This is a genomic window from Verminephrobacter aporrectodeae subsp. tuberculatae (assembly GCF_026127385.1).
GTDB lineage: Bacteria > Pseudomonadota > Gammaproteobacteria > Burkholderiales > Burkholderiaceae_C > Acidovorax > Acidovorax aporrectodeae.
Map to the genome: position 1 here is coordinate 342065 of NZ_QZCX01000003.1, position 55335 is coordinate 397399.

The window sequence follows — 55335 nt, forward strand, 5'->3', positions numbered from 1 at the left end:
AACGGAACGTCCGCGCCCAGCGTCAGGCCGATCTCCTCCAATGCGGCGCGCGAAAGGCCCAGGCCCCAGAGCCGGTTGAGCGCCAGCAGGGCCGTTGCCGCGTCCGACGAGCCCCCGCCCAGGCCCGCTTGCACGGGGACGCTCTTGAGCACCCCGATGTGTGCACCCTGGCCACAACCGGTGGCTGCCTGCAGTGCCCGCGCAGCCCTGAGCGTCAGGTCCACGTCAGGCAGCGGGGCACTCAGGTCCTCGCGGGAGATGGCCCCGTCTGCCCGGCGTTCGAAGTGCAGGGTGTCGCACCAGTCGAGCAGCATGAAAACCGATTGCAGCAGATGGTGGCCATCGGCACGCCGTCCGGTGACGTGCAGGAAAAGATTCAGCTTTGCCGGGGCCGGCAGGTCGTACAGGGCTTGCATGGAGAAACGAAGCTCAGCGGGTCAGCACGATGCGCAAGCTGGCCTGCGCGGCGGGGTCATCGAGGCGCGCACTGAGCCGCCCCTCGGCAATTCCGGACAGGTCCGCCTGCCAGCCGGCCACCGTGGCCGGGTTGCCTTTGAGCCAGCTGAAAAGAGCGGCAACGGGAATGCGGGTCCCGGTCACGTCCTGCAAGAGTGCGTCCAGGGAGTCCGAACTGCGCGTTTCCCGGGCGCTGCGCAGCTGCGCATGACCGTCCCTCCAGTCCAGTTGCGCGAGCCGGTTGCCCAGAGGGCTGAGCAGGACCAGGCCGCCGCTGCGGGCGTTTCCGTGCAGTTCGAACAGGGCAGAGAACGATTGCGCGCTCGGTCCCTGGACCTGCAAGGCGATCCGTCCGCTCCACGCATCTTCTCGTGCCGCAGGCCCGGGCGTCAGCTGCGCGCAGCCTGCGAGCCACAGCAGGCACAGCGCGGGCCAGAATTTCCAACGCAAACGATGCGGCATGGCGCGCGCGCGCAGGGCGGACCAGGGCGCGGTGCCGGCCGCGCGCATCAGAGCCCTACCCCGAGGCGCTTCAATGTTTCCTGGAGGGTTTCGTTGTCCGGGCCTGTCCGCTGGCCCTCTTCCCAGACCTTGGACGCACCCTCCTTGTCGCCCAGGCTCCACAGCACCTCGCCCAGGTGGGCAGCAATCTCCACGTCGGGGCGGGCCTTGTACGCGGCTTCCAGATGCTGCTTCGCGTCTGCCCTGTTGCCCAGGCGAAACTCCACCCAGCCGAGGCTGTCCATGATGAAAGGATCGCCGGGCGCAAATTCCAGCGCCTTCATGATCAGCCGCTTGGCTTCGTTCAGCCGCAGGCCCCGATCCGCAAGCGAGTAGCCGAGCGCGTTGTAGGCATGGTGGTATTTCGGCTGGCGTGCAATCACCTGTCTGAGCAATTGCTCCATGGTGTCGATCTTGCCTGCCTTTTCGGCCAGCATGGCCTGGTCGTAGACCAGTTCCGCCTCACCCGGGGCCAAGGCCACCAGTTCGACCTGCACCTTGTAGGCGTCGTCGTAGAGCCGCTGCTCGCGCAGCAACTGCACCTCGGCAAGCAGTTTCATGCGCTTGTCGGTGTCCGACGTGCCGGGCAGGTTGCGCAGCAAGGCCCGGGCCTGCGCCAGCTTGCCCTGGCGCGCGAGCAGCGATGCGCGGCGGCTCTGCGCAGCGAAAACCTGGTCCGCGTTGTCGATGCGCCCGAGCCAGGCTTCTGCGGCAGCAAAGTCCTTTTTCTTTTCGGCGATCTGCGCGTGCAGCAGATACGCCTGGGTCAGACCATTGCGCCGCATTTGTGCGTCGGTGGATTCCGGGAGCAGCTCCATGAAGCGCTGTAGCGAAGCCTCGGCCAAGGGCAGACGCTGCTCCAGAAATTGCACCGTGGCGAGCATGAGCCAGGCTTCGACGAACTTCGGGTTCTCCCCTGTGATGGCTTGCAGTTGCAAGTCGGCGTCGGAATAGCGCTGCAGGCCCAGAAGAACGCGCGCATACGCCGCGCGCAACGCGGCAAGGGGCTGCCTGGCCAATCCCCGGGTCACGATGGGCTCGGCTTCGGGGGTGTTCTCCTCCATCAACTCCAGGGCCAGCCGCACCACGTCTGCGCTCTCGCCGTCGAGGTCCTGCGCTTTGCGCGCCGCGTCCAGCGCACCGTTCTTGTTGCCGCTGGCCAGGCGCAATCGCCCCAGCGCCACCCAGGCCGCAGGGGCTGTCGCGGGGTTTGCGAGCTCATCGACGAGCGCGCGCTGCACCACCCTGGCGGCCAATGCCTTGTCGCTGGCACGCCCGTAAATCTCGGGCAAAGCGGCCAGCAGGGACGCGCGCTCGGAGGACTGGGCAAGCTCCTGGCGCAGCAAATCAGCGGTCTCGCCGATCCGGTTCAGCGCGACCAGTATCTGCAGCATGTAGCGGTTGGCTTCGCGCGACTGCGGGATGGCCTCTTTCCAGGCCTTGGCCGCAGTCAACGCGTACTCGCCGGAGCGCGATTGCAGGGCAATGTCCACCGCCCGTTGGTAGAGCTGGTCGTCCGCGCTTCGGCGCGCGGCCGCCAGTATGTAGGCGTAGCCCGCACCCGGATCGCCGGTCCGGGAGCTTATCTCGCCCAGGAGGATTTCGTAGAACAGCACCGAGTCCAGCGCCGGGTTGGACACCGCCGCAGCGTCGTCGGCGCGGCCTTCGTCGCCGGGCTGCTCTGCCCATGGTGACTGAGCAGTCAGCGCGAGCACGGTGGCCAATAGGGCGGTTCGAAAGCAGTGGGATGGCAGCATCGGACCCATAATAATCCATGCCTGTCGCCCCGTTTCCTGCGTCTTTGTATGCCTGAGTTACCCGAAGTGGAGGTGACGCGCCGCAGCTTCGCCGAGGCGATTGCAGGGGCCCGGATCAGCACCGTCATCCTGGGCAAGCCCTTGCGCTGGCCCCTGGGCTGCGATCCGTCGGCCTTGGTCGGTCAGCGGGTGCTGGGATTGCGCCGGCGCGGCAAGTACCTTCTGGCTGACACCAGCGACGGCCTGTTGCTGCTGCACCTGGGCATGTCGGGAAGCCTGCGCTTCGGCCATGGACTGGCGCCCGCAGGTGCGCACGATCACTTCGATCTGGTGACCGACCAGGGAACCCTGCGCCTGCACGACCCGCGCCGCTTTGGCGCCGTCGTTTATGCGCACGGCGAGCAGGACCCGGTGGCAATCCGGCTGTTGGGCGCACTGGGAATGGAGCCCTTGTCGGACGCCTTTTCTCTCCCCGCTTTTGCGCTCGGGCTGAAACAGCGCCGCACGCCGATCAAGCAGTTGCTGCTCGCGGGGCGTCTGGTGGTGGGCGTGGGCAATATCTATGCGTGCGAAGTTCTTTTCCTCGCGGGAATCCGCCCCAGCGTGACGGCTTCGCGCATCGGGGCCGAACGGGTGCGCAAACTGCACGCCGCGATCCGCAGCGTGCTCGCGCGCGCGGTGGAACTGGGCGGCAGCACGCTGCGCAACTTTTCCAACGCCCAGGGAATGGCGGGGCATTTCCAGACGTCGGCGAACGTCTACGGCCGCGACGGGCAGCCCTGCCATGCCTGCGGCACGGCGATACGCGTTTTTCGCCAGGGGCAAAGAAGCAGCTATTTCTGTCCCCGATGCCAGCGGCCCTGAGCAGCCCGCCGCATGGCATGCGAGAGGCTGGCACGCAGGGCAGCGACCAATTTGCGCAGGCATGGCACAGCGGCTGCGACAATGCCCCATGAAAACCTTGCCGCCCCCGGGCGGACAAATACGCCATGCTGCTTGACGCCACTGCCTCCCAACTCGTCCTGGTCGACTACCAGGAGCGCCTGATGCCCGCGATCTTCGAAGGCCCTGCGGTGCTCGCGAATGCCCAGCGCCTGGCCAGGATCGCCCGCATGCTGGACCTGCCCGTATGGGGCACCGAGCAGAACCCTTCGCGCCTGGGCGCGAACGACGCCGCATTGCGCGCCCTGTGCCAGAAGACACTGGCGAAGATGCATTTCAGCGCCGCCCGGGAGGGACTGGGCGAGTGGCTGCGCCCGCCCGCCAAGCCCCAGGGCGGCAACGCGCGCAGCCTGCCCAAACATCTGCAGAAATCCACCGCCCCGCAGGGCGCCGAACGCAGCAGCATCGTGATCGCCGGCTGCGAGGCCCATGTGTGCCTGCTGCAGACGGCGCTCGATCTGATCGACGACGGGTTCGAGCCGTGGGTGGTGACCGACGCCTGCGGCTCGCGCACGGAACGCAACCGCGACGCCGCTTTTGACCGCTTGGCCGCTGCGGGTGCGGAACTGGTGACGACCGAGATGGTCGCGTTCGAATGGCTGGGCAGTTGTGAGCACCCGGCGTTCAAAGACCTGCTGGACCTGATCAAATAGTTCATTCAAGCCACGGGGCCTTGGCCGTTTCGCAGCCCTTGCCTGTGGCAAGATCGAATGCGCAGGCGTTCAGACCGGACGAGAAACGCCAAGGAGACAGCACCATGAGCCAATACGCCGACTTCTACCGCGAGTCCATTGAGCAGCGCGACGCATTCTGGAGCGAACAGGCCCGATTGATCGCATGGCACACCCCACCCCGGCAGGTATGCGACTACAGCCGCCCGCCCTTTGCCCGGTGGTTCGTGGGGGGAAGCACCAATCTATGCCACAACGCGCTCGACCGGCACTTGGCGCAACGCGCCCTGCAGCCGGCGCTGGTGGCGATCTCCACCGAGACCGGCGCCGAGCGCAGTTACAGCTTTGCCGAATTGCACGCCGAGGTGCAGCGCATGGCGGCCGTGCTGCGCGCACTCGGGGTGAACAAGGGCGATCGCGTGCTCATCTACATGCCCATGATTGCCGAGGCGGCTTTTGCAATGCTCGCCTGCGCGCGCATCGGCGCACTGCATTCGGTGGTGTTTGGCGGCTTTGCCGCGGGCTCGTTGGCCCTGCGCATCGAGGACGCAGAACCCGTTGCCGTGGTGAGCGCCGACGCGGGCTCGCGCGGCGGCAAGGTGCTGCCCTACAAGCCGCTGCTCGACGAGGCCATCGCGCGCTCGAAGCACAAGCCCGCCGCGGTGCTGCTGGTGGACCGGGGCCTTGCGCCCATGCCGCGGCAACCGGGGCGCGACCATGACTGGGCGCTGCTGCGCGCGCAGCAACTGGACACCGTGGTGCCCTGCGAATGGGTCGAATCCACGCACCCCAGCTACACGCTCTACACCAGCGGAACCACGGGCCGGCCCAAGGGGGTGCAGCGTGACACGGGCGGCTACGCGGTGGCGCTGGCCGCGAGCATGCAGCATATTTTTGGCGCGCAAGCGGGGCAGACCGCATTCACCACCAGCGACATCGGCTGGGTGGTGGGGCACAGCTACATCATCTACGGCCCGCTGATCGCGGGCCTGACGAGCATCCTGTACGAGGGCCTGCCCACGCGGCCGGACGCGGGCGTCTGGTGGAGCATCGTCGAGAAGTACCGGGTCACGCACATGTTCTCGGCCCCGACAGCGCTGCGCGTGCTCAGGAAGCAGGACCCGGACTGGTTCGGAAAATACGACCTCTCCAGCCTCAAGGCCCTGTGGCTCGCGGGCGAGCCGCTGGACGCGTCCACGGCGCAGTGGATCAGCGACGCACTGCGGGTGCCCGTGATCGACAACTACTGGCAGACGGAAACCGGCTGGCCCATCCTCGCGCTGGCGCACGCCGTGGAGCCGCAGAGCACCCGCTTTGGCAGCCCCGGAAAGGCCATGTATGGCTACCACGTCAAGCTCATCGACGAAGCCAGCGGCCAGGAACTGAACACCCCCGGCCAGAAAGGCGTGCTCGCCATCGAGGGCCCCCTGCCCCCGGGCTGCATGCAGACCGTGTGGCGCGACGATGCGCGCTTTGTGGACACCTACTGGAAGAGCCTGCCCGGCCGGCTGATCTACAACACCTTTGACTGGGGCGTGCGCGACGCCGACGGCTACCACTTCATCCTGGGCCGCACCGACGACGTGATCAACGTCGCCGGCCACCGCCTGGGAACCCGCGAGATCGAGGAAAGCCTCGCCACGCATCCAAACATCGCCGAAGTGGCGGTGGTAGGGGTCGCCGACCCGTTCAAGGGCCAGGCGGCCATGGCCTTCGCCGTGGCCCGCGACAGCACCGGGCTCGATTCGGCCGCCGCGCGCCTGAAGTTCGAAGGCGAACTCATGCAGCAGGTGGACCGCCAACTCGGCGCCGTGGCGCGGCCGTCGCGCGTGCACTTCGTGGGCGCGCTGCCCAAGACACGCAGCGGCAAGCTGCTGCGCCGCGCGCTCCAGGCCGTGGCAGAACACCGCGATCCGGGCGACCTGAGCACCCTGGAAGACCCGGTGGCGCTGCAGCAGGTGCGGGATCTGCTGGACGCACCCAAGAACACGGCGCCATAGAACGTCATGCCCCGTCCTTGCCGTGGCATGGGTCCGCGGCGCGCACCGGCGCATTCTCCAGTTCCAGCAGCGCTGTCTTGCGCTCCAGGCCGCCCGCGTAGCCCCTGAGGCTGCCGTCCGCGCCGAGCACGCGGTGGCAGGGCAGAACCACGCTCAGGGGGTTGCGCCCCACCGCGGCTCCCACGGCGCGCACCGCCCGGGGGACTCCGATCCGTCGGCTCAGCGCAGCGTAGCTGCTGGTCTGGCCACGCCCGATGCTCAGCAGTGCGCGCCACACGCTTTGCTGAAAGGGCGTTGCGCCCGACAGGTCGAGCGCCAAGTCAAAGCCGCTGCGCTCGCCGTGCAGGTACTGCCGCAACTGGCGCACGGCCTCCTGCAACAGTGGGTGCCCGGGCGCATCGGCCCAGGCGCCGGCGCCATGGAGCAATTGCCCGGGCTCGTGGCGCTGGCCTTCGAACCAGGCGCCGACCAGGCCCGCCGGGGACGCGGCGAGGCGCATGGGCCCGAGGGGTGTGCTGGTGTGCGTCTGCACGGTGAGGGGATGAAAGTGCATGGGGAAATCCGGGTGAATGCGGTGCTTGGGGAGTCAAGCGCTCGTCTCGTTCCTGTTGCAGACCCACAGCATAGCTGCGCCATGGAACCTGCGTCGCCCCATTGGCCCAGGGCGGCTCCGCCGCGCGGGCCTGTCCTGGCGTTGGCTTAGAATCCCTGCCCACCGCCCTCCGCCATAGACATGACCTCTTCTTGCGCCCCCCTTACCGGCAGCATCGTCGCCCTCGTCACCCCCATGCACGAAGACGGCAGCGTGGACTACCCGGCGCTGCGCAAATTGATCGACTGGCATGTCGCCGAAGGCAGCGACTGCATCGGCGTGGTGGGCACCACGGGCGAATCGCCCACGGTCAACGTCCAGGAGCATTGCGAAATCATTCGCGTCGCCGTGGAGCAGGCGGCCAAGCGCGTTCCCATCATGGCCGGCTGCGGCGCCAACTCCACTGCCGAGGCCACCGAACTGGCGCGATTCGCGAAGAAGGTCGGCGCCGACAGCCAGTTGCAGGTCGTTCCCTACTACAACAAGCCCACGCAAGAGGGCCTGTACCAGCATTTCAAGGCCATCGCGGAAGCCACCAGCGACCTGCCCATGGTGCTATACAACGTTCCTGGCCGCGCGGTCGCCGATCTGCAGCACGACACCGTGCTGCGTCTGGCGCAATTGCCCAGCGTGATCGGCATCAAGGATGCCACCGGCAACATCGAGCGCGGGCAGTGGCTCATCCGCGATCTGCCCAAGGATTTTGCCGTGTATTCGGGCGACGACCCGACGGCCGTCGCGCTCATGCTGTGCGGCGGCCACGGCTGCATCAGCGTGAGCGCGAACGTGGCGCCGCGCCTGATGCACGCGCTGTGCGCGGCAGCGCTTGCCGGCGACGTCCGGCGCGCGATGCAGATTCAGTTTCAACTGCTGCCGCTGCACCGGAACCTGCTGATCGAAGCCAACCCCATCCCGGTCAAGTGGGCCATGGCCCGCATGGGCCTGTGCGGCGGCACCCTGCGCCTGCCCATGACGCCGCTGTCGAGCGGCAACGAGGCGCCCGTCGAAGCCGCGCTCGCTGCCGGCGGCCTGATCTGAGCCGGGAAAAGCCCGCAGCACCCAGAGACATTTCAAGGATTTCCGCGTGAAATTTGCCACCGCCCGACTGGGCCTGCTGCTCTTGGCCATGGCCCTGTCCGCCTGCGCCGCCCTTGAGGGGGACAAGATCGACTACAAAAGCGCCGCCAAAGGCCCGACCCTGGAGGTCCCCCCGGACCTGACCCAGTTGGCGCGTGATTCGCGGTACGCCATGGCGGGTGAATCCGTATCCGCCACGGCGCTGCAGGCCGGACAGGCGGCCCAGCCTGCGAACCTGGGCAAGGTCGCAGCGCTGGCGCAGGGCGACGTGCGCATCGAACGCGCCGGCAGCCAACGCTGGCTGGTGATCGACCGCCCCGCCGACAAGCTCTGGGAGCCGGTACGCGATTTCTGGCAAGACAGCGGCTTTACGCTCGCACGCACCGAACCCGATCTCGGAATCATGGAAACCGATTGGGCGGAAAACCGTGCCAAGCTGCCGCAGGACTTCATCCGCTCGGCGCTGGGCTCGCTGCTGGACTCGCTGTACTCGACCGGCGAGCGCGACAAATTCCGCACCCGCCTGGAGCGCAAGGCCGACGGTGGCACGGAGATCTACGTCACGCACCGCGGAATGGTCGAGGTCTACAGCAATTCCACGAAGGACAGCACGATGTGGCAGCCCCGGCCGTCCGACCCCGAACTCGAAACCGAATTTCTGCGCCGCCTCATGGTCCGGCTCGGCGCGAGCGAGGAGCAATCCAAGACCGCCGCAGCATCCGCCCCCGCAGCCGCCGCGCGCACGCAGGCCGCGCGCATGACCAACGCCAACGGCCAGCCGGTGCTTCAACTCGACGAAGGCTTTGAACGCGCATGGCGCCTCGTGGGCCTGGCACTGGACCGCACGGGCTTTACCGTGGAAGACCGCAACCGCGACGAAGGCGCCTACTTCGTGCGCTACGTGGCGCCCGGCACCGAGAAGAAAGAGCCCGGTTTCTTCGGCAAGCTGTTCGGCGATTCCGCTGCGACACCGCCGCTGAAATACCGCATCGTGCTGCGCAGCCAGGGCACGTCAACCACAATCTCGGTACTCGACGAGGCCGGAGCAGCCGCAGCGCCCGCGAACGCCGAGCGCATCGTGCGCGTTCTGGCAGATGAGTTGAAGTAAGCGGTAACTAATTCATTCAGGCCGCTCTCGACAGCACCATGGAACGCTGCCCGCAACGCTTGGAGCATGCCGACCCCATGCTTGCGAGCAGTGTCCAGACAGGAGCGCCCAGCCCTCATGCGCGCGACCGCGTGTCAGAGCGCCTATGCCGAGTCGCTGTTTCACACAGCCAAGTTTCCCGGAAATAATTATCATTCACTCCATGCGCAGTCGATGAATCAGAAATTTGAAGCGATGCCCTCCATCAAATAGTTCTGTTGTAATTTCATACTTCCCGGGATTTATTTTGACGCGCATTTCATCCTCTGACTCATGAAGTACGGCAGCCGAATCGAAAATTATTGATTCATCTTCATAAATATGCATCGATACGGATTTTTCTATTTCAGGCAATCCGATCGGAATATCGTTTAATGCAATCTCGGAAACCATCAGTGATTCGCACGATATCCATCGGGCAATTGTGAAGTCATGCCCGGTATGAAAAATTGTCGATGCCAATGGTTCATCGCCCAAAATCAGAATTTTTGACATATTGCTGTCAATTACGTTCAGATAAGAAAACGAATCGCAAGCACGTTCATAATCCGTCTTTACGGATTTCACAGAACTTCCAGTGATTCCCATCCATCCAGATGCGGCCTGCATGCTGCAAAATATTAATGGTCCGCCATGAGAATTTATCCATCGGTGGTTCACGTATGTGCTCCTGTCATCAATTTTTCGACACTGTCCACCTTGAAATCGATTGCATCCAAAGCAGTGGATAACAACATTGTGGGTAATCCAAAGGCCAACTGCGTCCGGCCGTTGGTCAGAAGCTGGATAAGTATGATCCGATATTCACTCTTCTGAGCTATAGTAATTAGCTATGCGCAAAGGAATTTCGTAGTTGCTTATTTCGACCAACAACTTTGCAGACAAGGTTGGTCCGCCATCAAAGCTGGATTGGAAGTGGCCGCACCACCAATGTCCATTAAACTGATGACCAATGGCGATGATTTTTTCTCTTCTGGAATCCATTACTTCAAGAAGAAAAATCAAACCATCTTCCAGCGACTCCCAGCGAGACTGATATCCCGTCTCCCTTTCTCCATTGTATCCCCAGTATGGGGGATGCTGCCTGCTCGGTGGCGGTCGGTTTTGCGATTGGCTAAATGCATTATTTGGCTGTAAATTCAATCGATCTGATATTTCAGACGGCTCGCCCATGAATACCAGTTCTACTGTGTAAACATGATTCGGAGTTTTACTCTTCTGAAACATGATAGTCGTCGATACAAAGAGGCATCTCGTAGCTTCCGACTTCAGCCAACAGCTGTGGCGATAGCGTGGGGCCACCATTAAAGCTGGATTGGAAGTGACCGCACCACCAATGTCCATCGAACTGATGGCCAATGGCAATGATTTCTGATTTTCTGGATCTCAGAGCGTGTGAATTTTTCAATTTCAGCGATGAATACGACGCAACCCAAGCGCCCTTGGCCTACGAGAGGCTCCAAAGTTCGTCTCTTGGGGCGAATTCGCTCTGATTTAAGGCATCTTGGTGCTCCATGATCGCCTGTGCAGCCCGGTTTGTGGTGGCGCCGGCCGCGAAAAATGAGAAGCAATATCTGCGCCAACATATTTTCACAGGCTCTCAGTATTTCAAGAAGAAATTTCAGACCGTCCCCCAGAGATTCCCACTTACGCAGGTATCCTGCCTCTCCTCTTCCGCTGTATCCCCAATATGGGCGTCGCGGCCTTTTCATTTTCTGATTTTGTTTTTTACTAAACGAATTGCTTGGTTTCAAATTCAATCGATCTGAAATTTCGGATGGCTCACCCAAGAACCGCAGTTCCACGGTATAAACATGATTCGGAACTTTCTTCTGCTGAGTCATGGTATCACCGCATTGACTGGTGAGGGTTGACCAAAGCGGCAGGAGCAAGAGGGCAGTCTTCGCAAGCAAACCACATGGGTGATCCCGGCGCTGATAGCAGCAAATACCGTCTTTTGGCAAAATTCATCACAATTTTGCGTCACATCAGACGGTCGTCGCTGCCGCAGTGGTAACAGGTCGTTCTTGCTCCTTCGGTCTTTTGCGTCTGGTGCAGTCATCGCTGCTGGCGCGGGTGCTGCGAGAGCCATGGACCGTCCCAGCACGGATCAGCCAGTCGGCAGGGTGCCCCAAATCGCTGCGCCATCAACCGGGCGATGTCTGCTCCCCGGTCTGCCACCTGGACCCAAGCGGATGTCAGACACCGTGGCCGGCGAGTTCGGCCACGCGGGCGTGACCCTCGCTCCAGTGACCCGGTGCAATTGCCCTGGACATTCTTGGGCTCGCGCGCACATTCCAGTGGCCAACACGCCCAGCGGTTCGCGCTCGGGCGTGACGGCGTAGGTGGGGTGAACAGGCATGCCGCACTGGGCCTCAGAAGGTAGCAACACCAGCCCGGCAGTGAAGCCCAGTTCGGTGAGGTCCTAATGCACAGCACCCCGCAGTGGGCGCGCATGCATGTCGCGGCACTTTGTCAATGGGGTGCCCGAATGCCCCAGACCAACTGGTGTCGTCCGGCGTACGCCGCCCGTGTCTGCGCCCATCTGCCGCACGCTTGCGGGATACTTGCCAGCGGGTTGACCCTCAGGCGTTCGACCAAAGAAACCGTGCGCTTGCTCAGCCGCTGATCGGCCCTGGTCAAGGTCTTTGAATTCTTCCTTCGCCCAATCCATCAAGGTTCCGCTATTTCCTTTTAATATCAGTAGGTTACGATTGAATGTTCGAGTTGTGTACAATGAGATGCGCTTTGGGCTTTGCCATGGCGGCCACGCCGTCCGGGGGGATGATTGCCTGAAATACGTTCGATAGCCGAACCCGTAGCCTGCTTGCACACAAAAAAAAACCGTTTCCCCCTTGGAGACGCGATTTTTCCCATTAGCATCCGACAGCCAGCGGAAAAGCATCGTTTCCCGCTGGTGAAAACTCTCTTCCAACCAGGAAATCCCAACATGGCAACTGCAAAAAAAGCTCCGGCAGCAAGCGCCCCCGCGGCCAAGAAACGCACCCCCAGCGCCGCTTTCATGAAGGCGCTCACCCCCAGCCCCGCGCTGGCCGCCGTGGTCGGCTCGGCACCGCTGCCGCGTACCGAGATCGTCAGCAAACTGTGGGTCTACATCCGGGCCAACAACCTGCAAGACGCCGCCAACAAACGCAACATCAACGCGGACGCCAAACTCAAGGAACTGTTCGGCAAGCCCCAGGTGTCGATGTTCGAACTCGCCGGCCTGATCGGCAAGCATGTCTCCTGAGAGATAGCGCCGCCCCAAAAACCGGTCCAGCCGGTTTTGGGGCGGCGCAGACAGGAAACTGTTGCGCATAAACATCAATGCGAATGAGAATGACCCGTATTTGATATAGCATGGGACCGCACGACGAAGCACCGCCATATTGATCTAGCCACTGCCTCTCGCCTGCTCTCGGCGCATCCGTGCGCCGACTGTACCCAACCCAATGACGGAGGCCATCTTGGCAAAATCACGCACCCGGCGCCGCGGCTCCATGCAGCCCCCCATTTCCACCCCCCCTGCGCCCACGCGCAGCCCGGCCTCCGACAAGGCGCTGCTTCCCCTGGGCGCGCTGATGCTCGCCGCCTCCGTCGGGACCCTGGCGCAAACCACCGCGCCCGAGAAGTCGCTGGCTCCGGTGGAGGTCCGGGAAAGCGCCGACGCCCCGGAAGGCAAGGACAGCGTGCGCGCCACGCAGACCCGCATCGGCAAGGGCACGCAGCTGCTGCGCGACGTTCCGCAGTCGCTCACCGTCGTGACCGAGCGCCTGATCGACGAGCGCAATCTCGACACCGTCAAGGAGGCGCTGAAGAGCACCGCCGGCATCACCTTTCTGGCGGCCGAGGGCGGCGAAGAGGACATCCGCCTGCGCGGCTTCCCCCTGCAAAGCACGGGGGACATGTTCATCGACGGCATGCGCGACCCCGCGTTCTACGACCGCGACACCTTCAACCTGGAGCGGCTGGAACTGCTGCGTGGCTCGGCCTCGATGCTGTTCGGCCGCGGCTCCACTGGCGGCGCCGTGAACCAGGTGAGCAAGGCCCCGCGCCTGATCGACACGCACCAGTTGGACCTGACGCTGGGCAGCCACCAGTACCGGCGCATCACGGGCGACTTCAACATCCACACGGGCGAGAACGCCGCGCTGCGCCTGAACGCCATGGCGACCCACGCCGACAACAACGGCGCCGGCAGCCGCATCAGGAAAAAGGGCCTTGCCGGCACCTACGCCTTTGGCATCGGAACGCGCGACGAGTTTTCGGTCAACCTGTACTACCTGGACAACGACAACGGCATGAACTACGGCATGCCCTGGATCCGCCCGAACGCCAGCGCGCCGGCGAGCAGCACCACCATGCTGCCGCTGGACCCGAGGACCTACTACGGCGCCGCGAGCGATTACAACGCCGGCGGCGCCAGCTTGCTCACGCTGGGCCATACCCACCGCTTTGACAGCGACGCCGAGCTCAAGACCCAGCTGCGTGTGGGCCGCTACGAGCGCGACCAGCACGCCGGCGCGATCCGCTTCGCAGCCGCCAACCAGCAGCCCGATGGCCAGGCCGCGACGCTGGAAAACTTCGGCCCCGGCACACGCCTGATGCGCCGCACGCACCTGAAGATCCAGGACCTCGACACCGTGCATCTGCAAAGCGACTTCAGCCGCAAGTTCCAGGCACTGGGCTTGCAGCATGAACTGCTGACGGGCGCAGACCTGGCGCACGAAAAGAAAACCGTGTCCGCGGCACGCAGCGCCGCGCAGGGGGGCGTGGACCTGCCCAAGCCCGACACCACGGTGGGCCGCCCGAACGATGGCCTGGGCGTCGATGAAACGCGCCGCGTGCTGCGCACCGCGAGCGATTTCAAGGCCAGGGCCTTCGGCTTGTACGCGCAGGACCTGGTCCGGATCGCCGAGCACTGGAAGCTGCTCGTCGGCCTGCGCCACGACAACATGGACGGCAGCTACAACAGCTTCAGCATCCCCAAAGAGGCCCCCGACCCGGTCAGCACCACCAGCTACCGCCAGAAGATCTCCGAATGGAGCCGGCGCGCCGGCTTGCTATACCAGCCCAACGCCCTGCAGTCCTACCACCTCTCCTACGGAACCTCGTTCAACACCTCGGGCGACACCTATTCGTACAGTTCCAAGACGGTGAACACCCCGCCAGAGGCCAGCCGCAACATCGAGGTCGGCGCCAAGCTGGACTCGGCGGACAAGCGCCTGACCACACGCCTGGCGGTGTTTCACTCGACCAAGTACCGCGAGCGCAATACCGACCCGGAACTGAAGATCGACCTGCTGTCGGGCAAACGCCATGCCGCAGGGGCCGAGATCGACATCACCGGCCGCATCACACCAAAGTGGGAGGTCTACGGCTCGTACATGTGGATGCCCAGCGCCAAAATCGACGTCGGTGCCACAGGCTCCGAAGGCCAGGGCACCCGCCCCTCGCTGACACCACGCCACAGCGGAACGGTGTGGACCACCTACCAGATCTCGCCCGCATGGCGCGCGGGCGGCGGCCTGAATTTCCGCAGCGCGCAAACGCCCAACCGCAACCCGGGCTGGTCGGCGCCAGGCTACGTGACCGCCGACCTGATGACCGAGTACCGCATCAGCGAGCGCTACACGGTCAGGGCCAATCTGAGCAATCTGACGAACAAGCTCTACGTCGATTCGATCTACCCCGGCCACTACATTCCCGGCGCCGGGCGCATGCTCCAGATCGCGGCCAGCATGAAGTTCTGATTCTGATCTGCGACGACAGCGACACAGCCACACGTCCCCGGTTTCTTCAAGGTTTTGCCGCCCTTTCACCGGGGCGGCTTTTTTTGTTGAAGATGCACCCCCTCTCATGATTCACGAAGCGCCCCATGCTGCTCACCCTGCCCGACCTGCTCACGCCCCAGGACCTGCAAACCGCCCGCCAGCTGCTGCACCATGCCCCCTGGGCCGACGGCAGGGACAGCGCGGGCACGCAGGCACGCCAGGCCAAGAACAACGAACAGCTGCTGCACGACTGCGAGGCCGCCCGGCGCATCGCGGCCATGGTGCTGGCGGCGCTCGAGCGCAGCGCGCTGTTTCTCACCGCCACCCTGCCCCGGCGCGTGTTCCCGCCGCGCGTGAACCGCTACGGCGGCAGCAACAACCACTACGACAAACATGTTGACGGCGCCGTGCGCCGGATGGCCGCGCAGCGCGAGCACCTGCGCACCGACATCTCGTGCACGGTATTCCTGTCCGGGCCCGACGAGTACGACGGCGGCGAGCTGTGCATCGACGACACCTTTGGCGAGCAGCGCGTCAAGCTGCCCGCGGGCCACGCCGTGATCTACCCCGGAACCAGCGTGCACCAGGTGCGCCCGGTGACACGCGGGCAGCGCCTGGCCTGCTTCTTCTGGGTGGAAAGCCTGGTGCGCAGCGACGCACAGCGGCGCCTGCTCTACGACATGGACATGGCCCTGCTGCGCCTGCGCCAGCAGCATGGCGAATCGCCCGAGACCGTGGCACTGACCGGCAGCTACCACAACCTGCTGCGCATGTGGGCCGACACATGAGCACGCCACCGCCCCCCATCTCCCTGCCCCCGGAAATCGTGAGCCTGGCGGACCACGAGAGCCATGCACGCACGCGCCTGGACTCCAACGCCTGGGCGTATTTCAGCGGCGGCGCGGCCGACGAGATCACGCTCGCGGCGAACCGCAGCGCCTGGGCGCAGATTCCGCTGTTGCCGCGCGTGCTGCGCCCACTCGCTGGCGGCCACACGCGGGTGGAACTGCTCGGCCGCACGCTGGCCCACCCCATCCTGCTGGCCCCGGTGGCCTACCAGTGCATGGCCCACCCCGACGGCGAACTCGGCAGCGCCTGCGCAGCCGCGGCCCTGGGCGCCGGCATGGTCCTGAGCACCCAGGCCAGCACGCGCCTGGAACGGGTGGCCGACGCCATCCGCGACGACGCGGGGCGCGGGCCGCTGTGGTTCCAGCTGTACTGGCAGCACGACCGGGGCTTCACCCGCGAACTGGTCCAGCGCGCCGAACAAGCTGGCTACGAGGCCCTGGTGCTGACGGTGGACGCGCCCTGCCATGGCGCGCGCGACCGCGAACGGCGCGCAGGCTTTCGTCTGCCCGCGGGCGTGGCGGCAGTGAACCTGCTGGGCCTGCCACCCCCTCCCCGGGTGCCGCTGCGGGCCGACCAGAGCAGCCTGTTCGACGGCCTGCTGCAGCACGCGCCCACCTGGGCCGACGTGCAGTGGCTGCAAACCAACACCCGGCTTCCGGTGCTGCTCAAGGGCCTGCTGCACCCGGACGACGCGCGCCAGGCCGTCGCGCTGGGCGTGGCCGGCCTGATCGTCTCCAACCACGGCGGGCGCACCCTGGACGGCAGCCCCAGCACCGCCAGCGCATTGCCCTGCGTGGCCGACGCCGTGGCAGGCGCCCTGCCCCTGCTGGTCGATGGCGGCATTCGCCGCGGAACGGACGTGCTCAAGGCCCTGGCGCTGGGCGCCTGCGCCGTGCTCATCGGCCGCCCGGCGCTGTATGGCCTGGCCAACGCCGGCGCCGCCGGCGTGGCCCATGTGCTGCGCCTGCTGCGCGACGAACTGGAGATCGCCATGGCCCTGACGGGTTGCGCCACGCTGGCCCAGGCCCCGCAGGCCCTGGCAAGCCGCCCGCCGCGCCCGGATCAGCAATGATGCATTGCAAATGCGATGAATTCTCATTTATACTCCGATCGAATTTCTCATCCACAGCCAGCCACACTGCTTGTTGCCACCATGATCGTCTGTGTTTGCCGCCGGATTTCAGACCGTGAGATCGCGCGCCACGCGCACGCCGGTCTGGACTTTGACGAAATCCAGTTCGAACTGGGCGTCGCCACGGAATGCGGGCGCTGCGAGAGCTGCGCCCGCGACGTGGTGGCGCAGTGCCATGCAGCGCAACTGCCGCTGGCCACCCTGCCCCATCTGCACGATGCGGCCAAGGCAGCAGCGCAGCAGACGATCGAGCTTGCCAACACCCTCCTGGAAAGCAAGCCATGGCCCTCCCATTCCTGTGCACAATCGCAGGTAGCCTGATCCTCGTTGCCGGATCGGCTTGGTGGATATTTCGCAAATAATGCGCTGCTTTTCGGGCAGTCGGCTCTCCGGCGCCGCTGCCTGCCATCGTTTCTATGTCGTACCCTGATCGTTTCGCCCCCCCCGGAGGGGCCAGCCGCAACGCGCTGATCGTCGGCTCGGTTCTCGCACTGCATGCCGCGGGCCTGTGGGCCTTGCAATCGGGGCTGCTGCGCCGCGCGGTGGAAATCGTCGTTCCGGCAGAACTGCTGAGCGAATTCATCACCCCGCCCGCACCCAAGACCGCGCCGCCGCCCCCGCCGCCCAGACCCGCGCCCAAGGCACGGGCGCCGCGCCCGGCGCCGACGCCGATGCCGGCGGCCATTCCCGACCCCACACCAGCGCCCGCAGCGCCTGTCGGCATACTCACCGAGCCCCCTCCGGCACCGCCGACGGACGCGCCCGTGGTGGCCGCGCCCCCCACACCGCCTGCCCCGCCCGCGCCCCCCGCACCGCCGAAAATCGAGCTACCGTCCAGCGACGCGGCCTACCTGAACAACCCCAAGCCCGGCTACCCGGCCATCAGCAAGCGCCTGGGCGAACAAGGCAAAGTGCTGCTGCGCGTGCTCATCGACGCCGACGGCAAACCCCAGAAAGTGGAGATCAACCAGTCCAGCGGCTTCGACCGGCTCGACCGCCAGGCGCAGGAGGCCGTCATGCGTTGGCGCTTCGTTCCCGGCAAACGCAATGGCGTGCCGCAGAGCATGTGGAATCTGGTCCCCGTCCATTTTGTCCTCGAATGAACCCATCACCACCCAGGGAGTTTTCATGGAATCGCAATTCGGCATCGCCAACGTCTGGATTCAGGGCGACTTCGTCACCCGCACCGTCGCCATCGGGCTGCTGCTCATGTCGCTGGCCACGTGGATCGTCATCCTCGTCAAGACCCTGGACATCATCCGGTTCAAGAAGCACGCCCGCGCGGCACGGGATTTCTGGCACAGCGAGAACCTTGCGAGCGGCCTGAGCCAGTTGGGCACGACCCCGGCGAACCCCTTCCTGCAACTGGCACTGGAAGGCCACGAGGCCACGGCGCACCACCGCAACACCCGGGCCCACCTGCATGACTCTCTGGACGTGAGCGACTGGGTCACGCGCTGCCTGCGCAACTGCATCGACGAGTTCACGACCCGCCTGCAATCGGGCCTGGCAATCCTCGCGTCCGTGGGCTCGACCGCCCCGTTCGTCGGCCTGTTCGGCACCGTCTGGGGCATCTACCACGCCCTGCTGTCCATCGGCAGTTCGGGCCAGGCGACCATCGACAAGGTGGCGGGCCCCATCGGCGAGGCGTTGATCATGACGGCCCTGGGCCTGGCCGTCGCCATCCCCGCCGTGCTCGGCTACAACGCGCTGGTGCGCGGCAACAAATCCATCCTGGGCAGCCTGAACCGCTTTGCCCACGACCTGCACGCCTACTTCGTCACCGGCGCGCGCGTGAGCGCCGCGGGTGAGGGCAAGGTACTGCCCATGCGCAAGGGCGGCTAAAACCATGGCCTTCGGAACGCAAGACGATACCGACGAGGTGATGAACGAGATCAACATGACGCCGCTGGTCGACGTCATGCTGGTGCTGCTCATCATCTTCATCATCACCGTTCCGGTGATGAAGCACGCGGTGAACGTGGACCTGCCCCACGCCAGCAACCAGCCCGAGCAGGTCAAGCCCGAGACCATCCGCCTGTCGGTCGCGGCCGACGGCAAGTACTACTGGAACGAGGCGCAGCTCGCGCCGAAAGAGCTCTTCCCCCGCCTGCAGGCCGAGGCCGCCAAGGAGCCCCAGCCCGAACTGCATATCCACGGCGACAAGCAGGTGCGCTACGAGCACGTGGCGCAGGCCATGGCCGCAGCGCAACGCGCCGGGGTGCGCAAGATCGGCTTCGTGACCGACCCCCAGGAGTGAACCTCAGAGCCTGTGAAGGCATGCGTTGGCCCACAAGCCAACCTTGCTTTGCTTGATGGGTTTGATGGGTTGGGACGTGGGCCAGGGTGCGCCTGAACAGTCACCGGCGTGTCTTTCTGTTTGCAGTTCATAGGGTAAGCCAGGATACGTGATGAAATGTATTTGGTTACATTGTCCCTGCCGATGCGCAAGCCGAGTATGAAATGGTAGTTCCACGATGCATCCGAGGAGACAAGCATGAAACGTCGCCATTTCCATCGCGCGTTCAGCGCAGCCGCCACGACGCTCCTCCTCTCGTTTGCTGCTCCCGTGCTTGCGCAGTCCCCGGTCAAACTTCAGTTCTGGGACATGATTTGGGGCCCGACTGAGTACATTGACACAGCGAAGTCGCTGGTGGCGCAGTTCAACAAAGCCAATCCGGCCATTCAGGTTGAATATCGCTCGGTGCCCTGGACCAACTGGTACCAGACCTATCTGACTGCCATCAATGCCGGCAGTGCTCCCGACCTGAGCACTGGCGCTGGATATCAGGCGGTTCAATTCTATGACCTTGACGCGATCCGTCCGCTGGACGACTTGATCGCCGAGATGGGCAAGGAAGGGGATATCAAGGACTTTCGCGAGGGCACGGTGGAGCGTCTCAAATACAAGGGCCACTATATTGCGTTGCCGTGGGGCCTTGACGTGCGAATCTGGTACTACCGCAAGGACTTGCTCGAGCAAGCCAAGCTACCGCTTCCGAAGACTTGGCCCGAGCTGAGGGCAGCAGCCAAAGCAGTCACAGGGGGCGGTCGCTTTGGTTTGGTGCTTCCAGGCGACACCATGGGGATGCACATGGTGATTGGCGCCGCTCTCAATCATGGAGGTGCACTATTTACTTCCGACGGCAAGCCTGACTTGATGAACGCAAAGAACCTGGAAGCTTGGCAAACGCTGGCGGGCATGGCAAGCGACGGATCAGTGAGCCCGGCCAGCGCCGGCGCGTCGATGGACGAGGCTCGACGCAGTTTCATGCAAGGAAAATCCGCGTTCATCTACCACGGACCCGGCCTGGATCTGCAGGCGGGAGAGGCGGGGACAAAAATCGGAATCCTTCCACCGCTGGCAAGTCCCCGCGGTGAGAAAGCCACATTGGCCTGGGTCAACAACATCATGGTCTACAAGCAGACCAAGAATCCGGATGCGGTAAAGACGTTCGTCAAGTGGTGGTCGAAGAATCAAAAACCGCTCTTCACGCAAGGCCAGGCCCGACAGGTGCCTGCTCGCATTTCGATCGCCGAGGACCCCACTGTAAAGAATCGTGCGTCCAGCTTTGCAGAGGCAACGAATACGTATTGGCCGATTGCACGCGGCACAGGGTCCCCCGTGCCCGGAATTTTTCCTTCACTGAACGAGGTGGAAGGCGACGGATTTTTGCAGGTGCTTGCGCAGAGAATTGGTCAAAAAAGACCTCTGCCAGCAGCGATCGACGAGGCAGACAAGCAGTTTCGCGAAGTTTTGGCGAAATGATGCTTGCCAAGCCGATTCACCCAGTTCAAATCAGCACCGCCAGTCGTGGTGCCGTCGCGCCCGCCAATGCTTTGCAGCGCCGGCGGCCGTGGCCGACGCGCAAGGAACTGTTCCCTTACGCCCTGCTAGTCCCCTCGCTCCTCCTCATCTGTTTGGTAATCGCGTATCCGCTGCTCAGTGCGATCGGCTACAGTTTATCTGGAGGATCACTGCTCAAGCCCGGTGGCTTCGTTGGGCTCAAGAATTTCATCGATCTATTTGCAGCAAAGGATTTCTACAACTCGATCGAATTCAGTCTTGTTTTCGCCATCGGCAATGTTTTGGGGTGCTACGCGATCGGCCTGTGTCTGGCGTTGATCATGAACCTGGATTTCCCGGGGCGCGGGGCCTGCCGTGTAGCCTTTCTCTTGCCATGGATCGTGCCTGGCATTGTGTCGATCGTGTGCTGGCGCTGGATGCTGGCAGATGAACATGCGCTGGTCAACCAATTTCTCAGTCTGCTAGGAATGGATCCGATCTATTTTCTTAGCGATGAACGCAGCGCAGTGTTCGCCGTGACGATGGTCAAGATCTGGCGAAGTTTTCCCTTCATGCTTCTGTCGTTGCTGGCTGCATTACAGAGTATCGACCGCAGCTTGTACGAGGCGGCAGAACTCGATGGGGCAAGCCGTTGGCAAGGCTTTCGATACGTCACGATGCCACAAATCAAGAACCTGTCCGTCGTGCTGTGCATGATGATGACAATATGGTCGATCAACGACTTCGAGACACCGTTCTTGCTGACCCAAGGGGGGCCCGCCAAGGCAACCGAGAGCATGATCTTGCTTGCTTATCGCTACACCTTTGTGCGAAACAACATGGGACTGGGCTCAGCTGTCTCCCTGGTAACTCTGCTTTTCTTGATGTCGCTGGTCATCCTGATCTTGCATCGACAGAAGGAGCGCGCATGATGGACAACAAGCCCCGCATGGCAATCACGATGCGCCCTTGGTTGATCCTGTCTTTAGTAACGGTCCTCGCTCTATTGGTCAACCTGCCGATTTTTCTGGTTGTGTTCAACTCGTTCCAGAGTACCGACGACATCCTGGCTGCCAGAAGCCTGATACCTCGAAATTTCTCGCTGGTGAATTATCTGTACCTTGGCGAACGCACCAGATTTTGGACGTTTCTTGGAAACAGCGTGATCGTGGCAATCTGCTCTACCATGCTGGGAATGGTGGCTGCCGTATTGGCAGGTTACGCACTTTCCCGCTTTCAAGGGCCCTTGCTCGGCGCGTATGCAAAGTCGCTGTTTGCGATTCAAATGTTCCCGATCATCATGGCGCTGATTCCGTTATTCGTGCTTTTCCGATCGCTGGACCTGATCAACAGTCCATACGCCATTTGCGTGATCTACGCGTTGATCAACCTCCCGTTTGCAACTTCAATGGCGCGCTCGTATTTCGACACGATTCCACGCGAGCTTGAGGAAGCCGCGTGGATCGACGGTGCTTCGGACATTGGCGCTTTCATGCGCGTGGTGCTACCCCTGTCGGGCCCGGGGCTTGCGGCCATAACAATCTTCTCGTTCCTGTTTTCCTACAACGAATATCTCATAGCGAACGTCTTCCTGCGCAAGGATGACACGCTGACGCTGCCGGTGGGCATTCAGATGTTCATGGCGCAGTACTCGACCGACTGGGGTAGCCTCATGGCGGCCGCCACCTTGACGGTGCTCCCCACGCTGATGTTGTTTTTACTGGCTCAGAAGTTCATCACCCCCGGCGGGCTCTCCGGAAGTATCAAGGGATAGACATGAACAAACGAATTCGCGTCGGCTTCATCGGGTGTGGCGAAGTAACTCAACTATTGCACCTTCCTACTCTGCGTGAATTACCAGACCTGTTTGAGGTCACCGCGTTTCACGACGTCAGTGCGAAAGCCTTGAATGGTACGGCGACCGCTTGGCCAGAGGCCAGCAGACATTCTGCCCTTGAGTCTCTGGTGGCTGACAAGCAGGTCGATGCAGTGGTGATTGCCAATCCTGATGCCTGGCATGCCGATGCAGCCTTGATGGCCATGCGTGGGGGAAAGCACGTTCTGATCGAGAAGCCCGTCTGTGTCACGCGGGACGAGGCAGAGGCACTACTCACGGCTGAAGGGGAATGCGGCGTCATCGTGCAGGTGGGCTACATGCGCCGACACGCGCCGGCGTTTATCGAGGCCGTACAGGCTTTGCGCGATCGCAGCGAGCCGACCACGCTGGCGCGTGTGTGCGACATCATCGGGCCCAACGCGTCGTATGTCGACAGCACTTCGCGGATCGTTGCGCGGGCCGACGATATTGCAAAAGATGTTCGTGACGCGGGTCTTCGGAAGCTTGCTCGCGCCCATCAATCCGAAATAGGCGTGGACAGCGGTCCTCTCGCGCGAGCCTACGGGTTGATGCTGGGTCTCGCAAGCCACGACACATCGGCGATGCGTGAGTTGATTGGAGCACCGTCTGGAGTCCTCTACGCAAAGCAGCACCATGGCGGACGCTGGATCACCGCGGCATTTGACTATGGAGAATTCGTATGCCACTTGGAGGTCGGGCTCGATCAAATCACCAGGATGGACGCGAAAATCGAAGTGTTTCAGCCTTCGCGCGTACTGAGGGTCGAATTCGACTCGCCTTACATTCGCCATCAAGCGGCCAAGTTGGTCACAACGCGGACTGTGCCGCCCTTTGGCGTATCCACAGGCACGAGCTTTCCGACGCGCAACGATGCATTTGCGGCGGAGTGGCGGGCGTTTCATGAGCATATCGTCCAAGGCACTCCGCCGAAGTGCTCAATAGCCGACGCAACCGAGGACCTCAAGCTTTTCCGGGAAATGATCGCCCTCATGCGATGACCGCTGAGCCTGTGGCTGTACGCGACGCTCGGCGGTGTGGGTTCTGCGCGCGATCTCAGGCCTTGCGCTTCCTGAAGTTCTCGATGCCATCGGTGATTTCCTTCTTCGCGGCGTCCAGGCCTTCCCAGCCCAGTACCTTCACCCACTTGCCGGCTTCCAGGTCCTTGTAGTGCTCGAAGAAGTGGCTGATGGCCTTCAGGCGCATCGGGTTCACGTCTTCCACCTTTTGCCAGTGGGAGTAGATGGGCAGCACCTTGTCGGTGGGCACGGCCAGTATCTTGCCGTCCACCCCGGCTTCGTCTTCCATCAGCAGAATTCCCAGGGGACGGCAGGCAACGACCACGCCGGGAAACAGCGGGTACGGGGTGATCACCAGCACGTCCACCGGGTCGCCGTCGCCCGACAGCGTCTGCGGCACATAGCCGTAGTTCGAGGGGTAGTGCATGGCCGTGGTCATGAAGCGGTCCACGAAGATCGCGCCCGACTCCTTGTCGACTTCGTACTTGATCGGGTCGGCGTTCATCGGAATTTCGATGACGACGTTGAAGATCTCTGGGGCGTTCTTGCCGGGGGTAACGTTGTTGAGGGACATGTCTCGTTGAAACGTGGTTTGAAAAGGCAACCCGCAATGCGTGCCGCGCGCCGCACCGGCATCGGGATTAACCCTGATTCTAGGGGCATGCCCCTGTGGGTTTGCTGACGATCGGCGGTAAATTCGCGCCGTTGGCCAATCGGCTCTGCAGGCTCAGGGCACGAGGAAGCAACGCAGCGGGGATGTGCCACCGATGCGTTGGCCCCCTCCGTGCAACACACCCGAAGGAGCTTTGAATGGTCGCAGGTTCAGCACTCACATCCCCCCCGCTCACGTCCACCCTCCTCCTGGCCCTGGTCTGCGGACTCATTGCCGTGGCCTACGGCGTCTGGGCCAGGGGCTGGATTCTTGCCAAGGACCCGGGAAATGCCCGCATGCAGGAGATCGCGGCCGCCATCCAGGCGGGTGCTGCGGCCTACCTCGCGCGCCAGTACCGGACCATTGCCGGCGTCGGCGTGCTGCTGGCCATCCTCATCGGCATCTTTCTGGACGGCGCCACGGCCATGGGCTTCGTGGTCGGCGCCGTCCTCTCGGGCGCCTGCGGCTTTATCGGCATGAACGTCTCGGTGCGCGCGAACGTGCGCACCGCGCAGGCCGCAACGCAGGGCATCGGCCCGGCGCTGGACGTGGCCTTCCGTGGCGGCGCGATCACCGGCATGCTGGTGGTGGGGCTGGGTTTGCTGGGCGTCACGGCCTTCTACTGGTTTCTCGCGGGCAATGGCCGCCTCACGCCCACGGCGCAGCTCGCGACCCTGCTCGATCCGCTGATCGGATTTGCCTTCGGCTCGTCGCTGATCTCCATCTTTGCCCGCCTGGGCGGCGGCATCTTCACCAAGGGCGCCGACGTCGGCGCAGACCTGGTGGGCAAGGTAGAGGCAGGAATTCCCGAAGACGACCCGCGCAACCCGGCGGTGATCGCGGACAACGTGGGCGACAACGTCGGCGACTGCGCCGGAATGGCCGCGGACCTGTTCGAGACCTACGCGGTGACGCTGATCGCCACCATGGTGCTGGGCGCTCTGCTGGTGACGAGCGCCCCGGTCCACGCCGCGCTGTACCCGCTGGCGCTGGGGGCCGTGTCCATCGTCGCGTCCATCGTCGGCTGCTTCTTCGTCAAGGCCCCGCCGGGCACGAGGAACGTGATGCCCGCGCTGTACCGGGGCCTGGCGATCGCGGGTCTGCTGTCGCTGATTGCGTTCTACTTCGTCACGGCATGGATCATTCCGGACGACGCCATCCATGCCAGCGGCAGCCAGATGCGGCTGTTCGGCGCCTGCGCCACGGGGTTGGCGCTCACGGCCGCGCTGGTGTGGATCACCGAGTTCTACACCGGCACGCAGTACGCGCCCGTGCGGCACATCGCGCAGGCATCGACCACGGGGCACGGAACGAACATCATTGCGGGCCTGGGCGTGTCGATGCGCTCCACGGCCTGGCCGGTGCTCTTCGTCTGCCTGGCCATCCTGTCGGCCCACCAGCTCGCGGGGCTGTATGGCATCGCGGTGGCGGCCATGGCCATGCTGAGCATGGCCGGCATCGTGGTGGCGCTCGACGCCTACGGCCCGATCACCGACAACGCAGGCGGCATTGCTGAAATGGCCGAACTGCCCGGCAGCGTGCGTGAGATCACTGACCCGCTGGACGCCGTGGGCAATACCACCAAGGCCGTCACCAAGGGCTACGCCATCGGCTCCGCAGGCCTTGCCGCCCTGGTGCTGTTTGCCGACTACACGCACAAGCTCGAAAGCCATGGCCTGAGCGTCGCGTTCGATCTGTCGGACCCGCTGGTCATCGTCGGGCTGTTCATCGGCGGACTCATCCCCTACCTGTTCGGCGCCATGGCCATGGAGGCCGTGGGCCGCGCGGCCGGCGCCGTGGTGGTGGAGGTGCGCCGCCAGTTCAGCAGCATCCCGGGGATCATGGACGGCAGCGGCAAACCCGAGTACGGCAAGGCCGTGGACATGCTGACCAGCGCCGCCATCAAGGAGATGGTGCTCCCCAGCCTGCTGCCCGTGGTGGTCCCCATCGTGGTCGGGCTGGCGCTGGGCCCGAGGGCGCTCGGCGGCCTGCTGATGGGCACCATCGTCACCGGCCTGTTCCTGGCCATCAGCATGTGCACCGGCGGCGGCGCGTGGGACAACGCCAAGAAATACATCGAAGACGGCCACCACGGTGGCAAGGGCAGCGAGGCGCACAAGGCGGCCGTCACCGGCGACACCGTGGGCGACCCTTACAAGGACACGGCAGGTCCGGCGATCAATCCGCTGATCAAGATCATCAACATCGTCGCGCTGCTGATCGTGCCGCTGGTCGTCCGACTCCACGGCGGCTGACTTTTCGCTTCGACGGCCCCATGCCATGCTGCTCAACTACCAAAACCATCACCAGGAGTTTTCATGAGCCGCATGTTCAATCCACCGCACCCCGGCGCAACGCTGCGCGAAGACGTACTGCCTGCGCTCGGCCTGAGCGTGACCCAGGCTGCGCAGCAGCTTGGCGTCACGCGTTCCGCACTCTCGCGGGTACTCAATGGGCACGCTGCCATTTCCCCTGAAATGGCGCTGCGCATCGAGGCCTGGCTGGGTGTCGCACGCGGCGGCCTGGCCGATGTATGGATGGCCGGTCAGGCCGCCTATGACCTCTGGCAGGCACGGCAGAAGGCTGCGCCGCAGGTCCAGCGCGCGCCGGTCGAGAAAACCGTTTCGGCGTGACACGCGGCTGCCTCCCTCTCCATGTCGTGCAACAACCCGGCTGCCGTGGTGCTGGTTCTGGCCTCGGGCCGGGGGGAGCGCTTTGCGGCGTCGGGCGGTGCGGGGCACAAGCTGCGTGCGCTACTCCACGGCCAGCCGGTGCTCGAGCACACCTTGGCCGCCGTGCGCGCCAGCGGCCTGGCCTGGCATGTGGAAGACCTGGGCCACCCGGGCATGGGCGATTCGATTGCGGCTGCGGTCCGCGCAACAGCCACGGCAAGCGGCTGGCTGGTGCTGCCCGGCGATCTGCCGCTGATCCAGCCCGAGACGCTGCGCACCGTGGCGGACGCGCTGCAGCACTGCGCCGTGGCAGCCCCCGTGCACCACGGCGCACGCGGTCACCCGGTGGGGTTTGCTGCGCAGTGCCGGCAAGACCTGCTCAGCCTGGCGGGCGAACAGGGCGCCGCCGGCGTGCTGCACAAGCATGCGCAGCAGGGTCGGGTGCAGTGGGTGGAGGTGCGAGACGAGGGCACGGTCACCGACGTGGACACCGTGCAGGACCTGGAGCACGCAGCGCAGCGATTTACCGCGCGCCGGAGCCGCTGACGAGACCGCCCCTGGTGCAGATTGCACCCACCGCGCAGCAATGAGCGAAGGGCCCCCCCCTATGCCTCTGTCCGGGTCAGTGCAATCAGTCGCGCCAACGCCCGGTCATGGATTCCGTGCTTGCGCAGCGCGTCAAAGGTGGTCTGCGCATAGGCGCGCGTGCTGCCGAAGCGGCCGCAGGCCTGCTCAAAGATGCGGAGGTACTCATGGTCAGGCAACTCGCCCGCGTGCTGGGGACTCTTGCGCGACAAGGTGAAGGCCAGCGCGCGCACGGGGCCGTGGAGGGTTTGGCAGCTGAGCCAGCGCGGGTCATACACGGCGGTCACCATCTCGCGCTGCCACAGGTCGATCATGACCTGCCGGCCATCCCGCCTGTCCACGCGAAACACCATGCCCCGGCAACTGCCGCCCGAGAGCATGCCAAATACCAGGCCCGGGCACTGCGGCGTGCCCCGGTTGACGCGGCTCCACATCTTGAGCGCCCGATGCCAGCCATGCACCTTGGCCGCGCGGCGCTCGGCGTAGTCAAAATCGGGGCGCCAGATGAGGGAGCCGTAGCCGAACACCCACAGATCCGCGTGACCGCCCCAGTCCTGGAGCGCACGTTCGAGCATCGGGGCCGGGTCCCGAAAGGGCACGGGAAGATTTGTCATGCGAGCACTCCAATCGGCATAGGCACTCCAGTCATCGCAGGCCCCCAGCCACACCACCCGGCGTGCAGACCCCGGGCGCGTCTCAGCGCAGCAGTTTCCTGAGTTGCGGCCATACATTGGCCAGCATTTGCGGCTGCGCCTCGGCGCGCGGGTGCATGCGGTCGGGCTGGAACAGGCGCGCCGGGTCCGCAGCGTCGGCCACCCCCGCAAGCAAAAAGGGCACCAGGGCGGCCTTGCGGGTCTGCGCCACCGCGGCGAACAGGTGCGCAAAGCGCTTGGCGTAGTCGGCGCCGTAGTTGGGCGGTATCTGCATTCCCAGCAGCAGGACTTGCGCGCCAGCCTGTTGCGCCGTCTGCGTCATCCAGTCCAGGTTCTCTTCGGTATTTTTCAGCGGCAGTCCCCGCAGGGCATCGTTCGCGCCCAGTTCGATCAGCACCAGGCTGGGCCGGTGCTGCGCCAGCAGGGCCGCAAGGCGCGAACGGCCGCCCGACGTGGTCTCGCCGCTCACGCTGGCGTTGAACACCCTGGCGCCCGGTTTTTCCTCAGCCAGTTGCTTTTCCAGCAAGGCCACCCAACCGGTTCCGCGCGCCAGACCGTATTCGGCGCTGAGCGAGTCGCCCAACACCAGAATCACCGGGGCACGGGGCGCTGCCGGGGCCTGGGCCGTGGCGCCGGCGCCGTGCCACGCCAGCAGGCCGGCGGCAGCGCGCACAATAAAGTGGCGCCGATGCAGTTCGTCAATCAACGTGAAAGCCTTTCATGTCCCAATCCTTTCCGCCACCCGAGACCCCGTCTGCCACGCCCATCATTGCCGTGGAGCGGGTCTGCAAATCGGTGACGGATTCCACCGGAACACTCGATATTCTGCGGGATATCGATCTGCTTCTGTTCCCCCGGGAAACCGCGGCCATCGTGGGCGCGTCGGGGTCGGGAAAGAGCACGCTGCTGTCCATCATCGCGGGCCTGGACACCCCCACGCAGGGCACGGTGCGGCTCGACGGCCAGGACCTTTTTGCCGTCGATGAGGACGCGCGCGCCGCCCTGCGTGCGCAGAAGCTGGGCTTTGTGTTTCAGAGCTTTCAACTCATGCGCAACCTCACGGCGCTGGAGAACGTGATGCTGCCGCTGGAGTTGGCCTGCCGCCGCGACGCGCGCCAGGCCGCCTGCGACATGCTGGCCCGCGTGGGCCTGGGCCAGCGCCTCGCGCACTACCCCCGGGTGCTGTCGGGGGGCGAGCAGCAGCGCGTGGCACTCGCGCGGGCCTTCGTGCTGCAACCGGCCGTGCTGCTCGCCGACGAGCCCACCGGCAGCCTCGACTTTGCCACCGGGGGCAGCATCATGGAGCTCATGTTCGCGCTCAACCGCGAGCAGGGCACGACGCTGGTGCTGGTCACGCACGACAACGCGATTGCCGCCCGCTGCGAGCGGCGCATCACCATCGACGCCGGGCGCATCGTTTGATTCGGACGCCTGCGCGGCTTCGCTCCGAAGCTATGAAATTCATAGCTTCGTGAGGGCCTCGTCTGCCGCCCGCGGATAATCGCCCCATGCCCAGCCCCAAAGTTCTTTTCGGCTTTCACGCCGTGGGCGTGCGTCTGAAGACCGCGCCGCAATCGATCATCGAGATCTACCACGAGGCCACGCGGCGCGACGCCCGCATGCGCCAGTTTCTCGAGCGCGCGCGCGCGGCCGGCGTCCGCCTGATCGAGACCGACGGCCTGCGCATCGCCAAGCTCGCGGGCAACCATGGTCACCAGGGGGTGGCCGCGCGCGTGCAGCCCATGGCGCAAGTCACCTCGCTCGACGAACTGCTGGAAGACCTCGAAGCCGCCGGCACCGGGCCAGCGCCGCTGCTGCTGGTGCTCGACGGAGTCACCGATCCGCACAACCTGGGCGCCTGCCTGCGCGTCGCCGACGGGGCCGGGGCGCACGCCGTCATCGCGCCCAAGGACCATGCCGCGGGCCTGAACGCCACCGTGGCCAAAGTGGCCAGCGGCGCCGCCGAGACCATGCCTTACTTCATGGTCACCAACCTCGCGCGCACGCTCGGCGAGTTGCAAGAGCGCAGCATCTGGTGTCTGGGGGCCAGCGACGATGCGTCCAAAACCTTGTACCAGGCCGACCTCCGGGGCCCCGTGGCGCTGGTGCTGGGCGCCGAGGGCGGTGGCCTGCGCCAGCTCACGCGCAAGACCTGCGACGAGCTGGTGCGCATTCCCATGCAGGGCGCGGTCGAGAGCCTGAACGTGTCGGTGGCCAGCGGCGTGTGCCTGTACGAAGCCCTGCGCCAGCGCTCCTGAATGCGCCCGGTGGTCTCGCGCCCGCCTGGAAGGCAGGGCGGGTATCATCGCGCCCGGTCACCGGCGCGTAGCGCGCGTCCGGCGCCGCGTCCCCCTCCGCCAGCCCCCTGCCCCGTGCGCCTCACCTCGATCAAACTTTCCGGCTTCAAGTCCTTCGCCGAACCCACCAACTTCATGCTGCCCGGGCAGTTGGTGGGCGTGGTCGGGCCAAACGGCTGCGGCAAGTCGAACATCATGGACGCAGTGCGCTGGGTGCTCGGCGAAAGCAAGGCCAGCGAGTTGCGCGGCGAGTCGATGCAGGACGTGATCTTCAGCGGAACCACCACGCGCAAGCAGGCCAGCCGCGCCAGCGTGGAACTGGTGTTCGACAACTCCGACCACCGCGCCGGCGGCCAATGGGGCCAGTACGGCGAGGTGGCCGTGCGCCGCGTGCTCACGCGCGACGGCAGCAGCAGCTACTACCTGAACAACCAGCCCGTGCGCCGCCGCGACGTGCAGGACGTGTTCCTGGGAACGGGCCTGGGCCCGCGCGCCTACGCCATCATCGGGCAGGGAACGATCAGCCGCATCATCGAGTCGCGCCCGGAGGAACTGCGCTTGTTCCTCGAAGAGGCCGCAGGCGTCTCCAAGTACAAGGAGCGCCGGCGCGAGACGGAGAACCGCCTTGCGGACACGCGCGAGAACCTCACGCGGGTCGAGGACATCTTGCGCGAGCTGGGCGCAAACCTCGAAAAACTCGAAAAGCAGGCCGAGGTGGCCGCCAGATACAACGGCCTGCAAGCCGAGGCCACGCTCCGGCAGCACCAGCAATGGTTTCTGAAGCGTGCCGAGGCCGAGGCCGAGCAGACCCGGGTGCGCCTGGACGGCCTGCAGGCGGTCAACGACCTGGAAGCGCGCATGGCCGAGCTGCGCGCGCTCGAATCCGATCTGGAGACGGTCCGGCAGGCGCACTACGCGGCGGGCGAGCAGGTGAACCAGGCCCAGGGCCGGCTCTACGAGGCCACGGCCGAGGTCGGGCGGCTCGAGGCCGAGATTCGCTACGTGGTCGAGGGCCGCCAGCGCGTGGAGCAACGCCTGGCCACGCTGGCCGGGCAGATCGCCCAATGGTCGGCGCGCCAGGAGGAGGCCGACGCCGAGCTGGAAAACCTGGCCGGCGCCGGGGTGGACGCCGAGGAGCGCGCCACGCTGCTCGCCGCGCAGCTCGAGGAGCAGGCCCTGCAACTGCCCGGCCTGGAGGACGCCCTGCGCCAGGCGCAGGGCCGCGCCGACACGCAGCGCAGCGCCGTGGTGCAGGTGCAGCAGCAGATCCAGGTGCTGGCCGCCGAGCAGCGCGGAATCGACGAGCAAAGCCGCGGGTTCGACGGCCGCTGCGAACGCCTGCGCGCCGAGCGCAATGCCCTGGACGCGCCCGACGATGCGCGCCTGACGAGCCTGCGCGGCCAGCTCGAAGAAGCCCGGGAATTGGCCGCAAGCGCCGACGCCCATCTGGCCGGGCTACAGGAGTCCGTTCCCCGGCTCGAAGCCGAGCGCCGCACGCGCCAAGAGGCCGTGAACACCGAGGGCGCGCGCCAGACCGAGCTCGGCGCGCGCATGGAGGCGCTCAGGGCGCTGCAGGAAAAGGTCCAGACCGACGGCAAGCTGCGCCCCTGGCTGGCCCGGCAGGGGCTCGACGGCCTGCCGGGTCTGTGGAGCCGCATCCACATCGAACCCGGCTGGGAGAACGCCCTCGAGGCCGCGCTGCGCGAGCGCCTGGGCGCGCTCGAAATCAGCCGCCTGGAGATGGTGCGCGGCTTTCTCGGCGCAAGCGGCAGCGACGCACCGCCCGCGCGGCTGGCGTTCTACAGCGCGCCGGCGGCGGGCGCGCCCGAACCCGCTGCGCAGCAGCCCGCCCGCCTGTCCGACCTGCTGCGCCTTCAGGACAGCGGCCTGCGCGCCGTGCTGACCGACTGGCTCCAGGGCTGCCATACCGCCGGCACGCTCGACGAAGCCCTGCAGCGCCGCGCCACGCTGCAACCGGGCGAGGCGGTTTTCGTTCCCGCAGGCCACGCCGTGAGCGCGCACGGCGTGAGCTTTTACGCGCCGGACTCCGAGCAGTCCGGCCTGCTCGCGCGCGCGCAGGAGATCGAGCACCTGGAGAAGGAACTGCGCGCGCAGGCGCTGATCGCCGAAGAATCGCGCAGCGCGCTGGTGCGCGCCGAGGCTGCCTGCGCCAGCGCCGCGCAGCAGCTCGTGCTGGCACGCCGCGAAGCCTCCGAGGCGCAGAGCCGCGCGCATGCGCTGCAGGTCGAGACCCTGCGCCTGAGCCAGCTGACCGAGCAGACGCGCGCGCGCGGCGCGCAGATCGACTCCGATCTGGCCGAGGTGCAGGCTCAGTTGACCGACCTGCACGAGCGCCGCGTGGGCGCCGAGGCGCGCTTCGAAGAACTCGATATGCAACTGGCCGACAACCAGGAGCGCGAAGCGCAGCTCGGCGAGCGCGTGATCCAGGCCGAGCGCGCCCTCGCGGCGTGCCGCGAGCAGCAGCGCGCGCTCGAACGCCAGGAGCAGGAAGCCAGCTTCGCGCAGCGCAGCCTGCAGGCGCGGCGCGCCGAACTCGCGCGCGCCATCGAGACCGCCACGCAGCAGGCCGGCACATTGGCCGACGAGCAGCAGCGCGCCCGCGCCGAATTGGAGCAACTGTCCGACGCCGCCGCCCGGGGCGGGCTGCAACAGGCGCTCGCGCTGAAGCTGGAGCGCGAAAAAGACCTCGCCGCCCAGCGCAGCGCATACGACGAACTCACCACCCGGCTGCGCGCCAGCGACGAACGCCGCATGCAGATCGAGCATGCGCTCGACCCCCTGCGCACGCGCATCACCGAATTCCAGCTCAAGGAACAGGCCGCGCGCCTGAGCCTGGAGCAATACGGCACGCTGCTCACCGAGGCGCAGGCCGACCTGGAGGCCCTTGCCCGGTCCATCACCGACGCCAGCGTGCGCGCAGGCGGCCTGCAGGGCGAAATCGAACGCCTGCAGCGCGAGATCGCCGCGCTGGGTGCGGTGAACTTGGCCGCACTCGACGAGCTGAACATGGCGCGCGAGCGCAAGGCCTTCCTGGACGCGCAGACGGCCGACCTCACCGAGGCCATGAACACGCTGGAAGACGCGATCCGCAAAATCGACGCCGAAACGCGCCAACTGCTCTCGGGCACCTTCGAGACGGTGAACACGCACTTCGGCCGCATGTTCCCCGAGCTGTTCGGCGGCGGCCAGGCGAAGCTCATCATCACCGGCGACGAGATTCTCGACTCCGGCGTGCAGGTGATGGCGCAGCCGCCGGGCAAGAAGAACCAGACCATCCACCTGCTGTCCGGCGGCGAAAAGGCGCTGACCGCGATCGCGCTGGTGTTTGCCATCTTCCAACTCAACCCCGCGCCGTTTTGCCTGCTCGACGAAGTCGACGCACCGCTGGACGACGCCAACACCGAGCGCTACGCTCGGCTGGTCACCAGCATGAGCCGCGAGACCCAGTTCCTGTTCATCAGCCACAACAAGATCGCCATGGAAATGGCCGAACAACTCATTGGCGTGACCATGCAGGAGCAGGGCGTGTCGCGCATCGTGGCGGTGGACATGGAATCCGCGCTGTCCATGGCCGACGCCTGAACCCACCGGAGCCCCCGTGAGCACATTGCAACTGAGTCTGGCCATCGTCGGCGGCATCCTGCTGGCGCTCATCGTGGCCTACAACAGCTGGAGTACGTGGCGCAACACCCCCCGGCGCGCGCAGCAGCAGGGACCCCGCGCGGAGCCGGCCCTGCACCAGGAAAACGACCCCGACGGCGCCGCGCCGCCGGATCGATTCCATGCGTTCGATGGCGACCCCGAACCCGCGCAGCACAGCGCAGCCGGCGACGCGGCGCGGCCACTGCCCGCGTTCACCCCACTCCCCCAGGAGCGCCGCTCCCGGCTCGACCCGCTCATCGACGTCATCGCCCCGCTGCTGCCCGAGCAGTGGGTCTCGGGCGAGGCCGCGCTCGCCGCGCTGCCGCCCACGCGCCGCGCGGGCAGCAAGCCCTTTGCCGTCGAGGGACTGAACGCGGCCACGCAGCAGTGGGAGCCCCCCGCGCCCGGCGGGCGCTACCAGAGCTTCCAGGCCGGGGTGCAGCTGGCGAACCGCACGGGCGCGCTCAACGAAATCGAATTCTCCGAGTTCGTCGTCAAGGCGCAGGCGTTCGCCGACGCCATCAACGCCGCGCCGGACTTTCCCGACATGCTGCAGGAAGTGGCCCGCGCGCGCGAGCTCGACCAATTCGCCAGCGCGCACGACGCGCAGCTCGCGTTCATGCTGCGCGCGCACCAAGCCGCCTGGAGCCCCGGCTACGTGCAGCAGAACGCCGCGCGCCTGGGCTTCGTTCCCGGCGTCCTGCCCGGCCGGCTCGTGCTGCCCGCCAGCGCGCAGGGTCTGCCGCCGCTGCTCACGCTGGGCTACGACACCCAGGCCGCGCTGGCCGAGGACCCGGAGCAGTCCGCAATCCGCGAGCTCACGCTGAGCCTGGACGTGGCGCAGGTGCAGCGCGCCGAGCAGCCCTTCGTGCGCCTGCGCAGCGTGGCGCAGGCGCTGTGCACGGCCATGGACGGCGTGCTCTGCGACCAGAACGGCCAGCCGCTGCCGAGCATGGCCATGGACCCCATTGCCGCCGACCTGGAACTGCTCTACGACCAACTCGACGGCCACGATCTGTCAGCGGGCTCGGTGCTCGCGCGGCGCCTGTTCAGCTGAAGACCCCATGAACGAATCCCCCCCCACCCCCACCGGGAGCCCGGACCCCGCCTCCACCCGGGCGCAGGCAGCGACCCGGATCAGGGCGCTGCGCGAGCAGCTCCAGCACTGGGCGCACCAGTACCACGTGCTCGACGCGCCCAGCGTCCCCGACGCCGAATACGACCGCGCATTCCGCGAACTGCAGACGCTGGAGGCCGCGCACCCCGATCTCGTCCGCCCCGACTCCCCCACGCAGCGCGTGCTCGGCGCGGTGCTCGAGGGGCTGGCCCCCGTGCGCCACGCGCTGCCCATGCTCAGCATCCACACCGAAACCGACACCGGGGCCAGCGGCGCGCAGGCCTTTGACGCCCGCGTGCGCCGCGAACTCGGGTTGGCCGAATCCGACCCGCCCATCGAATACCTGGCCGAGCCCAAGTTCGACGGCCTGGCGATGAGCCTGCGCTACGAAAACGGCCGCCTCGTGCAGGCCGCGACGCGCGGCGACGGCGAAGTGGGCGAGGACGTGACGCACAACATCCGCACCATCCGGCAGATACCGCAGACCTTGCCCGACGGCGTCGCGCCGCTGCTCGAAGTGCGCGGCGAGGTGTATATGCGGCGCGCCGAATTCGACGCGCTCAACGAACGCCAGCGCGCGCAGGGCGGCAAGACCTTCGTGAACCCGCGCAACGCGGCCGCGGGTGCCGTGCGCCAGCTCGACTCCGGCATCACGGCCCGGCGACCCCTGCGCTTTTTCGCCTACGGCCTGGGCGCCATCACCCCGGCCAGCGCAGGCGGCCCGGTGTTCGACACGCATTCCGCGCTGCTGCAGGCCCTGCAATCCTGGGGTTTCCCGGTTGCAACGCAGGTGCAGATTGCGCTCGGCGCAGCGCAGCTGGTGGCCTTCCACGAACGCATGGGCGCCAGCCGCGGCGCGCTGCCCTACGACATCGACGGCGTGGTCTACAAGGTGAATTCGCTGCGGCTGCAACGCGACCTGGGTTTCAAGACCCGCGAGCCGCGCTGGGCCGTGGCGCACAAGTACCCGGCGCAGGAGATGCGCACGCGCGTGCAGGAAATCGGCGTGCAGGTCGGCCGCACCGGCAAGCTCACGCCCGTGGCGCGGCTCGACCCGGTATTCGTCGGCGGGGTGACGGTGACCAACGCCACGCTGCACAACCTGTTCGAGATCCGCAAAAAGCAGCTGCGCGTGGGTGACGGCGTGATCGTGCGGCGCGCGGGCGACGTCATCCCCGAAGTGGTCAGCGTCCTGCCCGGCAAACGCCCGGCCTACGTTGCCAACTTCCGCATGCCCACGCAGTGCCCGGTCTGCGGCAGCGCCGTGCTGCGCGAGAAGGGCGAGGCCAACCACCGCTGCACCGGCGGCCTGTTTTGCGCCGCGCAGCGCAAGGAGGCGATCCTGCACTACGCCGCGCGCCGCGCCATGGACATCGAGGGCCTGGGCGACAAGCTGGTCGATCAACTCGTGGACGCAGGGCTGATCCGCAGCCTGCCCGACCTGTACCGCCTGGACCTGGAGCCGCTGAGCGCGCTCGAGCGCATGGCCGAAAAATCGGCGCAGAACCTGCTCGCCGCGCTCGAAAAATCGAAACAAACCACGCTGCCACGCTTCCTCTTCGGCCTGGGGCTGCGCCACGTGGGCGAGGCCACGGCGAAGGACCTCGCGCGCCACTTCGGAACGCTCGACGCCATCATGAACGCCAGCGAGGAGCAACTGCTGCAAGTCAACGACGTGGGCCCTGTGGTGGCGCAGAGCCTGCACAGCTTCTTCCAGCAAGCGCACAACCGCGAGGTGGTGGCGCAGCTGCGCGCCTGCGGCGTCCACTGGCCGGAGGCGCCGCCGGCCGAGCGCGCGCCCCAGGCGCTGGCCGGCAAAACCGTGGTGCTCACCGGCACCCTGCCCACCCTGGGCCGGGACGCGGCCAAGGACCTGCTCGAAGCCGCAGGCGCCAAGGTCACGGGATCGGTGAGCAAGAAAACCAGCTACGTCGTCGCCGGCGAAAACGCGGGCAGCAAGCTGGCCCAGGCGCAGGAACTGGGCATTGCGGTGCTCGACGAGGCCGGCATGCTGGCGCTGCTGTCCAGCCCGGGCGCGCAAGGCTGACGGCTTTTTCCCGCCGGCCCTGCGTTCATTCGATATCGATGCAGTGCATTCCCATGGCGCCGGTCTTGCGGTCGGCAAAATAGCGCACCAGCGTCTCCCGGACCGTGCGGAATGCAATCTCGTCCCAGGGCACCTCCTCCTCGGCGAACAAGCGCGCCTCGATGGTCTCCGTGCCCGGGTTGAAGCGATCGCTGAGCAGCGTGGCGCGGTAGAACAGATGCACCTGGCCCACGCCGCGCACATTCAGCAGACTGAATAGCGGCCCCATCTCGATCTGCGCGCCGGCCTCCTCGTCGGTCTCGCGCGCCGCGCCCTCGGACGTGGTCTCGTCCAACTCCATAAAGCCCGCCGGCAGCGTCCACTTGCCCCGGCGCGGCTCGATGTTGCGCTTGCACAGCAGGACGCGCCCATCGGGCAGCGCCGGCACCGTTCCCACCACGTTGAGCGGATTCTCGTAATGCACGGTGCCGCAGGCGGGGCATACCGCGCGCTGTCTGGTGTCGCCATCGTCGGGCAGGCGATAGGCCACGGAGGCGCCGCAGGCGCGGCAATATTGGATGGGATTGCGGTAGGTCATGCCGGTTTTTGTATGGATTGGACCGGGTGGCGCTGCCACCTCAGCGCACGCACAGGCGCAGCGCGCTCAGGCCGTCAACGCCGCCCTCAAGCGTGTCGCCGCGCTGCACGGCGCCCACGCCCGCGGGGGTGCCGGTGTAGATCAGATCGCCGGGCTGCAGGGCCCAGGCCGTGGACAGATGCGCGATGGTCTCGGCAACGCTCCAGATCAGCTGCGCCACGTTGCTGCGCTGGCGCTCGGCGCCGTTGACCCGCAGCCAGATGGCCGCCTGCTCCACCCCGGCGGCCTGCTCCACCGGGGTGATGGGGCCGATGGGCGCGCTGGCGTCAAAGCCCTTGGCGATGCACCAGGGCCGGCCCTGTTTCTTCATCTCGTTTTGCAGGTCGCGGCGCGTCATGTCCAGGCCCACGGCGTAGCCGTAGACATGCTGCGGCGCGTCGACCGCCGGGATGTTGCGGCCCCCCTTGCCGATGGCCACCACGAGCTCGATCTCGTGGTGCAGATTCGCCGTGCGGTCGGGATAGGGCCACGGGCCGGTTTCGCCGGCGCCGAACACCACGACGGCGTCGGCGGGTTTCATGAAGAAGAACGGCGGCTCGCGGCCGCTGCCGCCCATCTCCCGCGCATGCTCCTCGTAATTGCGGCCCACGCAGTACACGCGGTGCACGGGAAAACGCTCGCTGCGGCCCAGCACGGGCACGCTGACCACGGGCGCGGGCGAGAACACATAGCTGCTCATGGGGGCCTTTCTTTGTTCGATCACGCGGATTCCCGAGCCTTGCACCGACCCGGGGTGTGGCAGTGTGCCATGGACGTGCGCTGCGCCCATGGATCCCGGGGTGGCTACACTGGCGCGCAGCGCAAACGGCTCTGACTGGCTCGACGCGCCAATCCACTGGGCGCGCTCCCTCCCCATGCAGCTCTACAACTACCACCACTCCTCGGCCTCGTTTCGCGTGCGCATCGCGCTGCAGATCAAGGGGCTGGACTTCGACTACCTTGCGCTGCACCTCATCCAGGGCGAGCACAAGGCGCCCGAATTCGCCAGCCGCGTGGGCGACGCGCTGGTGCCCCTGCTCGTGACCGACGATGGCGCGGCGCTGGCGCAATCCATGGCGATCATCGAATACCTCGACGAGACCTGCCCCAGCCCGGCCCTGCTGCCCGCCCCCCCGATCGAGCGCGCCCGCGTGCGCGCGCTGGCGCAGATGGTGGCCTGCGAGATCCATCCGCTGAACAATCTGCGCGTGCGCAAGTACCTGGCGCGCACGCTCGGGGTGGACGAAGAGGCCCGGAACGCCTGGGGCCAGCACTGGGTGCGCAGCGGGCTCGAGGCCTTCGAGCGCCAGCTCGCGCTGTTCGCGCGCGAGCGCGCCGCCCAGGGCCTGGCGCCCTCGGTGCTGTGCTGGGGCGCGCAGCCCACGCTGGCCGACTGCTGCCTGGTGCCGCAGATTTTCAACGGCCAGCGCCTGAACCTGTCCCTGGACGGCCTGCCGCGCACCATGGACGTGTTCCACGCCTGCATGGCGCTGCCCGCGTTCCGCAAGGCGCAGCCCTCGGCCTGCCCGGACAGCGAGCCGGGCTGAACCCATGCTGCCCACGACCGAACCCCAGGCCGATTGGCTCGTCCCCGACTGGCACGCGCCGCCGGGCGTGCACGCGCTGTGCACCACGCGCGCCGGCGGCGTCAGCCTGCCGCCCTACGACAGCCTGAACCTCGGCGACCATGTCGGCGACGACGGCGCTGCGGTGCAGGCCAACCGGCGCACGCTGCAAACGGCCCTGCAGGCGCGCACGCCGGCGGCCCGGGCGGTGTTCCTGCGGCAGGTGCATGGCGTCGCCGTGGCGCGTCTGGACAGCCACAGCCCCGACGGCAGCGCGGCCGACGCCTGCGTCAGCCGCACGCCCGGCACGGTTTGCACCATCCTGGTCGCCGATTGCCTGCCGGTGCTGCTGGCGCACCGCTCGGGCGCCGTGGTGGCTGCCGCGCACGCCGGCTGGCGCGGCCTGGCGGGGAACGGCGTGCAGGGGGTGCTGGAATCGGTTTTCAGGCATTTTTGCGCTCTGGTGCAGGAGTCCCATGCCAGCCCCCCCGCCGCAGTCGCCGCAGACACCCTGGCCTGGCTCGGCCCCTGCATCGGCGCGCACGCCTTCGAGGTCGGCGCCGAGGTGCGCAGCGCGTTCTGCAGCGCCAACCCCGCCGCGCAAGCATGCTTTGCGGCGCACCGCGACGCCCCCGGCAAATATCTGTGCGACCTGGCCGGCCTGGCCCGGCTGCGGCTGCGCGCGCTGGGAATCACCGCGCTGTACGGCAACGACGGCACGCCGCCCTGGTGCACCGTGTCCCACGCCGCACGCTTCTTTTCGCACCGGCGCGGCGGCACTGAGGGCGGCAGCGGACGCCTGGCCGCCTGCGTCTGGCGCGGCTGAGTCCGGTCGGCTTGGGACCTGCCAGCAACGCGCAGCAGCCCTGGCTCATGCCCCTTGCCCGAGGGCTTCCTGCAACCAGGTCGCGACGGCATCCACAGCGGCATCCCGGCGCGCACCGTAGCGCAGAAAGAAGGATCTGGGACTCGGCACGCGCTGGCTCAGTGGCGCCACCAGCAGGCCCTCATGCAGCAGGTGGTTCACCAGCGGCGCGCTGCCCAAGGCCACGCCATACCCCATCGCGGCAGCCTGTACCAGCTGATCGAAATGACTCCATCGCAGCCCGGCATCCAGCGCCTGCGCATTCCCGCCAGCGGCCCTGATCCAGTGCGTCCACTGCAACCATGGCCAGGCGTTTTGCGTGTCTTCCAGGTGCAGCAAGCTGTGCTGCCCCAGGTCCTCGATGCGCGCCAGAGACCGCCGTCGCAGCAATGCAGGGCTGCAAACCGGGAAGACGTCTTCTCCCGAAAGCAGCACGTGCTCAACGCTCATTGCCTGCTCGGGCGCACAGTAGCGAACCGCCAAGTCAGCGCCCCCGTGGGAGAGATCCCGCACCCTGTTGTCCGCCGAAACATGCAGCGCGACGTCCGGGTATTGCGCCTTGAAACGGGATAGGTGCGGGACAAGCCACAGCGCTGCAAAAGAGGACGTGGTGGAGATTCTGACCCCCTGCTCGCTCTGACCCCGGCGCAGGCTTTCCACGGTGGTGGAAAGCCGCGCCAGGGCTTCGCCGCTGACCTCGAACAACACCCGTCCCGACTCCGTCAGCACCAGGGACCGGTGCTGCCGCTCGAACAAGGCCAGTCCCAGGTATTCCTCCAGCTTTTTCACCTGCCGACTGATCGCCGATTGCGTCACGAACACCTCGTCGCCCGCTTTTGAAAAGCTCAGCAAACGGGCTGCGGCCTCGAACCCGACCAGCAAGTCCAAGGGAGGTAGGGGTCTGCTCACTTCGTGTTCTCCTTGAGGCCACGCCATGCAGGGCTTTTTGCATTCCTTCCAAGCATGCAATGCATGCCGAAAGATCGTTTGTGCGCACGGGCTTCGGAAGCCATGATCGGACCCGTCCGGATAGTGTGTCGCCCCGACAACGGCAAGGAAACGAAAGACAAATCATGAACGTGCCGGCCTTATCTGATCCCATGAAACTCCCTGCGTGCACTCCATGAAATCTCTTGTCGCCATCGATATTCAACGCGAATACACCACGGCGGGCCGCGAATTCCATATCCAATCGATTGGCGCGTCCCTGAAGAACGCATACCGCATGCTGCAGTTTGCCCGTCGGGCGGGCTGGCCGATCATGCATGTGCAACACCTGCAGGACGGCAGCATGTTCAACCCCGCATCCGATGCCTCGGACTTCGTCGATGGCTTCACCCCGGAGCCCGGCGAGGCGCATGCCACCAAAGGCAATTACTCCTGTTTTTCATCGCCCGCCTTCAGTCAATTCGTTCAGGAACACGCCGCCCATGAGTTTGTCGTGATCGGCTATGGAACCAGCATGTGCTGCCTGTCGACGATTGTCGACGGCTACCACCGTGGCTACCGATTCGCCTTGGTCGAAGATGCCTGTGCGGCACGCGCCGTGCGCGCGCATTCCGAGGCCGCCATGCACCAATATGCGACGCTCATTCTGGAGCGCTTCGCACGCATCACGCGCACTGCGCAGGAGGCGCCCCCATCAGGCCCAGCTGGCAGACTTCGCCACCAGCAGGCCGACCCCCAGCAGCCCCAGCTGCCAGCGCAGGGCCGTGGGCCATGACGGTGCACGGCGTTCGACCCGCAGGTACAGGATGCGCCCGGCGGCCAGCGAGAGCACGAACGCCAGCAGCATGCCCAGCGCGTTGAGCGCCGCCGAGGTCGGCCACCAGCGGCTGAACACCGCGCTGACGAACAGGCTGACGGAAAAGTGCAGCAGAAAGACCGAGTAGGACATCCGGCCCAGTCGCACCAGCGCAGCGATCCCGCGCCAGGACTGTACGCGCCGGGAGCGCATGGCCAGCACCAGGCACAGCGCAGTGACCAGGGCCACGGCCACGCGGCTGCGGTAGTCCAGCGCGAGTGCGGCGCCTGCCAACAACACGATGGCCGCCAGCCATCCCCGCGCCCGGGGCGCGTGCACGGCCCAACAGGCCTGCATGCCCAGCCCGTAGGCACCGGCAAAGTACGGTGCCCAGACGTCGAGCCCGGCGATGCGGTTGAACACCCACAGCGAGGCCGCCGTGCCAGCTGCGATCAGCACCTGCGCCACAGCGGCCGGGTACCGCTGCGCCCAGGCGCCGGGCAAGGCCCGGGCGCCCGCCAGCACGAGCACGCTCAGCGCAAACAACTGGAAATCTATGGCCACGTACCAGACCCCGGCGGACAAGGCCTCCTCGCCCAGGATGTCTTGCAGCAGCAAGGCATTCGCCAGCAATTGCGCCAGGGTGGGCGGCTCGGGCACCGAGGGGTGCGCCATCCAGGGCCGCACCAGCGCGGCCGCCAGCACCGCCAGCAGCAGCGCCACCGCGTAGGGCACGAGCAACCGCACCAGGCGTTGGGCGAGCGCGCGGCCGGCGTGGTCAAAGCGCGCCACGCCTTGCGGCGCCAGGCTGGCCGCTGCCAGGTAGCCGCCGAGCACCAGGAACACCGGCACGGCCATGCGCCCGTAGTCGTGCAAGCAGGTGAGCAATGCGGGGGCCAAGGGATACGCGATGTCCGACATCGGCCCGTAGGAGGCCAGGTGGTGCCAGACGATGGCAGCGCAGGCCAAGCCCTTGACCATGTCGATCCATGGCGTGCGGTGCGCGGTGGGGTCCAGCGGGCCCGGCTTCATGCTGTTGATCGGAGTCGGCGGGGGGCCGTCCCGGCGCTCAAGCCGGATGCGGGCACCGTGCGCACGCGCTGTGTGCTGACGGAACGCCTCCAGCCCCTGCCCTCTTGCGCGTGCGCTTCGATCCGGGCGCCATGAAGAAAGCGTTTTCGATCCATCTGCTCACCGTGCCTTCGGCCGTCTCCATAGTTCCTGGTAATTGTTGTCGCTTTGCTTGCGCGCAGTCTTTTTTGCTGGTCGTGTTCAGGCTGAGCATGGCACGCGGTCGCATCCCTGCTGCATCCGCTGGCCCGATGGGGACGTGCGCGATGGCGGGCGCGCGATGGTAACGCGGGTCGAACCGGCCCTGGCCGGTGCCAAAGGTAAAAGTTGCACGAAATGAAATCGATGCAGGGGGCCTGCGGGTCTAAAATCTGCGCACAGTCCTTCACCACGGCGGTTTCCATGTCGAGCAGTTCCGAACAAGACACCCCGCAGACCGCATCCCCCGTGCTCGAACCCGTGGACGAGAACCTTGCCATCATCGCCCGCCAGGCCATCGTGGACGAACACCGCACCGTCTACGGCTACGAACTCTTCGACCGCTCCACCGCGAGCAACGCACACACGGCGACGAGCGACGCCGCCCTGCTGTTCAATGCGCTTTCATACGCCGGCACCGAGGCCCTGGTCGGCAAGAAAACCATGTTCATCAACTGCACCCACGACAGTCTCCTGGGCGCTCATCTGGAGTTGATTCATCCCGAAAAGGTGGTGCTGGAAGTCCCGCCCTTGCCCGACGATTCCACGCCCGCAGAAATCGAAGGCCGCATCCCGACGCTGCAGGCGCTGCGCACCCGCGGCTTTCGCCTGGCGTTCGACCAGCGGGCACTGCGCCGCGCGTACACCGGCTGGCTGCCGCTGGCGGCGTTCATCAAACTCGACTTGCAGGCCGTCAAACCCGAGCAGGCCGGGCCCCTGATCAGCTTCATCAGCACGCACAGCAGGGCCATGCTGATCGCCGAAAAAGTGGAAACCGCCGAGCAGTACGAACTCATGCGCAGGCTGGGCGTGAAGCTGTACCAGGGCTATTGGTTTGCCCGCCCTTCGCTGGTCAAGGCGACGACGATCCGCCCCGCGCAGGCATCCATCATCCAACTCATCAACTTGGTGCGCAAACAGGCCAGCACGTCCGAGATCGAAGAGTTGCTCAAGAAGGACCCCTCCCTGTCTTTCAACCTGCTGCGCTTCATCAATTCTTCGGGGTTTGGTCTGTCGTGCGAGGTCACCTCGTTTCGCCATGCCGTGATGATCCTGGGCCTGAACAAGCTGTTCCGCTGGGCGGCCCTGCTGATGACCACCTCGCGCGGGGGCGGGGGAGCGCCACCCGCCGTGGGCCAGACGGCCGTGGTGCGCGGACGCTTGATGGAGTTGCTCGCCGCCGAGTTGCTGCCGCCCGAAGAGTGCGACAACGCCTTCGTGGTGGGCCTGTTCTCGCTGCTCGACAGCATGCTCGGAATGCCGCTGGAAAAAGCCCTCGCATCCGTGGCCCTGCCCGAACCCGTGATGGGCGCGCTGCTGCACGGCACCGGCGTTTTTGCCCCGTTTCTGGAATTGGTCAAGGCCTGCGAAAGCGGTGACGAAGCGGTGTTTGCGCGGACGACCGATGCCCTGCAGCTTTCCAACCGCCAGGTGAACTGGGCCCATCTGCAGGCCCTGACATGGGCCGAGAGCCTGAACGTCTAGCGGCGCGCGCCTGAGTCCGTCAGCAAATGCGCATTCTTGGTATCGACCCGGGGCTGCAAACCACCGGCTTTGGTGTCGTGGACATGGACGGCCACAAGCTCAGCTATGTGGCCAGCGGCACCATCCGCACCACCACGCTGGCGTTGGGCAACCTGCCCGGGCGCCTGAAAATCCTGTTCGACGGGATTACCGAGGTGGTGGCACGCTACCAGCCCGATGCGGCGTCGGTGGAAATCGTGTTCGTGAACGTCAACCCGCAATCCACCCTGTTGCTCGGCCAGGCGCGCGGCGCCTGCATCACGGCCCTGGTGGCGAGTCGTTTGCCCGTGGCGGAATACACCGCGCTGCAGATGAAAAAAGCCGTGGTCGGCCATGGCCGCGCCACCAAGAGCCAGGTGCAGGAGATGACGCGCCGCCTGCTGCAGATGCCCGGTTTGCCCGGCACCGACGCCGCCGACGGCCTGGGCCTGGCCATCACCCACGCCCACGCGGGCGCCGCCATGCGCCGCCTGGACGCGGCCGCAACGCTGAACCGCCGCCAGCACGCCATGTACAAGGGCGGGCGCAGCTACTGACGCGCTGCCGCCGCATGTGGCGTGCTCATGGCACGGGTTTCTGGACCATCGGCAGCTTGAGCTGGTGCTTTCTTGCCGTCGCGATGGCGCTGTCATAGCCCGCGTCGGCGTGGCGCATCACGCCGCTCGCCGGGTCGTTCCAGAGCACGCGCGCGATGCGCTTGTCCGCCGCGTCGCTTCCGTCGGCAACGATCACCACGCCCGCGTGCTGCGAGTAGCCCATGCCGACGCCGCCGCCGTGGTGCAGGCTGACCCAGGTGGCGCCGCCCGCGGTGTTGAGCAGGGCATTGAGCAGCGGCCAGTCGCTGACGGCGTCGGTGCCATCTTGCATGGCCTCGGTCTCGCGGTTCGGGCTGGCGACCGAGCCGGTGTCGAGGTGGTCGCGACCGATGACGATGGGCGCCTTCAGTTCACCCCTTCGCACCATCGCGTTGAACGCCAGGCCGGCGACGTGGCGCTCGCCCAGGCCGAGCCAGCAGATGCGTGCGGGCAGGCCCTGGAAGACGATGCGCTCGCGCGCCATGTCCAGCCAGCGGTGCGTGTGGGTGTTCTCGGGGAACAGTTCCTTGATCTTGGCGTCGGTCCTGTAGATGTCCTGCGGGTCGCCCGAGAGCGCGACCCAGCGGAACGGCCCCTTGCCTGCGCAGAACAGCGGACGGATGTAGGCCGGCACGAAGCCAGGGAAGTCGAAGGCGTTTTGCACGCCCTCGTCGAAGGCGACTTGGCGGATATTGTTGCCGTAGTCAACCGTGGGGACGCCCATGGCCTGGAAGTCGAGCATGGCCTGCACGTGCACGGCGCACGATTTGGCGGCCGCTTTCTTGAGCGCGCCGTGTTGCGCAGCGCTCTGCATCGCGGCCTGCCATTGCGGCACGGTCCAGCCCGCAGGCAGGTAGCCGTTGATCAGGTCGTGCGCGGAGGTTTGATCGGTCACGAGGTCGGGCTTGGGACCCCCGGCCTGCGCGCGCCGGACCAGTTCCGGCAGGATCTCGGCCGCGTTGCCGAGCAGTGCGATGGACACGGCCTGCCTGGCGTCGCAGTGCTGCCCGATGAGTTCCAAGGCATGGTCGACGTTGCGCGCCTGTTCGTCGACGTAGCGCGTGCGCAGGCGGAAGTCGATGCGCGTCTGCTGGCACTCGATGGTGAGCGACGCCGCGCCCGCCAGCGTGGCCGCGAGCGGTTGCGCGCCGCCCATGCCGCCAAGGCCGGCCGTGAGGATCCACCGGCCCGCGAGGCTGTTGCCGTAATGCTGACGACCGGCTTCGGTGAAGGTCTCGAAGGTGCCTTGCACGATGCCTTGGCTGCCGATGTAGATCCAGCTGCCAGCCGTCATCTGGCCGTACATGAAAAGGCCCCGGCGGTCGAGTTCGTTGAACTGCTCCCAATTGGCCCAGTGCGGCACGAGGTTCGAGTTGGCGAGCAGCACGCGCGGTGCGTTCTCGTGCGTCTTGAACACGCCGACCGGTTTGCCCGATTGAATGAGCAACGTCTCGTCGTCTTCGAGTTCCTTCAGCGACGCCAGGATCTGGTCGTAGCAGGCCCAGTCGCGCGCGGCGCGGCCGATGCCACCGTAGACCACGAGGTCCTGCGGGCGTTCGGCCACCTCGGCGTCGAGGTTGTTTTGCAGCATGCGGAACGGCGCTTCGGTGAGCCAGCTCTTGCAGCTGAGCGTGCTGCCGCGTGGCGCGCGAATCACGCGGGTCGGGTCATGGCGCGGATCGGGAGTGGCGGAACCCGCGCGGGCACCGGTCAAGTCGGCTGCGTTCATCGAGAGTCTCCCAGGTCAAGCGAATGGGTCCTTTGCCAGGCTCGGCAAGATCGCTGTCAGCGATGCGGGCCAAGCGCGGCCCTGTGCGCCCATGGCCCACAAGCGCATGGCTTCCACGTCGGGCGCAAGGAATCGGTCTTGGTCCAGAAAGGCGACGCGTTCGCGGATGGCGGCAAACTCCGCCTCGATGCATGGCGATGATTTCAGCCGGCGTTTGAGTTCCATGCCCTGGCAGGCGGCCATGGCCTCGATGCCAACGACAACGGCGGTGTTGTTCACCATGTCGGCCAGGCGACGGGCGGCGAAGGTGGCCATCGACACATGGTCCTCCTGGTTGGCCGAAGTGGGCAGGCTGTCCACGCTGGCGGGATGCGCGAGCGATTTGTTTTCCGAAGCCAATGCGGCAGCGGTGACCTGCGCCATCATGAAGCCGGAGTTGACGCCCCCGTCGTGCACGAGAAACGGCGGCAGTCCCGACAGGCCGGTGTCGAGCAGCAGCGCCGTCCGCCGCTCGGAGAGCGCACCCATCTCGCTGACCGCCAACGCGATGATGTCGGCAGCAAACGCCACGGGTTCCGCATGGAAATTCCCGCCGGAGATCGCCTCACCGGTATCGGCGAACACCAGCGGATTGTCCGAAGCCGCGTTGGCCTCGATCACCAGGACGCGCGCCGCATGGCGGAGGTTGTCCAAACAGGCCCCCATGACCTGCGGCACGCACCGGATGGAATAGGGGTCCTGCACGCGACCGCAGTCGGCGTGGGAGGGAATGATCTCGCTGCCGTCGAGCAGCGCGCGCACCGCAGCGGCAACCGCAATTTGCCCCGGCTGACCCCGGGCGGCATGAATGCGTTCGTCGTAGGGCTTGATGGAGCCCTGAATGGCCTCCAGCGAAAGCGCGCCCGCGAGCAGTGCGGCGCACAGAACATGCTCGGCGCCAAACAGACCGGCCAGCGCCAGCGCAGTAGATACCTGCGTGCCATTGAGCAGCGCCAGGCCTTCCTTGGGACCGAGTACGAAGGGTGAGAACCCGGCGCGGCGCATCGCCTCCGCCCCCTGAAGCACACTGCCCTCTGGCGCAATGACTTCCCCTTCCCCGATGAGCACGCAGGCCAAATGGGCCAGGGGCGCCAAGTCACCCGAGGCGCCAACGGAACCCTTGCCGGGAATGCGCGGCAGCAGATCGGCATTCAGCAGGGCCAGCAGTGCATCGACGATTTCCGGTCGCACGCCGGAGTGCGCACGCGCCAAGCTCACGGCCTTGGTCGCAAGAATCAGGCGGACGACTCCGGCAGGCAGATCCGCGCCCGTGCCCACGCTGTGCGACAGCACGAGGTTGCGTTGCAGCGCGGCCAGTTGCTGCGCGGGAATGACGGTCTGCGCCAGCTTGCCGAAGCCGGTGTTGATGCCGTAGACCACGGCGCCAGCATGCAGGATGTCGTGCACGACGCGTTGCGCAGCCAACAGATTGGCGCGGGCCGAGTCCACCATCGTCACACGCACCCCACCGGCATGGATGCGCACAAGGCTCTGCAAGCTGACGGTGCCCGGTACCAGTTCAATCACATTTCGGGACATGGACATCCTTTGAGCCAAGCAGAGCAAAGTCACCCGGTTCGTTCCTGCAAGAAACGACCAAAGCAGTGTAGTTGTTCCCTGCGGGAGAAAGCGTAACGCACGGCAATGCCGGACGCCGAATCGGGCGCGGGGGAGCAGCAGAGAACCCGGCTACGATCCTCTCCCGCAGCGAAATGCCTTTGCGATCCCGCTGGAACGATTCCTCGACCTTCTGACTGGAGATACACGCCGTGGCCCATGCCGCTTTCCACTGGGATGACCCCTTCCTGCTCGGGCAGCAGCTGAGCGACGACGAGCGCATGCTGCGTGACGCGGCCGCCGCTTACTGCCAGGACAAACTGGCCCCGCGCGTGCTCGACGCCTTCCGCCACGAAAAAATGGACCCCGGTATCTTCCGCGAGATGGGCGCAATCGGCCTGCTGGGCCCTACCATTTCCGAGCGCTACGGCGGCCCGGGCCTGAACCACGTGGCCTACGGCCTGATTGCCCGCGAGATCGAGCGCGTGGATTCGGGCTACCGTTCAATGGCCAGCGTGCAAAGCTCGCTGGTGATGCTGCCGATCCATGAATTCGGCACCGAGGCCCAGCGCCAGAAATACCTGCCCGGGCTGGCCCGCGGCGAGTGGATCGGCTGCTTTGGCCTGACCGAGCCCGACCACGGCTCCGACCCCGGCAGCATGGCCACGCGCGCGCACAAGGTGGCCGGCGGCTACCGGATCGAGGGCAGCAAGATGTGGATCACCAACAGCCCCGTGGCCGACGTATTCGTGGTCTGGGCCAAGGAAGTGTCCGCAGGGGGCGCGCTGGGCCCCATCCGTGGCTTCGTGCTGGAAAAGGGCATGCGCGGGCTGAGCGCCCCGGCGATCCACGGCAAGATCGGCCTGCGCACGTCGGTCACCGGCGAGATCGTGATGAATGCCGTATTCGTTCCCGAAGAAAACGCCTTCCCTGAAGTGCAGGGCCTCAAGGGCCCCTTCACCTGCCTGGACAGCGCGCGCTACGGCATCGCCTGGGGCGCCCTGGGCGCCGCCGAATTCTGCTGGCACCGCGCGCGCCAGTACACGCTCGAGCGCAAGCAATTCGGTCGCCCTCTGGCGGCGAACCAACTCGTCCAGAAAAAGCTCGCCGACATGCAGACCGAGATCGCCATCGGCCTGCAAGCCTGCCTGCGCCTGGGCCGCATGAAGGACGAAGGCACGGCCGCCGTGGAGGCCACCTCGCTCATCAAGCGCAACAGCTGCGGCAAGGCGCTGGACATCGCCCGCCAGGCGCGCGACATGCTGGGCGGCAACGGCATCAGCGACGAGTTCGGCGTGGCCCGCCACCTGGTGAACCTGGAAGTGGTGAACACCTACGAGGGAACGCACGACGTGCACGCGCTGATCCTGGGCCGTGCCATCACCGGCATTGCGGCCTTCTCGAACTGAGATCGGATCAATCGCTGCGATCCATCAGCAGCGCTTGCCGCAGCAGGCGCGTGGCCCGGTCGCGGATGCGCAGCGGGCTGTTGCCCGGCTGCGGGCGCGCCTTGGCCAGCGCGCAGGCGGCCAGAAAGTCCTGCAAGATGGCGCTGTCGTCCAGGGTGTCCAGGCCGTGCCGGTGGAACTCCGGGTGCCATTGCGTGGCGGCGATGTAGCCCCTGCCCCGCGCGGGGCTGCGGCGGATCGCCTCGGGCACGCCGTCGGGGCGGCTCCAGGCTTCGATCTGAAAGCCCGGCGCGAGCGACTTGATTGCCTGGTGGTGGATGCTGTTCACGCGCGCCAACCGCTGGCTGGGGTAGAGGCTCGCCAAGCGCGTTCCCGGAATGAGTTCCACCGCATGAAAGTTCTGGTCGTAGGTGGCCGCGTCGCGGTGGCGCAGCGCGCCGGGGTGCTGGGTTTCGATGTCCTGGTACAGCGTGCCGCCAAACGCCACATTGATGAGTTGCAGCCCGCGGCACACACCAAAGATCGGCTTGCCGACCTGCTCGAATGCCTCGACCACGGCCAGGTCGTACAGGTCGCGCACGCGGTCGCCAAGCCATTCCGCGCGCAACGGCTCCTCGCCGTAGCTGCCGGGCCAGATGTCGGCGCCACCGTGCAGGACCACGCCGTCCAGCCAGTCGGCATAGTGGGCCAGCGTGACGTCGCCCCGGGCCGTCTCTCCGGTGGGACAGGGCACCATCACCACCATGGCCCCGGCGGACATGATCCAGTGCGCGATCGACTGCTCCACGTATTGCAGGGTCTTGCCCGTGAACAACGAGCGGTCGGGGTCAGCGTGTTGAAAACAGGCGGACAAACCAATCTTGAGGCGGCGGGTGGCGGGCATGGGGTCCTCCGGAGGGAATGCGGTTTGCGTGTCACCTACGAAAAAGAAATAATCGCACCAATTTGTAATATTGTGTCTGCGTGGTGTTTACCGGGAAAAGCCGGTGCACGGCCGATCGGGCGCACCTCCAGCACGCGCAGGACGAACCGCTCCACGGCGCCCGGCAATGTGGCGTATGCAGTCTTTAATTTGTAACATTTGTCCTGTAGCATCTGAATAGCGTCGGTATCAATTGACAATTTCGTCAGAAATTTGCCCCCATTCATAAGAAGTCTATTTTGCAGAGTGAAATAAACTTGCTCCCATTGTTGACTTTACCTTTTGTCTCGCCGAACAATGGCCTGTCAGACAATCTAAACGCAAAACAAGAGCAACGTGAGCACCATCATCGCCCCAGGTCTCGTCGACCCACACGACCTCAGCACGGACCGTCAGTTCTCCATGAATCTGGCGCGTGGTTTAAAGGTATTGCGTGCATTCACGCCAACGGCGCGGTTGCTTGGCAACCGGGAGCTTGCGGACCGCACGGGTCTGCCCAAGCCAACCATCTCGCGCCTGACCTACACCCTCTCGCTGCTGGGCTACTTGAACCGTGATGCGGCGCATCAGAAGTACCGGCTCAGTCCCGGCACGCTGTCGCTGGTCCATCCCCTGCTCGCGAGCATCGCGGTGCGCCAGTTGGCCAAGCCAATCATGGAAGCGCTGGCGCGCAGCACCGGGTGCACCGTGAATCTGGGCATACGCGACCGCATCCACGTCGTGTACATCGAGTCGGTGCATTCCGACACGAGCAACCTGCACCATTCGGACATCGGCAGTGTGCGGCCGCTGTTGTCCAGCGCCATCGGGCGCGCGCTGATCCTGGCCTGCCCCGCGAAGGAGCAGGCGGCGATCATCAACTACCTGCGGGTACAGAACCGCACCCTGTTCGATACGCACCGGGTCATGTGGGAAGCCGACCAGAGGCTGTTTGCCGAGCGCTCCTACTGCCATTCGCGCGGCGACTGGTGCCAGGACGTGCATGCGGTCGCGGTCCCGCTGCGGCAGCCCGCGAACGAGCCGCCGCTGGCCATCAACTGCTCGCTGATCACGCACCGCGCGCAGAAGGACCGGCTGGTGCGCGAGGTCGTCCCGCTGCTGCGCGACGCGGTGTTCCGGCTGGAAACCGCGCAGGGCCTGCGCTGAAAGCCGGCCGCGCTGCGGCATGCCCCGCAATGTCCCCGCCATAGCAGCGGGTCATTGCGAAATCTTGCGCGCCTCTTCGATCTGGTATTCGAAATACCGTTGAAAGCTGAACGCGAGGCTCGCCATCAGCACGCTGGCGCCCACGAGCAGCGCGAGCACGATGGCGCCCACGGTGAGCCAGCGTGTTTCGCCGGCGGCGGCGTCAGGGGGCGCGGCGGGGTTGTAGCGGGCATTCCATGCATCGGGCGTCATCAGCGCGAACAGGATGGCGCGCAGCGCGCAGCCCGCAATGGTCAGGCCAAGCAGCGGAATCAGCACCCAACTGTAATGGTCGTCCTGACCAAACTGTTGCACCCGCTCGACGCCGTAAATTCCCAGTGCCGTGGGGATGGGCAGCAGCCAGCCCGGCAGGTCCGCCAGGCCGTGCAGATAAAAGCGGTGCAGGCCCACGGGCCCGCCGACGAAAGCGAGCCAGGCCGCCAGGGTTTTGTTTTTCATGGTTTTGCTCATTCCGGCGCGGTGCGGTCTGCCTCGCCCAGGGGCTTTTCCATGAGCACGATGTCGCGCCAGGCGCCGAACTTCCAGCCCACGGACCGCATGATTCCCACCTCGGTAAAGCCCAGCGCGCGGTGCACGCCGATCGATCCCGCGTTCGCCGAGTCGCCGATGACGGCCAGCAGCTTGCGCACGCCCGCGGCCTCGGCCTGCGCCGCCACTTCGGTCAACAGCCTGCGCCCCAGACCCAGGCCGCGGGCGCTGTCGCTCACGTAGATCGAGTCTTCGGCCGAGAAACGGTACGCCGGGCGCGGCTTGAACCAGTTGGCGTAGGCAAAGCCCAACACTTGGCCGTCTTTCTCGGCGACCAGCCAGGGCAGGCCGCGCGCCAGCACATCCGCGCGGCGGGCGGCCATATCGGCTTCGCAAGGGGGATCGATCTCGAACGTCCCCGTGCCGTGGAGCACGTGGTGCCGGTAGATGGCGGCAATGGCGGGGATGTCGCTGGCGGCGCTGGGGCGGATGGTGGGCATACCGTGGATAGGGATATAATTTCGGGTTTTGCAGCGGGGCGCTGGCTGGGTGGTCACGCCGCGTGTTTCAAACGAGACGAAACGCTGTGAATCATTGTGTATTTGCTTGGCTGGTTGCGGACATTGTGCGGCTCTCTGGGCAAGACTCGGGGTCACTCAGGGCCAATGGCGTACCGCAGGCCTCCCCCGAAGGATAAATCATGGTCGTCATTCGACTCTCCCGCGGCGGCTCCAAGGGCCGTCCTTTTTTCAGCATCGTCGTCGCCGACAGGCGCGTGCGCCGTGACGGCCGCTTCATCGAGCGCATTGGCTTCTACAACCCCAGCGCCAAGGAAAACGAAGAGGGTCTGCGCATCGTGCAAGACCGGCTGACGTACTGGCAGAGCGTGGGCGCCCAGTCCTCGCCCACCGTGGACCGGCTGGTCAAGCAGGCCGCCAAGAAGGTGGCCTGAAGTGCCCCGAAAAGGGCGGGTTCCGTTGGTTTGCCGCACGGAACCCGCCCTTTTTTCATTTTGCTTTCCCGTTCCGGAACCCCCTGCATGGCCGCGAGCCTGCCCCTGGACCCCGCGCAGCTGCCTGACGACGCCGTCGAAGTGGGGCGTATTGCCGACGCCTGGGGGGTCAAGGGCTGGTTCAAGGTGCTGCCCCATAGCCGCGATCCGCAGGCCCTGTTCGCGTCCAGGCGCTGGTATCTGCAACCGTCCGAGCGTGGCGGCGCCAAGACCTTCAGCGGCACGCTGCAGCTGTCCATTCTCCAGGCCAGGGAGCACGCCGACGTGCTCGTCGCGCAGGCGCAGGGAATCGACGACCGCGACGCCGCCGATTCCCTGCGCGGAGCGCGCATCTTCGTTGCACGCTCGGGTTTTCCATCGCCCGCGCAGGACGAGTACTACTGGGTCGATCTGATCGGCCTTCAGGTCAGCAACCGCGAAGGCGTGGCCCTGGGGCAGGTGCGCGAACTGCTGTCCACAGGCCCGCAGACGGTGCTGGTTCTGGCCTGCGAGCAGGACGGCAAGGCGCACGAGCGCATGATTCCTTTTGTCTCGGCCTTCGTGGACACGGTGGACCTGCCCGAGAAACGCATCACCGTCAACTGGCAGCCCGACTACTGACCAGGCCCCGCGCCCCGCATGCGCTTTGACGTCATCACCCTGTTTCCCGGGCTGTTTGCGCCCTTTCTCACGAGCGGCGTGACCCGCCGCGCGTACGCCGGCGGGCAGGTCAACGTGCGCCTGTGGAATCCGCGCGACCATGCCGAGGGCAATTACCGCCGCGTGGACGACCGTCCTTATGGCGGCGGCCCGGGCATGGTCATGCTCGCCGAGCCGCTGCTGCGCTGCCTGGAGGCCGTGCGTGCCGAACGCGCCGAACCGCGCGAGAGCCAAGCTCCGCTGCTGCTGTTTTCGCCCGTCGGCAGGCCGCTCGACCACGCCGCCGTGGAGCGCTGGTCGGCGAGCGCCGGGGCCATTCTGTTGTGCGGACGCTATGAGGGAATCGACCAACGCTTCATCGACGCGCACGTCGATCTGCAAATGAGCCTGGGCGATTTTGTTCTCTCAGGGGGAGAAATCGCCGCCATGGCCTTGCTCGACGCCGTCGCGCGCTTGCAGCCCGGCGTGCTCCATGACGCGGACAGCCACCAGTGCGAGAGCTTTCATCCCGTACTCGACGGCCTGCTCGATTGCCCGCACTACACCCGTCCCGAGGAATGGGCCGGGCGGCGGGTGCCTGCCGTCCTCGTATCCGGGCAGCATGCGCAGATAGCGCGCTGGCGCCGTGAGCAGCAACTGGCGATCACGGCGCGCAACCGGCCCGATTTGCTCGACGCAGCGCGCAAGGCCGGCCGCCTGAGCCCTGCGGACGAGGCGGCGCTCCCTGATGCCCTGGAGCGCAACGCGCCGGGGAATTGAATTGCTACAATCGAGGGCTTTTCGATCCTCTGGCCGGCCGTTTTGCAAGCCTCGCGCCGCTGCACAACCCTTGAGACGTCAATCCCGACGCTGCCACTTTGGGCGCGGCCAAGATCGCTGGGAATATAGCCATGAACCTGATCCAGACTCTGGAAGCGGAAGAAATCGCCCGCTTGAACAAGACCATCCCGG

The 55335-nt window shown here is 66.0% G+C and carries 56 protein-coding genes (2 of these 56 only partly in view); 36 read left to right on the plus strand and 20 right to left on the minus strand.

All coding sequences use genetic code 11. The features are described from left to right. The 3 genes in view from ispE to D5041_RS16600 are tightly spaced (at most 13 nt apart) and all read right to left on the minus strand, a layout consistent with a single transcriptional unit that may run on beyond the window. A protein-coding gene (gene ispE, locus D5041_RS16590) for a 4-(cytidine 5'-diphospho)-2-C-methyl-D-erythritol kinase (protein ID WP_010105391.1) crosses the window boundary here: on the minus strand, nt 1-416 show its 5' end (the start). 448 nt of this gene lie to the left of the window's left edge; only the first 416 of its 864 coding nucleotides appear in the window; it begins with the start codon at nt 414-416; its stop codon lies beyond the left edge, outside the window. Between the two features lie 13 nt (nt 417-429). After that, on the minus strand, nt 430-966 hold the full coding sequence (locus D5041_RS16595; protein ID WP_265285244.1) for a lipoprotein insertase outer membrane protein LolB: 537 nt from the start codon (nt 964-966) through the stop codon (nt 430-432). Next, nucleotides 966-2714 (minus strand): tetratricopeptide repeat protein, encoded by a 1749-nt coding sequence (locus tag D5041_RS16600; protein ID WP_029554421.1) that lies wholly within the window; start codon nt 2712-2714, stop codon nt 966-968. The genes D5041_RS16595 and D5041_RS16600 overlap by 1 nt, the downstream gene beginning before the upstream one ends. Before the next feature lie 48 nt (nt 2715-2762). On the opposite strand from D5041_RS16600, the gene mutM reads away from it, so the two are divergent. The 3 genes from mutM to D5041_RS16615 all read left to right on the plus strand — a co-directional run bounded on the left by mutM (nt 2763) and on the right by D5041_RS16615 (nt 6327). After that, nucleotides 2763-3578, plus strand: a complete 816-nt coding sequence (gene mutM / locus D5041_RS16605) for a bifunctional DNA-formamidopyrimidine glycosylase/DNA-(apurinic or apyrimidinic site) lyase (protein WP_265285245.1) — start codon at nt 2763-2765, stop codon at nt 3576-3578. Between the two features lie 125 nt (nt 3579-3703). Beyond that, nucleotides 3704-4309, plus strand: coding sequence for an isochorismatase family protein (locus tag D5041_RS16610; protein WP_265285246.1), 606 nt, complete (start codon nt 3704-3706; stop codon nt 4307-4309). Nucleotides 4310-4353: 44 nt separating this feature from the next. Then, the gene (locus tag D5041_RS16615) at nt 4354-6327 is read left to right on the plus strand and encodes a propionate--CoA ligase (protein WP_265285247.1); all 1974 of its coding nucleotides are present in this window, start codon (nt 4354-4356) and stop codon (nt 6325-6327) included. A gap of 4 nt (nt 6328-6331) precedes the next feature. On the opposite strand, the gene D5041_RS16620 is transcribed toward D5041_RS16615, so the two are convergent. Further along, nucleotides 6332-6880, minus strand: a complete 549-nt coding sequence (locus D5041_RS16620) for a methylated-DNA--[protein]-cysteine S-methyltransferase (RefSeq protein ID WP_265285248.1) — start codon at nt 6878-6880, stop codon at nt 6332-6334. 180 nt (nt 6881-7060) lie between these two features. Between D5041_RS16620 and dapA the strand changes: the two genes are divergently transcribed. Together dapA and D5041_RS16630 are read left to right on the plus strand one after the other, a co-directional pair. Beyond that, entirely contained in the window at nt 7061-7957 is an 897-nt protein-coding gene (gene dapA, locus D5041_RS16625) for a 4-hydroxy-tetrahydrodipicolinate synthase (protein ID WP_010105380.1), read from the plus strand. Nucleotides 7958-8003: 46 nt separating this feature from the next. Continuing rightward, nucleotides 8004-9104: an outer membrane protein assembly factor BamC gene (locus tag D5041_RS16630; RefSeq protein ID WP_265280792.1), complete on the plus strand. Its 1101-nt coding sequence runs from the start codon at nt 8004-8006 to the stop codon at nt 9102-9104. 195 nt (nt 9105-9299) lie between these two features. Here D5041_RS16630 and D5041_RS16635 read toward each other — a convergent pair whose 3' ends face one another. The 4 genes from D5041_RS16635 to D5041_RS22175 all read right to left on the minus strand — a co-directional run bounded on the left by D5041_RS16635 (nt 9300) and on the right by D5041_RS22175 (nt 11786). Continuing rightward, nucleotides 9300-9803 carry an Imm21 family immunity protein gene (locus D5041_RS16635; protein WP_138927903.1) on the minus strand — a complete coding sequence of 168 codons (504 nt, stop codon included), beginning with the start codon at nt 9801-9803 and terminating at the stop codon, nt 9300-9302. A gap of 144 nt (nt 9804-9947) precedes the next feature. Beyond that, entirely contained in the window at nt 9948-10370 is a 423-nt protein-coding gene (locus tag D5041_RS16640; protein ID WP_265256813.1) for a DUF4279 domain-containing protein, read from the minus strand. 77 nt (nt 10371-10447) lie between these two features. Beyond that, nucleotides 10448-10987: a hypothetical protein gene (locus tag D5041_RS16645; protein WP_265285249.1), complete on the minus strand. Its 540-nt coding sequence runs from the start codon at nt 10985-10987 to the stop codon at nt 10448-10450. Between the two features lie 631 nt (nt 10988-11618). Beyond that, complete coding sequence (locus D5041_RS22175; RefSeq protein ID WP_407702287.1) at nt 11619-11786, minus strand: IS4/Tn5 family transposase DNA-binding protein; 168 nt, start codon at nt 11784-11786, stop codon at nt 11619-11621. A gap of 307 nt (nt 11787-12093) precedes the next feature. Between D5041_RS22175 and D5041_RS16650 the strand changes: the two genes are divergently transcribed. From D5041_RS16650 to D5041_RS16705, 12 genes are all read left to right on the plus strand, one after another. After that, nucleotides 12094-12393: an SWIB/MDM2 domain-containing protein gene (locus D5041_RS16650; protein WP_010105378.1), complete on the plus strand. Its 300-nt coding sequence runs from the start codon at nt 12094-12096 to the stop codon at nt 12391-12393. Between the two features lie 250 nt (nt 12394-12643). Further along, on the plus strand, nt 12644-14896 hold the full coding sequence (locus D5041_RS16655; protein ID WP_265285250.1) for a TonB-dependent receptor: 2253 nt from the start codon (nt 12644-12646) through the stop codon (nt 14894-14896). Between the two features lie 125 nt (nt 14897-15021). After that, on the plus strand, nt 15022-15705 hold the full coding sequence (locus D5041_RS16660; protein ID WP_265280795.1) for a Fe2+-dependent dioxygenase: 684 nt from the start codon (nt 15022-15024) through the stop codon (nt 15703-15705). Further along, entirely contained in the window at nt 15702-16838 is a 1137-nt protein-coding gene (locus D5041_RS16665) for an alpha-hydroxy acid oxidase (protein ID WP_265285251.1), read from the plus strand. The genes D5041_RS16660 and D5041_RS16665 overlap by 4 nt, the downstream gene beginning before the upstream one ends. An 81-nt stretch (nt 16839-16919) precedes the next feature. Then, entirely contained in the window at nt 16920-17219 is a 300-nt protein-coding gene (locus D5041_RS16670; RefSeq protein ID WP_265285252.1) for a (2Fe-2S)-binding protein, read from the plus strand. A 95-nt stretch (nt 17220-17314) separates the two neighbouring features. Further along, complete coding sequence (locus tag D5041_RS16675) at nt 17315-18001, plus strand: energy transducer TonB (protein WP_265285253.1); 687 nt, start codon at nt 17315-17317, stop codon at nt 17999-18001. Nucleotides 18002-18026: 25 nt separating this feature from the next. Beyond that, a complete protein-coding gene (locus D5041_RS16680) occupies nt 18027-18743 on the plus strand; it encodes a MotA/TolQ/ExbB proton channel family protein (protein WP_010109947.1) in 717 nt (238 codons plus the stop codon). 4 nt (nt 18744-18747) lie between these two features. Continuing rightward, entirely contained in the window at nt 18748-19158 is a 411-nt protein-coding gene (locus D5041_RS16685) for an ExbD/TolR family protein (RefSeq protein ID WP_265256818.1), read from the plus strand. Between the two features lie 237 nt (nt 19159-19395). Next, the gene (locus tag D5041_RS16690; protein WP_010109943.1) at nt 19396-20667 is read left to right on the plus strand and encodes an ABC transporter substrate-binding protein; all 1272 of its coding nucleotides are present in this window, start codon (nt 19396-19398) and stop codon (nt 20665-20667) included. Further along, entirely contained in the window at nt 20664-21617 is a 954-nt protein-coding gene (locus D5041_RS16695) for a carbohydrate ABC transporter permease (RefSeq protein ID WP_010109941.1), read from the plus strand. The genes D5041_RS16690 and D5041_RS16695 overlap by 4 nt, the downstream gene beginning before the upstream one ends. Further along, nucleotides 21614-22459: a carbohydrate ABC transporter permease gene (locus D5041_RS16700; RefSeq protein ID WP_010109939.1), complete on the plus strand. Its 846-nt coding sequence runs from the start codon at nt 21614-21616 to the stop codon at nt 22457-22459. Before D5041_RS16695 ends, D5041_RS16700 begins: the two co-directional genes overlap by 4 nt. Before the next feature lie 2 nt (nt 22460-22461). Then, complete coding sequence (locus D5041_RS16705; RefSeq protein ID WP_265280801.1) at nt 22462-23541, plus strand: Gfo/Idh/MocA family protein; 1080 nt, start codon at nt 22462-22464, stop codon at nt 23539-23541. Nucleotides 23542-23596: 55 nt separating this feature from the next. On the opposite strand, the gene ppa is transcribed toward D5041_RS16705, so the two are convergent. Further along, entirely contained in the window at nt 23597-24133 is a 537-nt protein-coding gene (ppa, locus tag D5041_RS16710; RefSeq protein ID WP_265285254.1) for an inorganic diphosphatase, read from the minus strand. Between the two features lie 236 nt (nt 24134-24369). Between ppa and D5041_RS16715 the strand changes: the two genes are divergently transcribed. The 3 genes from D5041_RS16715 (at nt 24370) to D5041_RS16725 (ending at nt 27429) form a co-directional block, all read left to right on the plus strand. Continuing rightward, nucleotides 24370-26466, plus strand: a complete 2097-nt coding sequence (locus D5041_RS16715) for a sodium-translocating pyrophosphatase (RefSeq protein WP_265285255.1) — start codon at nt 24370-24372, stop codon at nt 26464-26466. Nucleotides 26467-26529: 63 nt separating this feature from the next. Further along, the gene (locus tag D5041_RS16720) at nt 26530-26844 is read left to right on the plus strand and encodes a HigA family addiction module antitoxin (RefSeq protein ID WP_265256821.1); all 315 of its coding nucleotides are present in this window, start codon (nt 26530-26532) and stop codon (nt 26842-26844) included. 21 nt (nt 26845-26865) lie between these two features. Next, nucleotides 26866-27429 (plus strand): nucleotidyltransferase family protein, encoded by a 564-nt coding sequence (locus D5041_RS16725; protein ID WP_265285256.1) that lies wholly within the window; start codon nt 26866-26868, stop codon nt 27427-27429. 59 nt (nt 27430-27488) lie between these two features. On the opposite strand, the gene D5041_RS16730 is transcribed toward D5041_RS16725, so the two are convergent. Further along, the gene (locus tag D5041_RS16730; protein WP_265285257.1) at nt 27489-28082 is read right to left on the minus strand and encodes a gamma-glutamylcyclotransferase; all 594 of its coding nucleotides are present in this window, start codon (nt 28080-28082) and stop codon (nt 27489-27491) included. 82 nt (nt 28083-28164) lie between these two features. Beyond that, entirely contained in the window at nt 28165-28827 is a 663-nt protein-coding gene (locus tag D5041_RS16735; protein WP_407702290.1) for an arylesterase, read from the minus strand. Nucleotides 28828-28841: 14 nt separating this feature from the next. Here D5041_RS16735 and D5041_RS16740 point away from each other — a divergent pair, with 14 nt between their 5' ends. The 5 genes from D5041_RS16740 (at nt 28842) to ligA (ending at nt 37245) form a co-directional block, all read left to right on the plus strand. After that, nucleotides 28842-29543, plus strand: a complete 702-nt coding sequence (locus D5041_RS16740) for an ABC transporter ATP-binding protein (RefSeq protein ID WP_265285258.1) — start codon at nt 28842-28844, stop codon at nt 29541-29543. An 86-nt stretch (nt 29544-29629) separates the two neighbouring features. Further along, nucleotides 29630-30379: a 23S rRNA (guanosine(2251)-2'-O)-methyltransferase RlmB gene (gene rlmB, locus D5041_RS16745; protein ID WP_265280805.1), complete on the plus strand. Its 750-nt coding sequence runs from the start codon at nt 29630-29632 to the stop codon at nt 30377-30379. A 114-nt stretch (nt 30380-30493) separates the two neighbouring features. Next, complete coding sequence (gene smc / locus D5041_RS16750; RefSeq protein ID WP_265285259.1) at nt 30494-34021, plus strand: chromosome segregation protein SMC; 3528 nt, start codon at nt 30494-30496, stop codon at nt 34019-34021. Between the two features lie 16 nt (nt 34022-34037). Continuing rightward, nucleotides 34038-35138 (plus strand): cell division protein FtsZ, encoded by a 1101-nt coding sequence (locus tag D5041_RS16755; RefSeq protein WP_265285260.1) that lies wholly within the window; start codon nt 34038-34040, stop codon nt 35136-35138. 7 nt (nt 35139-35145) lie between these two features. After that, nucleotides 35146-37245 (plus strand): NAD-dependent DNA ligase LigA, encoded by a 2100-nt coding sequence (gene ligA / locus D5041_RS16760; RefSeq protein ID WP_265285261.1) that lies wholly within the window; start codon nt 35146-35148, stop codon nt 37243-37245. A 25-nt stretch (nt 37246-37270) separates the two neighbouring features. Here the strand turns inward: ligA and D5041_RS16765 are convergent, their stop codons facing one another. Both D5041_RS16765 and D5041_RS16770 read right to left on the minus strand, forming a co-directional pair. After that, on the minus strand, nt 37271-37822 hold the full coding sequence (locus tag D5041_RS16765) for an NUDIX hydrolase (RefSeq protein WP_010100091.1): 552 nt from the start codon (nt 37820-37822) through the stop codon (nt 37271-37273). Nucleotides 37823-37862: 40 nt separating this feature from the next. Further along, nucleotides 37863-38561: a fumarylacetoacetate hydrolase family protein gene (locus D5041_RS16770; RefSeq protein WP_265285262.1), complete on the minus strand. Its 699-nt coding sequence runs from the start codon at nt 38559-38561 to the stop codon at nt 37863-37865. 175 nt (nt 38562-38736) lie between these two features. On the opposite strand from D5041_RS16770, the gene maiA reads away from it, so the two are divergent. Continuing rightward, nucleotides 38737-39408 carry a maleylacetoacetate isomerase gene (gene maiA / locus D5041_RS16775; protein ID WP_265285749.1) on the plus strand — a complete coding sequence of 224 codons (672 nt, stop codon included), beginning with the start codon at nt 38737-38739 and terminating at the stop codon, nt 39406-39408. A 4-nt stretch (nt 39409-39412) separates the two neighbouring features. Beyond that, nucleotides 39413-40252, plus strand: a complete 840-nt coding sequence (gene pgeF / locus D5041_RS16780; RefSeq protein WP_265285263.1) for a peptidoglycan editing factor PgeF — start codon at nt 39413-39415, stop codon at nt 40250-40252. A gap of 45 nt (nt 40253-40297) precedes the next feature. On the opposite strand, the gene D5041_RS16785 is transcribed toward pgeF, so the two are convergent. After that, the gene (locus D5041_RS16785; protein WP_265285264.1) at nt 40298-41200 is read right to left on the minus strand and encodes a LysR substrate-binding domain-containing protein; all 903 of its coding nucleotides are present in this window, start codon (nt 41198-41200) and stop codon (nt 40298-40300) included. A 214-nt stretch (nt 41201-41414) separates the two neighbouring features. On the opposite strand from D5041_RS16785, the gene D5041_RS16790 reads away from it, so the two are divergent. Continuing rightward, the gene (locus D5041_RS16790) at nt 41415-42014 is read left to right on the plus strand and encodes a cysteine hydrolase family protein (protein ID WP_265285750.1); all 600 of its coding nucleotides are present in this window, start codon (nt 41415-41417) and stop codon (nt 42012-42014) included. Here D5041_RS16790 and D5041_RS16795 read toward each other — a convergent pair. Beyond that, the gene (locus D5041_RS16795) at nt 41934-43067 is read right to left on the minus strand and encodes an acyltransferase family protein (protein WP_265285265.1); all 1134 of its coding nucleotides are present in this window, start codon (nt 43065-43067) and stop codon (nt 41934-41936) included. The genes D5041_RS16790 and D5041_RS16795 overlap by 81 nt on opposite strands. A gap of 441 nt (nt 43068-43508) precedes the next feature. Here D5041_RS16795 and D5041_RS16800 point away from each other — a divergent pair, with 441 nt between their 5' ends. Next, entirely contained in the window at nt 43509-44789 is a 1281-nt protein-coding gene (locus tag D5041_RS16800; RefSeq protein ID WP_265256837.1) for an EAL and HDOD domain-containing protein, read from the plus strand. A 26-nt stretch (nt 44790-44815) separates the two neighbouring features. Then, a complete protein-coding gene (gene ruvC / locus D5041_RS16805; RefSeq protein WP_265285266.1) occupies nt 44816-45364 on the plus strand; it encodes a crossover junction endodeoxyribonuclease RuvC in 549 nt (182 codons plus the stop codon). A 25-nt stretch (nt 45365-45389) separates the two neighbouring features. Here the strand turns inward: ruvC and hutU are convergent, their stop codons facing one another. Then, complete coding sequence (gene hutU, locus D5041_RS16810; RefSeq protein WP_265285267.1) at nt 45390-47132, minus strand: urocanate hydratase; 1743 nt, start codon at nt 47130-47132, stop codon at nt 45390-45392. A 15-nt stretch (nt 47133-47147) separates the two neighbouring features. Beyond that, nucleotides 47148-48710 carry a histidine ammonia-lyase gene (gene hutH / locus D5041_RS16815; RefSeq protein ID WP_010104729.1) on the minus strand — a complete coding sequence of 521 codons (1563 nt, stop codon included), beginning with the start codon at nt 48708-48710 and terminating at the stop codon, nt 47148-47150. Nucleotides 48711-48940: 230 nt separating this feature from the next. Here hutH and D5041_RS16820 point away from each other — a divergent pair, with 230 nt between their 5' ends. Beyond that, on the plus strand, nt 48941-50137 hold the full coding sequence (locus tag D5041_RS16820) for an acyl-CoA dehydrogenase (RefSeq protein ID WP_010104730.1): 1197 nt from the start codon (nt 48941-48943) through the stop codon (nt 50135-50137). 7 nt (nt 50138-50144) lie between these two features. On the opposite strand, the gene D5041_RS16825 is transcribed toward D5041_RS16820, so the two are convergent. After that, a complete protein-coding gene (locus tag D5041_RS16825; protein ID WP_265285268.1) occupies nt 50145-51020 on the minus strand; it encodes a gamma-glutamyl-gamma-aminobutyrate hydrolase family protein in 876 nt (291 codons plus the stop codon). A 375-nt stretch (nt 51021-51395) separates the two neighbouring features. Between D5041_RS16825 and D5041_RS16830 the strand changes: the two genes are divergently transcribed. Further along, on the plus strand, nt 51396-52205 hold the full coding sequence (locus D5041_RS16830; protein ID WP_010104733.1) for an IclR family transcriptional regulator: 810 nt from the start codon (nt 51396-51398) through the stop codon (nt 52203-52205). 51 nt (nt 52206-52256) lie between these two features. Here the strand turns inward: D5041_RS16830 and D5041_RS16835 are convergent, their stop codons facing one another. Then, nucleotides 52257-52703, minus strand: a complete 447-nt coding sequence (locus D5041_RS16835; protein WP_265285269.1) for a TM2 domain-containing protein — start codon at nt 52701-52703, stop codon at nt 52257-52259. A gap of 8 nt (nt 52704-52711) precedes the next feature. After that, the gene (locus tag D5041_RS16840) at nt 52712-53233 is read right to left on the minus strand and encodes a GNAT family N-acetyltransferase (protein ID WP_265285270.1); all 522 of its coding nucleotides are present in this window, start codon (nt 53231-53233) and stop codon (nt 52712-52714) included. Nucleotides 53234-53433: 200 nt separating this feature from the next. Between D5041_RS16840 and rpsP the strand changes: the two genes are divergently transcribed. The 4 genes from rpsP to rplS all read left to right on the plus strand — a co-directional run. Further along, nucleotides 53434-53685, plus strand: coding sequence for a 30S ribosomal protein S16 (gene rpsP, locus D5041_RS16845; RefSeq protein ID WP_010104736.1), 252 nt, complete (start codon nt 53434-53436; stop codon nt 53683-53685). An 87-nt stretch (nt 53686-53772) separates the two neighbouring features. After that, the gene (gene rimM / locus D5041_RS16850; protein WP_265285271.1) at nt 53773-54345 is read left to right on the plus strand and encodes a ribosome maturation factor RimM; all 573 of its coding nucleotides are present in this window, start codon (nt 53773-53775) and stop codon (nt 54343-54345) included. Nucleotides 54346-54363: 18 nt separating this feature from the next. After that, on the plus strand, nt 54364-55143 hold the full coding sequence (trmD, locus tag D5041_RS16855) for a tRNA (guanosine(37)-N1)-methyltransferase TrmD (RefSeq protein WP_265285272.1): 780 nt from the start codon (nt 54364-54366) through the stop codon (nt 55141-55143). 131 nt (nt 55144-55274) lie between these two features. After that, nucleotides 55275-55335, plus strand: the 5' end (the start) of a protein-coding gene (gene rplS, locus D5041_RS16860) for a 50S ribosomal protein L19 (RefSeq protein WP_010104741.1). 323 nt of this gene lie beyond the right edge of the window; 61 of the gene's 384 nt are visible here — the first part of the coding sequence; the start codon lies at nt 55275-55277; its stop codon lies off the right edge, out of view.

Coding starts and splice junctions, on each gene's coding strand:
- D5041_RS16595 (WP_265285244.1), bottom strand. CDS start 966: ATGCGCGCGGCCGGCACCGCGCCCTGGTCCGCCCTGCGCGCGCGCGCC.
- D5041_RS16600 (WP_029554421.1), bottom strand. CDS start 2,714: ATGCTGCCATCCCACTGCTTTCGAACCGCCCTATTGGCCACCGTGCTC.
- mutM (WP_265285245.1), top strand. CDS start 2,763: ATGCCTGAGTTACCCGAAGTGGAGGTGACGCGCCGCAGCTTCGCCGAG.
- D5041_RS16610 (WP_265285246.1), top strand. CDS start 3,704: ATGCTGCTTGACGCCACTGCCTCCCAACTCGTCCTGGTCGACTACCAG.
- D5041_RS16620 (WP_265285248.1), bottom strand. CDS start 6,880: ATGCACTTTCATCCCCTCACCGTGCAGACGCACACCAGCACACCCCTC.
- dapA (WP_010105380.1), top strand. CDS start 7,061: ATGACCTCTTCTTGCGCCCCCCTTACCGGCAGCATCGTCGCCCTCGTC.
- D5041_RS16640 (WP_265256813.1), bottom strand. CDS start 10,370: ATGTTTCAGAAGAGTAAAACTCCGAATCATGTTTACACAGTAGAACTG.
- D5041_RS16645 (WP_265285249.1), bottom strand. CDS start 10,987: ATGACTCAGCAGAAGAAAGTTCCGAATCATGTTTATACCGTGGAACTG.
- D5041_RS16650 (WP_010105378.1), top strand. CDS start 12,094: ATGGCAACTGCAAAAAAAGCTCCGGCAGCAAGCGCCCCCGCGGCCAAG.
- D5041_RS16655 (WP_265285250.1), top strand. CDS start 12,644: ATGCAGCCCCCCATTTCCACCCCCCCTGCGCCCACGCGCAGCCCGGCC.
- D5041_RS16660 (WP_265280795.1), top strand. CDS start 15,022: ATGCTGCTCACCCTGCCCGACCTGCTCACGCCCCAGGACCTGCAAACC.
- D5041_RS16665 (WP_265285251.1), top strand. CDS start 15,702: ATGAGCACGCCACCGCCCCCCATCTCCCTGCCCCCGGAAATCGTGAGC.
- D5041_RS16670 (WP_265285252.1), top strand. CDS start 16,920: ATGATCGTCTGTGTTTGCCGCCGGATTTCAGACCGTGAGATCGCGCGC.
- D5041_RS16675 (WP_265285253.1), top strand. CDS start 17,315: ATGTCGTACCCTGATCGTTTCGCCCCCCCCGGAGGGGCCAGCCGCAAC.
- D5041_RS16680 (WP_010109947.1), top strand. CDS start 18,027: ATGGAATCGCAATTCGGCATCGCCAACGTCTGGATTCAGGGCGACTTC.
- D5041_RS16685 (WP_265256818.1), top strand. CDS start 18,748: ATGGCCTTCGGAACGCAAGACGATACCGACGAGGTGATGAACGAGATC.
- D5041_RS16690 (WP_010109943.1), top strand. CDS start 19,396: ATGAAACGTCGCCATTTCCATCGCGCGTTCAGCGCAGCCGCCACGACG.
- D5041_RS16695 (WP_010109941.1), top strand. CDS start 20,664: ATGATGCTTGCCAAGCCGATTCACCCAGTTCAAATCAGCACCGCCAGT.
- D5041_RS16700 (WP_010109939.1), top strand. CDS start 21,614: ATGATGGACAACAAGCCCCGCATGGCAATCACGATGCGCCCTTGGTTG.
- D5041_RS16705 (WP_265280801.1), top strand. CDS start 22,462: ATGAACAAACGAATTCGCGTCGGCTTCATCGGGTGTGGCGAAGTAACT.
- ppa (WP_265285254.1), bottom strand. CDS start 24,133: ATGTCCCTCAACAACGTTACCCCCGGCAAGAACGCCCCAGAGATCTTC.
- D5041_RS16715 (WP_265285255.1), top strand. CDS start 24,370: ATGGTCGCAGGTTCAGCACTCACATCCCCCCCGCTCACGTCCACCCTC.
- D5041_RS16720 (WP_265256821.1), top strand. CDS start 26,530: ATGAGCCGCATGTTCAATCCACCGCACCCCGGCGCAACGCTGCGCGAA.
- D5041_RS16725 (WP_265285256.1), top strand. CDS start 26,866: ATGTCGTGCAACAACCCGGCTGCCGTGGTGCTGGTTCTGGCCTCGGGC.
- D5041_RS16730 (WP_265285257.1), bottom strand. CDS start 28,082: ATGACAAATCTTCCCGTGCCCTTTCGGGACCCGGCCCCGATGCTCGAA.
- D5041_RS16740 (WP_265285258.1), top strand. CDS start 28,842: ATGTCCCAATCCTTTCCGCCACCCGAGACCCCGTCTGCCACGCCCATC.
- rlmB (WP_265280805.1), top strand. CDS start 29,630: ATGCCCAGCCCCAAAGTTCTTTTCGGCTTTCACGCCGTGGGCGTGCGT.
- ligA (WP_265285261.1), top strand. CDS start 35,146: ATGAACGAATCCCCCCCCACCCCCACCGGGAGCCCGGACCCCGCCTCC.
- D5041_RS16765 (WP_010100091.1), bottom strand. CDS start 37,822: ATGACCTACCGCAATCCCATCCAATATTGCCGCGCCTGCGGCGCCTCC.
- D5041_RS16770 (WP_265285262.1), bottom strand. CDS start 38,561: ATGAGCAGCTATGTGTTCTCGCCCGCGCCCGTGGTCAGCGTGCCCGTG.
- maiA (WP_265285749.1), top strand. CDS start 38,737: ATGCAGCTCTACAACTACCACCACTCCTCGGCCTCGTTTCGCGTGCGC.
- pgeF (WP_265285263.1), top strand. CDS start 39,413: ATGCTGCCCACGACCGAACCCCAGGCCGATTGGCTCGTCCCCGACTGG.
- D5041_RS16790 (WP_265285750.1), top strand. CDS start 41,415: ATGAAATCTCTTGTCGCCATCGATATTCAACGCGAATACACCACGGCG.
- D5041_RS16795 (WP_265285265.1), bottom strand. CDS start 43,067: ATGAAGCCGGGCCCGCTGGACCCCACCGCGCACCGCACGCCATGGATC.
- D5041_RS16800 (WP_265256837.1), top strand. CDS start 43,509: ATGTCGAGCAGTTCCGAACAAGACACCCCGCAGACCGCATCCCCCGTG.
- ruvC (WP_265285266.1), top strand. CDS start 44,816: ATGCGCATTCTTGGTATCGACCCGGGGCTGCAAACCACCGGCTTTGGT.
- hutU (WP_265285267.1), bottom strand. CDS start 47,132: ATGAACGCAGCCGACTTGACCGGTGCCCGCGCGGGTTCCGCCACTCCC.
- hutH (WP_010104729.1), bottom strand. CDS start 48,710: ATGTCCCGAAATGTGATTGAACTGGTACCGGGCACCGTCAGCTTGCAG.
- D5041_RS16825 (WP_265285268.1), bottom strand. CDS start 51,020: ATGCCCGCCACCCGCCGCCTCAAGATTGGTTTGTCCGCCTGTTTTCAA.
- D5041_RS16835 (WP_265285269.1), bottom strand. CDS start 52,703: ATGAAAAACAAAACCCTGGCGGCCTGGCTCGCTTTCGTCGGCGGGCCC.
- D5041_RS16840 (WP_265285270.1), bottom strand. CDS start 53,233: ATGCCCACCATCCGCCCCAGCGCCGCCAGCGACATCCCCGCCATTGCC.
- rpsP (WP_010104736.1), top strand. CDS start 53,434: ATGGTCGTCATTCGACTCTCCCGCGGCGGCTCCAAGGGCCGTCCTTTT.
- rimM (WP_265285271.1), top strand. CDS start 53,773: ATGGCCGCGAGCCTGCCCCTGGACCCCGCGCAGCTGCCTGACGACGCC.
- trmD (WP_265285272.1), top strand. CDS start 54,364: ATGCGCTTTGACGTCATCACCCTGTTTCCCGGGCTGTTTGCGCCCTTT.